The sequence below is a fragment of the Methylophilus glucosoxydans genome (assembly GCF_042676145.1).
GTDB classification, from domain to species: Bacteria; Pseudomonadota; Gammaproteobacteria; order Burkholderiales; family Methylophilaceae; genus Methylophilus; species Methylophilus glucosoxydans.
In genome coordinates this window covers 1-57,671 of the sequence record NZ_JBHTJW010000002.1, presented here as the reverse complement: position 1 = coordinate 57,671, position 57,671 = coordinate 1, and the positions used below count along the sequence as shown (strand labels likewise).

The following is a 57,671-nucleotide window of genomic DNA, read 5'->3' as shown; positions in this document are numbered from 1 at the left end:
TACGCGTAGCAAACCAAATTGTCATCGTTGCCCGATGCAGGCGAGTTGTCTGGCGTATCAGCAACAAATGGTCTCTGTGTTGCCTGCCCCCAAGCCTCGTAAAGCCTTGCCAGAAAAACAGACCACGGTATTGATGATTTTAGATGCCGGGGAAATTTTGCTGGAGCGACGGCCGAACCATGGTATATGGGGCGGTTTGTGGAGTTTGCCTGAGTTGTCCCCCAGTGCGCTTGCCGTTCCCCATGTAAAAACTACCTTCGACATGGATGTGGAGCCACTGGAAACATTGCCCGTGCTCTGGCATACCTTTACACATTTCAAGCTTGAAATAACGCCACAGCCACTGCTATTGCAGGGGAAACGCCCGCCACCAGCGCCCAATCAGCAATGGCTCGCCTTGGAGGATGCTGTCGCCGCAGCGTTGCCAACGCCAGTACGCACGCTGATCAAAGAGCTTCAGCAATTACGCTTTTAAATGCGTAGGCCTGCAGCTTTAGAGATTGGCTAGACGGAAAACATGGCTGGCCAATTCCCGCTGATTGTTTTTGAGATGTTGTAACAAGGCGTGCCCTCTGTCAGGCTTCACCAACGCTTTTTGGTAAATCAGCGGCAATTCAAAAATAGCGATTTCACGCTCTACGATGTTCAATGTCTGATGCTTGGAGCTTTCAAGCACATCAAGCAGTTTTTCATACACGTCATCTTGCACACGCGTATAAGGAAACAAAATCCAGAAGTCTGTCCCTTCCCGGCCTACCAGGTCAGATCTTCTAAAAGAGTTTTGCAGATCATGGGTTAACGACGAGAGTTGACGCAAGGCCTCAGGCGCGCCGTAGGCCTCACCCAAGCTATTGTCATCGCCATAAGCAATTTTAACCAGGGCAATATTAAAATCCTCAGAATGCCTGATCAGCACTTGGCATATCCAGTCCAAGGTCTCTACAAAGCGACTACATAACTGAATGTCCGAAATCATTCTCTTCCCCTGCGGATGCGCTTCACTTAAATAAAGGCGCAAGTGTAAATTTAAATAAGGTGCAAATTGTTCCTATGCTAGCAGAAAGATATATTGATGTTGATGGGAAATCAGCTAAAAAACGGTAGCAATTCAAAAAAACATCCTAGTCCGGCAGGTGTTAGATTGTTGCAAATCTGCAACAACGTTAACTAGGACTAAGCAATTTGACGTATTCACTTGCGCCACCTAGGCCGCTTTTGCAAAAATTGCTCTGACCTTGCAGGAAATGCTTTAAGTGATTCCGCAGGAGTTATTAGAAAGAGCATTCAATGGCTCTTTACTGGAAAGCAATATCCTTACACAAGTTGTGAAAACAACATTTTTGGAGATTCGTATGAATACAAAATTGAACGTTGCAGTTGCAGCAGCTCTGTTCGCTGCCGCTACTGGCGCACAAGCTGGCATCACTATCCCAGCTGGTGACTGGACTCTGGACATCGGTGGCGTTGTTAACGCTTACTACACACACACTAGCTTCAGCGGTGATGATTCTGCTGCTGGTGAATATCAGAATGGCGATAGCGTAGCAAACATTACTACAGGTTTGCTGCCAAACTATCTGAGCGTTTCTGGTAAAACACGTCAGAACGATCTGGATGTTGGTTTCACAATCAGCATTAACCCAGGTGCTTCTACAACAGCTGCTGGTAAACAATCTTCCCAACAAGAAAACCGTCAAGCATTCTTGACATTCGGTGATGCTTCATGGGGTTCTATCAAGCTGGGTAAAGATCTGGGCATCTACGCTTCAGACGCTATCTTGAATGACCAAACACTGCTGGGCGTTGGCTCTGCTGCTGGTTCTTTGGCTGGCAATACAACTACTTTGGGTCGTATTGGTCGTGGTTACATGTATGCTGACTGGAAAGCACAAGTTGCTTACACATCACCAAACTGGAACGGTTTCCAATTTACTGCAGGTTTGACACAAGGCTGGAATGCTTTGGCAGGTACAGGTACCAACAGCGTTGGTTCAACTGACCGTGCTGGTTCACAAACTGCGTACGAAGGTAAAGCTTCTTACGAGTGGACAGGTGACGTAGCTGGTAAAGTTTGGGTTTCTGCAATCAGCCAAAAAGTTGACGGCTTAGGCACTGCTGCAGTTGCTGCAACTGTATCTAACGTTAACGGTGTTGTTACTGCTGTTCCAGCTGTTGCTGCACAAAACTTTGGTAACGAGCGCGCTTACGCATGGGACTTGGGTACAAGCCTGAAAATTGCTGATTTCGGCTTAGTTGGTTACTACGGTCAAGGTAAAGGTATCGGTCAGACAGTTCAATTCTTGAACGGTTTCGATCGTAACGGTAAACGTCGTGATTCCGATCAGTGGTATGTTCAAGGTTCTTACACTATTCCAGGTGTAGGTACTAAATTGGCTGCCTCTTACGGTGAGTCCACATTGGATGGCAACGGTGTTGATTCATTCAGCGACATCAAAGCTAATATGTGGGTAGTTGGTGCTTACCACCCATTGACAAAACACCTGAACTTGGTAGCAGAGTACTCTCAAGCTAAAGATGAAGTTAACAACCGCACAGCGGCTGACACTGACTTGAAAGCAAAAACCGTTTCTTTGGGTGCTATCCTGTTCTTCTAATTTAATTGCAGTTTAACTGCTTAAATTAGAGTCAGAAAAAACGGCAACTTCGGTTGCCGTTTTTTTATCTATAAACTTTGCTGATTAGACTTGTTGGTGAATTATGAATTTGTACCCTGTAACAATCGTTGAAAATTTCTACGAAGATCCGGATGCAGTGCGCACTTTTGCACTTAATCAGAAATATCAATTTCGACATCAGTTAAAGGATGTGCCATATGTATTTCCTGGCGCAAGAACCAAAGACTTATCTGTGATCAATAAGCCTTTATTTGAGAAGGTTAGCACTAAGATTATCTCCTTATTCCATAACTCTGAATATGAGCATATGCGTTGGGCCATTTCGACCAACTTCCAGAGTGTCAGCGAAGAATATGGGCGTGGTGTAATTCACACGGACGGGAATGCTGTTTTTGCAGCGGTGTTATATTTAAGTCCTGATGCGCCTTTGGATTCCGGGACTTCTTTATTTAGGCCCAATAAAAGCTTTGATCAGACTTTATACGAAAAAGCACTTAAGGTGAATGATAAGCGCTTTGCAGATGGTACTGTAAAGATGGATACCGCTTATCACAGTATGTTTGATGAGATTGTGAGAATCAATAACGTTTATAACACCTTGATACTCTATGAAGGCAGACATTTTCATGCCGCAAATAACTTTTTTGGGAAGACATTAAAAGACTCACGACTGGCGCAAGTCTTTTTTGTCAGTAGTATTGATGCACAACGGCACAGCTCGTTCCCGCTTTGGCGCAGTCAGCAAGTACACATTTAATTTGCTAATCATCAATCCCTAACTCCTGTATCTTGCGGGTCAGTGTATTTCGCCCCATCCCTAGCTGATTGGCGGCTTCAATCCGGCGGCCATCGGTGTGGGCGAGGGCACGGGTGATCAGGATACGCTCAAACTCTTTGGTTTTGGCGTCAAGGATATTGGTTTCTCCGCGATTAAGCGCGTCGGTGACTTCTTGGGCTAGCGCTTCTTGCCAGGAGCCTCCGCTACTATGTTTGCCAGTATCTTCTTTAAGCTCTGGGGGTAAGTCATTAACATCCACGTTTTGACCTGGAGCCATCACGGTGAGCCAGTGGCAGACGTTTTCGAGCTGGCGAACGTTACCGCTCCAGTTAACTGACATCAGGTATTTAATGGCCGCTTGGGATAACTGTTTAGGTTCAACGCCTAATTGCTGTGCGCTGTGGGCGAGAAAATGTTTGGTCAGCAACGGAATATCTTCTCTGCGCTCACGCAAAGGGGGTAAGCGCAGGCGAATGACGTTTAAGCGGTGAAACAGGTCTTCGCGGAACAAGCCTTGTTTTACGCGCTCTTCAAGGTCCTGGTGGGTGGCTGCAATCACGCGAACATTCACTTTAATCGGTTGGTGTCCGCCTACCCGGTAAAACTGGCCGTCGGACAATACACGCAATAATCTTGTTTGCAAATCTGCAGGCATGTCACCAATTTCATCCAGGAACAACGTCCCATTATCTGCCTGTTCAAAGCGGCCACGTCTGGCTGCTGCAGCGCCTGTAAATGCTCCGCGCTCATGACCAAACAATTCAGATTCTAATAAGTCTTTGGGAATCGCTGCGGTATTAATGGCGATAAATGGCTTGTCAGCCCGTGGACTGTGTCTATGTAGGGCGCTCGCGACCAGTTCTTTACCGCTGCCGGATTCGCCGTTAATGAGGACGGTGGAGTGCGAGCGGCTCAGGCGGCCAATGGCACGGAAAACCTCTTGCATGGCGGGGGCCTGGCCGATAATTTCTGGCGAGGGGCCGGTGTCTTCTACGGCCTCGACAGATTGACGCATGCTTTCTTCAACGGCACGTTTGATAATTTCGATGGCTTGGTCTACATCAAACGGTTTGGCCAGATACTCAAACGCGCCACCCTGAAAGGCGGCGACAGCACTTTCGAGGTCTGAGTAGGCGGTCATGATAATGACGGGAATCTCGGGAAAGCGCTGCTTTACCTCGGATAAAAAGTCCAGGCCCGAGCCATTCGGCATGCGGATGTCACTGACAATGACTTGGGGTTGTTCACGATTTAAAGCGTTGAGGGCTTCTGCCGGGGATGAAAATGTTTTGAAATCAAAGTCCGTGCGGGCTAGTGCTTTTTCAAACACCCAGCGGATGGATTTGTCGTCGTCTAGGATCCAGATTGGCTTCATAGCTGTTTCTCGTGAATTATTGTACTGATGATTTTAATTGCGTACTTTCAATAGGTAGCAATATATGGAATATGGTTTTACCCGGCTGTGAATCACAGTCGATCATGCCATGGTGTTGGGTGATAAAGGTTTGCGCCAGCGCAAGGCCCAAGCCTGTGCCGCCTTCGCGACCGGATACCAGCGGGTAGAAAATGCGTTCTTTGATGCCGGCAGGGATGCCTGGGCCGTTATCAATAATCTCTAAATGAATCCCGACACGGTAACGTTTTCTGGCTAGCGTAATTTGGCGCTCCGCACGCGTGCGGAAAGTAATACTCGCACCTTCGGTCTGATGCTGTTGCATCGCTTGTGCCGCATTACGCGCAATATTGAGCACGGCTTGGATCAGTTTCTCGCGATCGCCAATGAGCTCCGGCAAGCTGGTATCGTAGTCGCGGATCACGCGGATATGGTTGGGTGATTCAGCCAGTAGCAGGCTGCGCACGCGCTCGAGGACTTCATGAATGTTGGTGGGCTCATATTTTGGCACGCGGTGAGGTGCCAGCAGTCTGTCCATGAGGCTATGTAGTCTGTCAGCCTCTTTGATAATCACCTGGGTATATTCTTTTAGGCTGGGTTGCGGCAACTCAAATTCAAGCAATTGTGCCGCACCACGCAAGCCGCCTAGCGGGTTGCGGATTTCATGTGCCAGATTTCGCAGCAGTTCAGAATTGGCTTGCTGCTGTATCAACATGCGCTCTTCACGCGCAATACGCAATTGCTGATCCATTTGCACAAACTCCAGAATCAGCATGTCTTCCGGCGTTTGGTTGAACGCGGCTGAAATAGGGGTGGCTGTGCAGGTCACGGCCGTTGTATGGCCGCGTTGGGTTGTCAGTGCAAACTCATGCTCACGATATGGGCTCTGTGTTTCTATGGCGTTGGTCACGGCCATTTGCAAAATTTCGCAATTCACAAACACGTCATGGATATGCGCCCCTTGAATCTGGTTGGCACTAAATGCAAACAGAATCTCGGCGCTGGAGTTTGCGTAAGTAACTTCTAGTTGGTTATTAAGCAAAATGACTGCCGTGGCAATATGCTCTAAACCACTAAAGCCGTTGGGAGATTTCTGTACCATGTCCTGAGCTTGTTAAAAAGAGTGAATCACGCCCTGTTTTAAAGCAAAACCCAAGCCAATTCTTGTGCACAACGCAAAAATGATTGAGAAAACTCCCAAAATGGTGCATTTAAAGATTGAGCTCTTTATTTAACAGCTCGATATTACGCTCATGCGCCTGAATTTCGGCCTCAATGACGCGCAGCTTTTCCTCATATTTGGCGACGTTTCTAAACGTTTTGCCATTCGCGCCTCTGTAGACTTCTGGCGTGTTCTGGGCTTCTTCATATAACAGGCGAGCATTCTCAAGTGCTTGTTTTTCTTGAGAAAGCTCGTTCATTAATAGCTCTCGCCGCTTTTGGTCGCGTTGATTTTGTGTCTGATTATCGACTTTGGGAAAATCGGCCGGAGAGGGTGTTCTGACATTGGCTTTTTTCTCCCTGGCAGGGGGTGGAGGCTCTGCGGTTCTGGGCCCACTAATAATGAGCTCTGCCTTGCTTTTGCCTTCGGGTTTGATATTGGTATAGGTGGTGACGCCGTTACTGTCGGTATATTTGTAAATATCTGCCCAGCTTTGGTTGCACATGAGCGCGAAGGTGCAAATGTAAAAAAGTCTTTTCATGGCAATAGTTTAGAGTAGATCGTTGAGGGTATCAACGTCTGCTCGCCTAAAAACGTTGACGGAACAGCGCGCACATAAAAAAACAGGGCAGCCTGGGCTGCCCTGTTTTAGTGCGTGCTCTTGTGATTAGCAGGAGTAGTACAGACCAAATTCCACTGGGTGTGGTGTTTGGCGCAGTTTAGTGACTTCTTCCATTTTCAATGCAATGTATGCATCAATCCAGTCGTCTGAGAAAACGCCGCCGCGTGTTAAGAACTCGCGGTCTTTATCCAGATACTCCAATGCTTGTTCCAGAGATGAACATACCGTTGGGATCAATGCATCTTCTTCTGGTGGCAGATGGTACAAGTCTTTAGTCGCTGGTTCACCTGGGTGAATCTTGTTCTGAACGCCATCCAGACCAGCCATCAACAGGGCTGAGAAAGCCAAGTATGGGTTAGCAATCGGGTCTGGGAAGCGAGCTTCAACACGACGGGCTTTATCAGAATGCACGAACGGAATACGAATCGCAGCAGAACGGTTTTTAGCGGAGTAAGCCAGTTTGACTGGTGCTTCGTAATGCGGTACCAAGCGCTTGTAGGAGTTAGTACCTGGGTTGGTAATCGCATTCAGTGCGCGCGCATGCTTGATGATGCCGCCGATGTAGTACAGAGCGAAATCGCTCAGGCCAGCATAACCATTGCCTGCAAACAGGTTTTTACCATCTTTCCAAACGGATTGGTGAACGTGCATACCAGAGCCGTTATCGCCAAACATTGGTTTTGGCATAAATGTGGCTGTTTTACCATAAGCATGGGCTGTGTTAGTCACTACGTATTTCAGGATTTGTGTCCAGTCAGCACGTTGTACCAAGGTCGCAAACTTAGTACCGATTTCACATTGACCGGCTGTTGCCACTTCGTGGTGGTGCACTTCAACAGGCACGCCCAGTTCTTCTAAGGTCATGACCATGGCAGAGCGGATGTCATGCAATGAATCGACAGGAGGCACTGGGAAGTAGCCGCCTTTAACGCCTGGACGGTGGCCAGTGTTGCCGCCCTCGAATTTTTCACCTGAGGACCAAGCGGCCTCTTCGGAGTTGATTTTCACAAAGCTACCACCCATGGTGGCATCCCATTGTACGCTGTCAAAAATGAAGAACTCTGGCTCTGGACCAAAGTAAGCAGTGTCGCCCAGGCCGCTGGATTTCAGATAAGCCTCTGCGCGCTTAGCCAGGCTACGTGGGTCACGGTCATAGCCTTTGCCATCGGTAGGGTCTACCACGTCACAGGTCAGAACCAGGGTTGGTTCGTCAAAAAATGGATCGATGAATGCGGTGCTTGCATCAGGCATCAATTGCATGTCAGAGGCTTGAATGCCTTTCCAGCCAGCAATGGAAGAACCATCAAAGGCGTGACCTTCGGTAAATTTATCTTCGTCGAAGGCAGACACTGGCACGGTCACGTGCTGCTCTTTACCTCTGGTGTCGGTAAAACGGAAATCAACAAATTTGATGTCGTTTTCCGCAACCAGTTTCATTACGTTTGCAACGGACATTACATTCTCCTCAGTGATCAAGATCTAAAATGATTCAACTTGCGCACGCAAAAAAGGGACATGTTGCGGATGTCCCGGAACGTGAGCAAATATAAAAACACAAACTAGCAAAACAAATAGATATGTGGAATTTTTGGTTTACGAATTCCATTGAATCTTAGGATGTAATAGTAGCAGGAAGCATGCCACCCAAAAACAGGCATTTTGCATGGATATGAGATATCTGACATAAAAAAGCAAAATCAATGCGCACCAAAAAGGTGCTAAACAACAAATTGAGCACAAAAATGGTGCTCCATGCGCTTGCGTGACTTTCACAGGTATACTCGCGGTTTGACTAGCTTATTAAAAGAACGAAGGTGTCCTTTGGAAAGTGTTGAGAAAATCTTGCAACAAGCCGTTCAGCGTGCTCAGCAAAATGGTTTGCCGTATGCCGGCGCGATGACGCCCCAGGAGGCGTATGCGCTGATTAGCCAAGATCAAAATGCGGTGTTGGTGGATGTGCGCTCACGTGCCGAGTTGGAGTTGGTTGGGCGCGTGCCGATGGCGGCCCATCTGGAATGGGCGTTTTATCCAGGCATGATTGCCAATCCTGAGTTTGCCGATCAGCTACAGGCGCTGGTTGATCCTGCGCGCACCGTCGTATTTATGTGCCGCACGGGTGGCCGCAGCCATAATGCCGCATTACTGGCACAAAAACTTGGATATGCCAATGCCTATAACATGCTCGAAGGCTTTGAAGGCGAAGCGAATGAGGCCAAGCAAAGAACCCTGATCAATGGCTGGAAACATGCAGGCTTGCCCTGGTCCAACTAGGTGATCTTGCTATGTCGGTTGAAAAATACGCAGTCATTGGCCACCCGATAGCACATAGCAAATCGCCGTTGATTCACCAGGCATTTGCGCTGCAATTTGGCAAGACGATTGTTTACGAAAAGGTGTTGGCACCTCTGGATGGCTTTGCGTCCACGGTGCAGCAATTGCAGCAGCAAGGGTATGTGGGTGCAAATGTCACGGTGCCATTCAAATTTGAAGCCTATGACTTAAGCCAGACTTTATCTGAACGCGCGCAGGCGGCTGGGGCAGTGAACACCCTCAGTTTTGGCCAAACGCAAATTCAGGGCGACAATACTGATGGCTGTGGGCTGGTCAATGACATTCTCAAACATCACCAGACGGCCCTGGCCGCAAAAAAAATCTTGTTGCTGGGCGCAGGCGGCGCTGCGCAAGGTGTGATGCTGCCGTTGATTGCACAAGGCCCGGCGCAATTGACCATTGCTAACCGCACACAGGACAAGGCGCAAGCCATGCTGGATAAGTTTGCGGACGCGGGGGGGCAATGTGGCGTCTCGCTGGCTGTGACCACGTTTGCAGCACTTACCGAGACCTATGATGTGGTCATTAATGCCACTTCTGCAGGATTGACTGAAACGCCATTACAGTTTTCATCGCATGTCTTTGGCACGCATACCCTGGCTTACGACATGATGTACGGCCGGGAGACGCCGTTTATGCAGCAGGCGCGCACCGCAGGCGCACAGGTGGCAGATGGTTTGGGTATGCTCATCGAGCAGGCGGCGGAAGCGTTTTTTATCTGGCATGGATTGCGTCCTGACACGGCCCCAGTGATTCAGACATTCCGCTAATCTTCATTTCTGTCATGAAACAAAGCATCAAGCTGTTTTTCGTCCTGTTTTTGCTCTGGGTACTGTTGTATCAGGTCTGGATACTCGGCCATATTTTGTGGTGGGTAGATCACAATCCGGACGCCACTGCCTTCATGCAGGCGCGGCTGGAAGTGATGCAAGAAAGCCATCCCGAAGCCACCATACAGCAGCAGTGGGTGCCTTACGCCAAGATCAGCAACCATTTAAAACGCGCAGTGATTGCAGCGGAAGACAGCAAGTTTGTTGACCATGAAGGCTTTGACTGGGCCGGGATCGAAACCGCCTTTGAGAAAAACCTAAAGAAGGGCAAAATCGTCGCTGGCGGCTCCACCATCAGTCAGCAACTGGCCAAGAATTTGTTTTTATCCGGGCATCGCACGCCCTGGCGTAAAGCACAAGAAGCGGTGATTACCTTTATGCTGGAAAAGCTCATGACCAAGCGCCGGATTCTGGAAATCTACCTGAACGTGATTGAGTGGGGCGAGGGCGTGTTCGGTGCCCAAGCGGCGGCCAAGCATTACTTTCACGCTTCGGCCGCCAGTCTGGCACCCGCCCAAGCGGCGCGCTTGGCGGCCATGATTCCTAACCCTCGTTTTTATGATCTGCACCGCAGTACCCGCTATTTAAATCGCCACACCGCCACCATTCAGGCGCGCATGCGATTGGTCAAAATACCCTGATTTTACGGGCCTGATTTAGGCATGAACGTGAAACATGCCTGCATACAATGTTTGCTATCAATGGATTTGATACATCATTTCCATCGGCGGTGTATGCAGATGCACCGTCAGGCAGGTTGCATGTTGACCTTAGCCTTTGACAGCGAGATGTTTTACAAGGGTGTGAGGTAACGGCCAGGTAACTGGCCGTATTTTTTGCTGCGCACACAAGCACAGGGCGGAAACCCTGTGGCGTAATCCGGAATTTACACTCCGGATTGAATTTTATCGCTAAAGAAAAATGCTGACGGGGTAAACCTATGCGTTCGCCTTTTGGTTGAGCTGTTTTAACAGCGGAATAAGGTAACGGCCCGTGTAGCTGGCGCTGTTGTCTGCCAGCGTTTCCGGCGTACCGACACCGACCACCACGCCTCCGCCATCGCCGCCTTCGGGGCCCATGTCGATCAGCCAGTCGGCGGTTTTGATCACGTCCAGATTATGTTCGATGATGACCACGGTATTGCCCGCGTCACGCAAACGGTGAATCACGTCCAGCAATAACTGGATATCCGCAAAGTGCAAACCGGTGGTGGGTTCATCGAGGATATACAGCGTACGGCCGGTATCGCGTTTGCTGAGTTCCAGTGCCAGTTTGACCCGTTGTGCTTCACCGCCAGACAGTGTGGTGGCCGATTGCCCCAGCGTGATATAGCCCAGGCCCACGTCCAGCAAGGTTTTCAGTTTGCGTTCAATCACCGGCTGCGCATTAAAGAACTGGTGCGCTTGTTCCACCGTCATGGCCAGCACTTCGTGGATGTTTTTGCCCTTGAACTGGATTTCCAGCGTTTCGCGGTTATAGCGCTGGCCTTTGCAGACGTCGCAAGGGACATACACATCTGGCAAAAAGTGCATTTCCACACGGATCACGCCATCGCCCTGGCAGGCTTCGCAACGGCCGCCCTTGACGTTAAATGAGTAACGGCCTGGACCATAGCCGCGCGCGCGGCTTTCCGGCACGCTGGCAAACAAGTCACGGATTGGCGTAAACAAGCCGGTATACGTCGCCGGGTTGGAGCGCGGTGTGCGGCCAATCGGGCTTTGGTCAACATCGACCACCTTGTCAAAAAACTCCAGACCTTCAATGCTTTGGTGCGCGGCAGGTTCGGTGCTGCTGCCATACAAGTGCGCGGCGACCACGCGGTAAAGCGTGTCGTTGATCAGCGTCGATTTGCCGCTGCCGGAGACGCCCGTGACGCAAGTCAGCAGACCGACCGGAATCTCAATACTGACGTCTTTGAGGTTGTTCCCGCTGGCGCCATTCAGTTTGATCATGCGCTTGGGGTCTGGCTGCGTCCGTGGCAGCTTGAAGGTTATCTGTTTTTTGCCGCTGATGTATTGCCCGGTCAATGAGTTGGGGTCGGCTTCAATCTGGGCCGGGGTGCCAAAAGACACAATATTGCCGCCATGCTCGCCCGCGCCGGGGCCAATGTCGACAATAAAATCTGCCAACTGAATGGCATCCTGGTCATGTTCGACCACAATCACGCTATTGCCAATGTCGCGCAGGCGCTTGAGGGTTTCGAGCAGGCGGTCATTGTCGCGCTGGTGCAAGCCGATGGAAGGCTCATCCAGCACATACATGACGCCAGTCAGGCCGCTGCCGATTTGCGAGGCCAGGCGGATACGCTGCGCTTCGCCGCCAGACAGGGTTTCTGCCGAGCGCGACAGCGACAAGTAGTCCAGACCGACATTGGTTAAAAACTTGAGGCGGCTTTCGATCTCCTTGACGATCTTGTCGGCAATCGCCAGCTTTTGCCCGCTCAGTTGTAGTGTCTCAAAGAAATTCAGCGCCTGTTTGAGCGGCACTTCGCAGATCTGGTGAATGTTTCTGTCGCCGACCTTGACGTGGCGTGCCTCTTTGCGCAAACGCGTGCCGCCACAATCCGGGCAGGCAGTCGCATTGATATATTTTGCCAGCTCATCGCGCACCGCAGTCGAGTCACTCTCGCGATAACGGCGTTGCAGGTTATTGATAATGCCTTCAAAGGTATGTGACTTGCTAAAGAAGGTGCCTCGCTCATTGAGGTATTTAAAGGCGATTTGCTCGCGGCCAGAACCATACAGCAGAATTTGCTGGGTTTCTTCAGGCAGCGTCTCAAACGGCGCTTCCAGGTCAAAGTCATAATGCTGGCTCAGGCTGGCCAGCATCTGAAAGTAAAACTGGTTGCGCTTGTCCCAGCCTTTAATCGCGCCACTAGCCAGTGATAAATGCGGAAAAGCCACCACGCGCTTGGGATCAAAAAACGTGACCTGACCCAGGCCATCGCATTTTGGGCAAGCGCCCATCGGGTTGTTAAAGCTGAATAAACGCGGCTCGAGTTCGGCCAGTGAGTAGTCACACACAGGGCAAGAGAACTTGGCAGAGAACAGATGTTCTTTTTCGCTATCCATCTCCAGCGCGACCGCTTTGCCATCTGCCAGCCGCAATGCGGTTTCAAACGATTCAGCAATCCGTTGCTTCATGTCTTCGCGCACTTTAAGGCGGTCGACGACCACGTCTACACTGTGCTTGGTAGTTTTTGCCAACTGCGGCAGGCTATCCATTTCGTAGATCTTGCCATCAATGCGCAAGCGCACAAAACCTTGGGCCTTGAGCGTATCAAACAGATCCAGCTGCTCGCCTTTACGGTTAGAGACGACCGGCGCCAAAATCATCAGCTTGGTGTCTTCCGGCAACTTGAGCACACTGTCCACCATCTGGCTCACGGTTTGTGCCTCAAGCTTGATGCCATGCTCTGGGCATTCCGGGTCCCCGGCACGTGCATACAGCAAACGCAGATAGTCGTGGATTTCAGTGACAGTGCCGACCGTGGAACGCGGGTTGTGTGAGGTCGATTTTTGCTCGATGGAGATGGCCGGTGACAAGCCTTCAATCAGGTCCACATCCGGTTTGTCCATGCGCGCCAAAAACTGGCGGGCATAGGCAGATAAACTTTCGACGTAGCGGCGCTGTCCTTCTGCATACAAGGTATCAAAAGCAAGCGAAGACTTTCCTGAGCCTGACAGGCCGGTGACCACAACCAGTTGGTTGCGCGGAATATCCAGATTGATGTTCTTGAGGTTATGGGTGCGCGCCCCGCGAATTTTGATAAATTCCATGATACTTTCACGAACAGACAGCCAACCTGATAATATACGCAATTATTTGAAATTAAGCCAAGTTTTCTTAAAGCATTCATGCAGTTCTCCGAAAAAATGACCCAACTGGAAACCCGTGCCACTGCGGCATTGGCCTCCATCTACGGGCTACGTATGTTGGGCATGTTTTTAATTCTGCCTATTTTTGCCATTTATGCCGAAACCCTGCGCGGCGGCAATAACCATACCCTGATTGGTCTCGCCCTGGGCGCCTATGGCTTCATGCAAGTCATTTTCCAGTTGCCGTTTGGCATGGCGTCTGACCGTTTCGGCCGTAAAAAACTGATTTATCTGGGCTTGATCATGTTTGCGCTGGGCAGTGTCTGCGCCGCAATGGCGCAAGATATTTACATGGTCATTGTCGGGCGGGCGATTCAGGGTGCGGGTGCCATTTCTGCCGTGGTGACTGCGCTGGTGGCCGATTCCACCCGCGAAGAGCACCGTACCCAAGCCATGGCCATGATAGGCGCAACCATAGGCGTGACCTTTGCCGTGTCACTGGTTGCGGGCCCCATCCTCAACCAATGGATAGGCGTGCCAGGCATTTTCTGGCTCACCGCCGTGCTGGCCATTCTCGCCATCGGCGTGGTCAAGTTTGCCGTGCCAGAGCCCTTGCATGCGCACTTTCACTCCGACGCCCAAGCGGTGCCCGCCAAAATCGGCGAGGTATTACGCGATAAGCAACTGCTGCGCTTGAACTTTGGCACGTTTTGCTTACATGGGGCGCAAATGGCCATGTTCATGGTGGTGCCGTTTGCCATCAAGCACAGCACCGGCATGAACGAAAATACCCACTGGAAAATTTATTTACCAGTGCTGCTGATTTCATTCATCTTAATGGTGCCCGCCATCATTTATGCCGAGAAAAAAGCCAAGCTTAAACCAGTGTTTATCAGCGCCGTCGGCCTCATGCTGTTCACGCAAATCGCCTTCATGTTCAGCCTCAACAGCCTTTGGGGCATTGTCACCACCCTGTTCTCGTATTTTGTGGCGTTTAATATCCTTGAGGCCTCGTTGCCGTCACTCATCTCAAAAATGGCGCCGGTCGCCGCCAAAGGTACCGCCATGGGCGTGCACAACACCGCACAGTCTTTTGGCATGTTTTTAGGCGCCGCCCTCGGTGGCTGGCTCTCGCACACCTATGGCAGCAGCACCGTGTTTGTCTTCTGCGCTGTGCTCATGCTGATCTGGTTTGGCCTCGCGCTCGGCATGCAGGCACCGCCCAGTGTCAAAACCAAAATGTTCCATTTGCAAGCAGGGTATAATGACGCCCAGGCCGCCAAACTGGTGCAAGATATCCGCGCGATGGAAGGCGTCTATGAAGTCGTCGCCATTCCCTCAGAAACCATGCTCATGGTAAAGTTGGAAAATCAGCGCAGCAAAGCATTTCAGGCGGCATTGTCGCAAGCAATCATGAATCGAATAGGGGAGTCGTAACACCATGGCATCAGTCAACAAAGTGATTTTGATGGGCAATCTCGGGCGTGACCCTGAAGTGCGCTACATGCCAAACGGTGAGGCAGTGGCTAACTTCAGTATCGCCACCACCGAAAACTGGAAAGACAAATCCGGCGTGCGCCAGGAAAAAACCGAATGGCACAACATCGTCATGTACCGCCGTTTGGCCGAAATCGCCGGTGAATACCTGAAAAAAGGCCGCCCGGTCTATATTGAAGGCCGTTTGCAAACCCGTAAATGGGAAAAAGATGGCGTCACCCGCTACAGCACCGAAATCGTCGCCGACCAGATGCAAATGTTAGGCACTGGCCGTGAAGGTGGCAGCGCCTCTTATGATGGCGGTGAGATGGATCAAGGCGGCGGAATGGACGACTACAACCAGGCCCCACCACGCCAGCAGCAACCTGCTATGGGCAGCGGTAACGCCGCTGGCGGCGCAAACCGCAATGCCTTCCAGCCTGCTAGCAAGCCAGCTGGCAACTTTGACGATTTTGATGACGATATTCCGTTTTGAGTCTGACAATAATTAAAATTGTAGATTTTAAGTTTATAAAGCCCTGTTTTTACAGGGCTTTTTTCATTTCTGAGACTAAAAAAGTGTTTGAAAAAAACAGGCGTTGATTTTGTAAACTACTACCATAATTTTGTTTATCAAAAGTGATTGAGTTCTGATATGACTGTGTCTGCAAGATTCGTAGACTATTACTACGATGCTTTTTGTAAGCTAAAAATCCGCTCATATTGCATGCAAATATACCTGGCCTTTAAAAGTTGTGATGGGGTAGACAAAGTTTCATGCCATTGAGGTAATGCAGTGTAGCCAGTCTCAAGTAATTCCCGATGAATATCTTTGTATTCAGTCATCAGCTTAGGCATGCGGTCTGGTGAGAGCCCTCTTTCTACATTCAATAATAACCATTTTTTGAAGTTTTCAAATCGTGCGTGCTTTAATTCAGAATCCAAAGAATCCGTTTCGCGGTACGAATTGGTTTTGCTTTTAAAAAATGATGTAAGTTTGCTAATTGCAAAATTAGTAACTTTCTTTGGCTCATCAAAAAAAAGAGCATCCACTGCATTTTCGTCATGTTTAACATGTCGTCTAACTATACTTAAAGGCTCACCAATAAGCCTGTTTTCTATACTTATGAGTTTGACGACAATCAAATCACCCTCTTCCCATGTACTTTTACTCAATTGCTCTATACGCTTAATGGCGTGTTCCGTATAAGGCGAAAAACTTACTTCTAAGGTGAATACTTCATTAAGGTCATCTATGACGTTCCATATCAATTTTTGTCTTATTTCATCAAACTTCGCTTCTTGGCATTTGGACGGTTTGAGGCATATCCAGTCGTCAAGAGGTCTAGGACTAGCTAATAAGCTTTGGCGAGCCTTGCTATAAGATAAATACATAGCATTCCAACTAGAAAAAGGATTTAACTGATTTGCAAAATTCTCAATTTTTATTTGGGTAGATATGATGGACTCAGAAGCGGAGATTCTGCCTTCATTATTTACGCTTGCATTGTCTAGTCTTACTTCCATTCCAGTTACTTTTGACGGAGATCCTAGACCCGTCCATGGCCCTGATGTTTTGTAGCGAGTAATTGGATTGAATCCACCTTGTGCCTCAGGCCGCGCATCGGAACATGCTAAGAACTGCTGTGTTTCTGGTGACCAGAACAGCATCGTTAAACCTAAAAAACCTGAAGGAGTTCGCCAAGCTTGGGCACCTAATCCCAGTAAAACTAAACTACCTACCTCTTCGTATTGGCTACGAGATTTTCCTTGCAGGTTGCTCGAGACCACTCCGGTCTTTAAAGACGACTGCAATGCAGAAGTTAAACCATAGGCAAATGCTAAATCTTCAAAGATTCGGTTTCCATCTGCATTTGCTGAGCGTTCAATTTGTAGTTCCACATGCTCTGCAATTCGTCTTAAAAGTAAACTCAATCTGTAAAAGTAGACACCCTGTGCCCAGACAGCGAAGCTGGAAAACTTATCGAGCATGTTGTGCGACAAATGAGAGATTCCTAGAATGAGGCAATCGTTTAATAATTCGTCAACTTGGCTCAGCAATCTATTTCGTGATGATATTAAAGTTGAGTCTTTGCTCTCAGCAATGGCATAGTCTATACCGAAGTCTAAATTAGAGTTTTGAGGTTTAGTTGTCACTTCGAGAGGATCAAGATTAACTCCATTAATAAGCTTGTATAGAATTACTGCTGCAACCTGGTATTTAGCAAGCTGAGAAGTTTGTAAATCACAAATTAAGCTATCAACCCCGCCACCCAAATATCTAAGCGTCATAGTTGGGTGTGTGAAACCGATCACAATATGATTGTGTCTTGTTATGGCTACATCTTGCTCTAAATCAAGATTGTTTATTAGCTCCCATGCCCACCTAAACCCAGGTTTCCCTGCATGTTTAATTAAAGTTTCTCTCGTAATTGAAAGTAGGGTTTCATGCAAATCCTCTGCTTGTGATTCAGTAGGCAGTTTTGCCTCGTACCTAAAATTGTGCTCTGAAACTTCATTTCTTGTAACTTCATCCTCTTGGATATTCTTTAAGGTCAGGCTGGCACTGAGTATGTGCTGACAAATACCAGAGGCCGGGCAGGAACAACTTGCAAATGCAGGCCCTTTAGCATCTATTTTGATGATTTGCTCGTTGACCTGAAGAGTTATATGAGTGTCATTTTCTTCAACAATTTTTCCTGGGTGTTGCTCAAAGTCTTTCCGTGCACGTCGAAAAAGCCCTTTGTTCGACAAGGCGATAAATGCATCGTCATCGAAACGAGTTAGCATGTCGATCAAGCGATGCTTTAACTCACTCATGAAATTACCTTCAATAGCCATTGCGCTAATTTTTGTGGAGTTAATGCGGCGATTTCCATTCCGCATGAAGCTAGGCGATCAGCCATATGGTGGTCATAAACTGGATTAGATTGATCATCGAGAGAAGCTAGGCCTAGTAGTTTTACTTGGTCTTCAGCCAATTTTGTGACTGCATTAATTAGTTCGCTTGGAGGAGCACCTTCGCAAAAGTCACTGATTAATACAAAGACAGTTCTATGAGGGTTCTCAATTAGCTGACTACAATAGCGTACAGCCTGGGCAATGTAAGTTCCACCTCCTAATTGAGCGCTCATTAACACTTCTACTGGATCGTCTACATGCTCAGAGAGGTCTACGATATTTGTGTCAAACAGCACTAATTTAACATTGAATGCAGGTAGTGCGGCCAGAATACCTGCCATCACTGCACTATGTATTACTGAATCCACCATACTGCCGCTCTGGTCGATGCAAAGGATAATTTCCCATGGTAGGCGACGGTTATTCCGTGCAAAGAAAAGTATGTCTTCAACCACTAGTTGTTGGCGATCCACATTAAAGTGCTTAAGGTTCTTACGGAGTGTTCCTTTCGCGTCAAAATTTTGAGATATTTTCAAAGGGGAGTGGCTAAATCGATTTAATCTACCAGATAGTAACTGCCTTACTTGAACCTCTAGTTGACGACGAATTTCCTCTACTACCTGGCGTATTATCCGTCGTGCCATGTGCACTACATCGCCCTTCAGGTGCCCTTTGAGGGTAAGCAAAGTACGCAATAATTGTTGATTTGGTTCTAACTTTTCCAATACCTTGGGATCAGTCAATAGTTCTGACATGCCATATCTATCTAGGGCATGTTTTTCTATACTTTCAATCGTTTCTTTTGGAAACAGTTCGCGAATTTCGTTAAGCCATTTTACTAGCGTGAGCTGGCTAGGATCTAAAGAACCTGCAGAGAGATCTTTACGCAAGCCTCGACCTTGATACTCACGACCATAAAGATAATCCAAAGCCAAATCCATACGGCGATTCGTTTCATTGAAGCCATTATTCATTGCCGGCTGCAAACGACTTTGAGCATATTTACCCAATACTAATCGCCAGCGGTGCGATGCATTTATAGCCATGTTGTGAATCCATCTCGCAGCAAAATTTCTTCAACCAAAGCTGATTGTCTCAGATTAGTATTAACAACATCTTCATTTAATCCAAGTTGAGTTAGGCTGCCTAAACTATCGATACCATACAGTTTGGCTACAGCTTCTGCGACCTTATCTGTTTCTTTGGGCGTCATTTCTGCAAAAGCCAAACGTAGCTCGGGTAGGTTCTTTGCGAAAGTCGACTCATCCCAACCGGAAAATAATGTATCAAGCCCTTTCAGCAGGGTTTCTTGTTGCCAGGCAACTTCTCTTGAGGTTTGTAATAGTCCTCTCAAGAATGCAATAGATTGATCAGGCGCTAAGTGACCGGTTAAGTATCCTTGCAGCAATTCTGTCAGCTCTATATCAGAAAGTTGGCCTGAGGCATATCTAAGTCCGGCACTTGCCCCTCTAATTAATGGTAGATCATGCGATTGCTGCAAGTCTAAGATAACTTGCCAATATAAAGATGCATCTAATTTCGCCCCTGTTGAACTGTTCAGTAATTCACGTAATTGGATAATGCTTTGTACTACTGAGCCGCCATCACCTTCTGCACCTTTCATGTCGCGCATCAGATAAATTGCTCGTTCATAGGCTGCCTGCAATACTGCTGGTAACTGATCAAGATGTCTCGCTTCTAAAGGCTCCCTCGCATCCCAGAGTATTGCAATTTGCATACTTGCTGCCACGACAGATGAAAAGACTGCATCTTCGTTTATTGAGTAGCGCAAGACATCTAGAACGCGTGATAGATGATCATGAAGGCCCAGTAGGCAGGCTTGGATCAATAACGAGGCTGCAATCTTTGAATCTCGGCTATTAGACAGTTGTTGGGAACTGTCTAAATGCTCTACAAACTTATTTGCAACGGCAACAGGGATACTCACACCATAAATTGCTGCTTCAATTAAAGCGCCCTCAGTCACCGGGGAGTAAACATATTCCCATTGCTCTTGCATTCGATCCAAACTAAGTCCATTGACATAGTCTGGGCCAGAAAATTTTACTCCAAATGGGACTTTTAGTAGGTTTAGTCCATGCAACAGTCGACTGGTGATACGATGGTCGGGGCGGCGATATATATCAAGACTCAGCTTCTTAACTTCCCCTGAACCGATTTTAAGTTTTTGCTGACGAGCACGACTCTCGAAGTCCTTAACTAGCGGCGGACGATCTATACCAGCTGGAACAGTGCCATAAAAATTTCCACATAGTACCTGCTGAGTGATGGACTTGATAATTGAGCTTTCAATATCTGTATCACCCTTAATAAAACAACTTGTAACAGCATCTACTAAGTCCTCACGTACTGGTGCAATCCTTTCTCTCAACTTTGCTAAACGCAACAAGTGTTCATAAGCTGCAGAAATTGCTGGCACTGGAATTTGAATACTGTATTTTTCCCGTAAAAGTAGCGCAATATCAAAAAGAATCGTAAGCGCTGATTCCTGTCGCACCCTAACATGTGCGTTGTGTCCTAAACGTTCGCTCTGAACCAATTGTTCCCAAATTTTTTGGTGCCACGCTGGGGAGGTCATTCCCGCACTGTAGCCATTGAGCCTATCTAGACGGTCAAAACTGTATCGGATTAATGCGCAGGACTCTTCAGTACTACCTGTTTTGACGTGAGGGCGTTTAATAGGTTGAATGAGTAGGCTTGGCATAACCACTGCATGGAAACCACCCATCACAGCAATGACTGGAGCATTGCTGTTAGCATGCTGTAATAAGCTTTGCTCAATATGCCAAGCCATTTCAAGCTCACGCTCCAATGTACCATCAGTTTTTAACTCCACTTCGGTGGTGTCTCTTCTAGCAATTTGGCAATAAGCAACTATCTGCGCGATATGCTCTTCTATCGATAATCCACATGCATGCGTTTCAAACAAATGCTCCCAAAATTCTTCATGATTACGACAGCCAGCGCGCTCTGCCATTACTTGCAGATTCCTACTACGGGTATAGTAATGTTCATCTAATAGTGACAGCACCTCTAGGTCTGTATTCTTCGACAAGCTACATTGCTCTGAGAAGTTCAAATCAATAAATTGAACAGGGATAGATTGCTGATGGGCTTCCTTTAAGGCAACTAACTCTGGCGAATAATCACAGAACGGGTAAAACGCTGCTTTCCTAACCTCTTCCGATTCGGAGTCAGATGATTTCTGCGTATGATATGTGTAAACGGCTAATGGTGCTTTTGCATCTGGATGCGTTAAATGTGCAATGAGTGTATTAAATGAACGTGGACCTTCTACCAAGATTGCGGCAGGCTTTAATCGCTTCAATAGTCTAGTTAGTTGCAATGCGCAAGCTGGACTATGATGCCGAACTGGGAAGATGATGAGGTTTTCTGACTGCATACTGTCAGCCAACGCTCTCACCTCATCGCTTGTTAACGATTTATCCAGAATCATCGTTTATTTCTAGCGGTCTAAATCTTTTCGAGCTTCTAGAACGTTTTTCCAGTCCTTATTACGTTGAGCTCGCTGCTTGATTACCACATCAAAGTAATGGCGTAATTTTTTTCCATCATCAGGATTATCTTTAAGGACGGTTCCTATTAACTGTTTGGCGATATGGTATCCACCTAAATCACCATCATCGAAATAATAGGCATCCAAGCATGCCGCATATCCTACAGCTACCGCCTCCGCGGATGACATTACCGCAGTTGGTTTTTCTATCACAACACCTTCTGCAGTTACACCTTCTCTTAAATCATTAAAAACAGTCACAAGCAGTTCTACGACATCCGGTAGCAGCTCCACATCAATATTTGCATGTTTCAGCAAAGCACTCGTTTGCTCTCGAACCAACTGAGTTTCTAATTTTCTATTTGAGATAGGCTGCACAGTCTCAAAGTTAAATCGGCGCTTTAATGCGCTAGACATCTCATGCACACCTCTGTCTCTTAAGTTGGCAGTGGCTAAGATATTGAACCCCGGCTTGGCAAACAAAACAGGTTCTTCAGTATAAAGCTCAGGAATATGTAATACCTTGTCTGAGAGAATGCTGATTAAGCTGTCTTGAATTTCAGGTTGTACACGAGTGATTTCTTCGAGCCGGCAAATTAACCCATTTTCCATTGCTTCATAAATAGGCGCTTTAACCAATGCTCGTAAGGTTGGACCTTCAGCCAATAATAGGGCGTAATTCCATGAATATTTGATTTGATCTTCTGTCGTACCCGAAGTGCCTTGAATCGTGTTAAATGAGTTCCCCGAAATTGCACAGGTGAGAAGTTCGGATAACATCGACTTAGCCGTACCAGGCTCACCTACTAACATAAGCCCACGGTTACTCATAAGCGTGACGATAGCACGGTCAATTAACGTATCATCACCATAAAACTTGCGTTTAATACCCAGCTTATCATTACCAATAATAAAGCTTCTCACGGATCTGGGGGATAACAGCCAACCTTGTGGTTTATTCGCGTCGTCTTTTTCTCTTAATCGAAATAATTCTTCGGCATATACTTCTTCAGCCGGTGCTTTGAGTTTATTAAAAATCTCTGTTGTCATATGAAAGTCTTATCGAGTCCTGATCAGTATTCTGATTTCTTTTGCCAATCTTTATCATAGCCACTTCCTTCGGCCGAGATAAGACGCATATCGTTATAGCTTTCAGATAAAAGTACTTTAGGTATCTTGTGGAGAGCCAGCCTATCCCGCTCCCAGCCTTTGGATTGAGAGTTTGCGAAGTACATACTTAATAACGCAACTGTTCGATTCTCCTCTGGTAATGGATTGCCAGTAAACTCAATTACGGAGGTTACGCCCAAATCAATGAAGCGCTTTTCATAAGTCATGAACCAGCCACCATCCTCAGCTGCACCGCGCGTATAGCCTAATTTCAATGCACGATTTCTTAGAGAGTAGGCCTCAATTAAATGCCCTTCGAAGTCATCAATTTGATCTGATTTACTTTTATCCTCTGGCAGTACGTATATACCTTTTCCAAGTTGTTGGAATAGCGAATTGACTTCGTAGTCTTTTAAATGGGCTTGCCATTGCGCAACTTGCTCTGCAGACAGTAACGAATCATGTGCAACAAGGATATTTGATGTTGGATTAAGATTAACCTCATTATCATTGATATCTGTGAGGGTTCCATCATCAAGGGGGCGGAAGGATTGAACAATGTTCTGACCATCATGTTCTACCCAGATGAGTTTTTGGATTAAGCGTCGCATGATTGGGTGCTGGTTGAGATAGAGCTGCCAATCATTTACCTTCCATTGTTTGCCAACGCATAGCGCCTCATACAAACGATCAGTTTGCATATCAATGACAGCTTTAATCTCTTTCTTAACTGCAGAAAATGCTTTCTTTGAATCTTTAGCTTGTGTGGCATCATCATCCTGACGCGGCTCCGGAAGAGCTTTGATTTCTTTCCCTTCAGGATTGAATAAACGCACACTCAAGTCGTCCAAAAGCTTTGCTGTGAAGATACGTTGCCCATAACTTAGCTGCAATTCGCCTGATTCATCGAAACCCGCACTTGGTATAGTCCGGTCAGCAAGCTCAGAAAGCGTCCACCCCTTTCTTTCAGCTAGCGCTGTTGCTTGTCTTGCAGCTTCCTCTTGAAAGCTTTTAGTTCGGAATCTGTTTCCAATAGACAGCATTAATTGAGTAGCTGTTGGATGCTCGATCCAGGACAGCATACCAATCAGGGCTTTACCTTGCGCCGCTCTGGTACCGTAATACTCCTTCAAATAACGGCGAACAGGTTCAGCAGCTCGCTCTGATGCGCATGCAGCAGAAATAGCCAAAATTCCTTTACTCGAAATGGCTGATCCAACTGGTTGGCGTAAAAATCCGGGTAAATAGGCTGAAGTGAGTTCTTCTACAGACTTCCCAAAATGCGGATTTTTTTCCCAATATTGAGGGTGATTCTTCATTGAATTAAACGCATACTGTGCTTGGTTCTGCGCTTGCTGTAGTGCTAAGTCAGGAGATATAGGTTTAATATCCTCAGTGAGCCACGCTTCGAGTACAAATTGACCGAATTGCTCTCTGTCTCGAATATCAAACATTGCACAATACTTGCGAAGGATCGCATTGGGTTCTGGGGACTTTTGTTTGAATGCTTGAATAAGCAACCAGCGTAGTACGTTTGATGAGATGGCTTCATTAGATTGTTCCCACTTGACTACTGGGATAGCGTTCCAAGGAAACCACTCCAAATCTTTTGGTAAACCTTTAGCGAGAGACTTATCCGCTTCAAGCTTCAATGCATCCAAATTTAAGTACTTTTCTACTGACTCTCCGAGTGCTATTAATGCATCTAGCATTGCACCTTTTGCAATATCACTTTTTTCTTTTAGAACTGCTTCCTCTAGGGAGATTTTAGCGGGCTCATAATTTAAACGTGTCAGCCATTGGGCAGCAATAGTTCGCACATCACCCTTACCATCGCTTAGCGCATTGATAATCCGCTTCTCTTTTCCAGGGAGGTTACTTAATGCATTTTGAGCTGCAGTACGGTCTGTTTTTGCATTTCCAAGAGCGATGTCGAATAAGGTGTTAACGATTGACTCAGGCGGAAAAGGGAGAGTGCCAATACCTTTATAAAGTTTGTGGCGGTCAAACCAATATGAACGTGCAGAGGAAGGATTTAGGATTTGATTAACCAGCTCCAGATTATGAGCAAAGAACGGCCAGATGTCTTCATCATTCCAACTTTCCCCAATAGAGCTCCAAGAAGAACAATACTTCTCTAAAATACTGCTAGCAGTGATTTCTAACGGCTCCAACATTTTCTGCAACATTAGCAAGGAAATGGTCTTTTTTGCGGAATAGAATGCATTAAATGCAATTGCTAATTGAGGGCTGACAGAGCCATCATGTCGGTGTTGATGAAAATCAAAGAACACCAGAGTTTTTAGAAGAACTACCGCGGTCACTGCAGGTGAGGCCGCAAAAGTATTCAATGATTTACTAATAGAATTGCCAGCGCGGTAATCCTCAATATATTCATTGATTTGTTTCTTCGTTTTAGGGGAGTCAGCACTAAGGTATTCAAAAAAAGGTTTTTTTAGATCAGTTGGCAAATTTTTCACTAAGTGCAGTGTGTGTTTGTGACCTTTTTCTAGCATTTGGTCATGCCAGTCTCTAGATTGTTTGTTCAGTTTATCAATCGCACAGTTGATATCACTCCATAGATTATCTATTGCTAATTTTATTTCAGAGGTTAGTTCCAGATTCCATTTAACAGAGGGAACGTCATACTGGTAATTGACTTGGGTATTGATTGGAGCGAGTTCATTATCCCACTCATTTAATAGAGCATTCACATTTGGAGCTTTATCAGCTTTGGCAGTTTCTTTTACGAAATTTACTACGGCAGCGTTATTCGATGAAATAGCCAAGCTATGTAATAAACGAAGAGCATGTATCCGGGCTTCAGGTTTTCCTTTAGACGCTTCATGCTTTAGGGACTCAAAAAAATCGTCTATTGGAGATTTGCGAATTAATGCGCTAGCGGCAGCACGAACTTGCTTGCTATTTGCAACGGCGAATACAATCAATTCAGGTGCAAGTATTTTCAAAGTCGAGTTATTTGCATTCTCCAGCAATTTAATCATATGTAAGCGCTGAGGAACATTATTATTCATCAAACACAACTTAAGCGACTCCGCGTGCCTTTGCAAACCTTCTGCATAGCCTTGTAATGTTGTAACCATTGGCAGCCTGCTTTCTGCAAACCAATTACCACTTACAGGACTTGAAAATGCTGAGACCAAAAGACTATTTGGCGGCAGGCCATCGACTATTAAGAGTTCTTCTATTTTGTTGTAGCTTAATTTATCCGCTCTCTGAACTTCGCTGGAATAGCTATTAAGACTAAAGCCGGTTGAATGTATTAACAAAATCTCTGGCCAATGCTCATTTTTAGGAAACACATAGGCGTAGCGAAGTCCTGATGATCGGCTAATACTGGCTTCCAATAGCTTAACCCAGCGTAAAGCAACGCTTGTTTCAACTGAATCAAAGTTTTTATAGAGAGCCGCTAAGCGAGCGCTTTCCTTTTTATCATTAGCGTACATATTCTCCAGTTGGAAAACCGCGCTAACTTTGTTATTTTTTGCTACGTAATCAAGTACTGATGGTGTATCGCCATTGCCAACGAAACTTAGTATGTCATTGACTGTACTTGCCCCCAGATTTTTATGTCGACCCTCGTAGCGCAAATAATCACTTAATTGTTTCAACCACCCAGTGTACGAATCATTATTAGACAAACCTGGAGAAAACACCCCTAATACCTTGCGTATCAAACTCATTAAATATTCTTCTTTCTAATTTTTTATGTATAAATGCAGTCTTTAGCCTATGAGATATTGAATTATCTAGTTTGCAACTTTGTGACTAAAGCTTGTCAGAATAAAAGTGACACCTATAGCTTAATGGTCTGACACCAGAATTAACATGCGATTAGCTGCTCTTGAAAAGAAGGGTAATTGAGAGTCCCACTAATTCAGATGAGTTTATTATTGGTGTAAATTATCATGAATAAAAATATTAATACATAAATATACATTTCTTTTTGAAGTAGGCAATTGTTGGGGATATCGAATTGCCAATAAATATGAATGAGCGGTGTAAATGAATTGAAATCGACTATGCTATTGAATAAAGTTTTTATTCAGTCCCAATGTGAGTTTATTCAAAGAGGTTTTTGTTGATTAAATTAGATAATGCCCTGTTTTTACAGGGCCTTTTTATTTTTTATAGCTAGAAATATTCAATAAGGATAAAAAAATATTGAAGAAACATTGGTGTTGCATAAGCACCGTTGACTTTTTATTCCAATCTGTAGGATGCCAAACTTAATCAGTGTTGGAGCGTAATAGGCGATTTACAGCAAAAGGTAAAATTGTTTTAGGCAAGAATTTCATAAATTTATACTTGATTCGGGGTTTAAATTAATTCACTCTTGAGTTATTCGTGAATTAATTTATTTCAATGAATAATCGTATTTCATAATAAAAATCACAAGTAGTCGTACGTTTTCAAGGAAGGAGCCATTGATGGCAACCCTGAATATTAATGGCATCACCCACCAAGTGGATGCACCCGCTGATATGCCTCTTCTTTGGGTGATCAGAGACATCATCGGCTTGACCGGAACCAAGTTCGGATGTGGCATCGCGCAGTGCGGCGCGTGTACAGTTCATGTGGATGGTCAGGCAACGCGTTCCTGCGTATTGCCCATTTCGGCTGTTGGCGGCAAGAAGATTACGACCATAGAAGCGATTGGGGAAACCTCCGCAGGTCAGGCTGTGCAAAAGGCCTGGCTAGATCTGGAGGTGATGCAGTGTGGTTATTGTCAGTCTGGCCAGATCATGTCTGCTTGCGCGCTGCTTGACCAGCACCCTCACCCGAATGACGCGCAAATTGATGCCGCCATGGCCGGTAATATTTGCCGCTGCGGCACTTATCCACGTATACGCGCAGCTATCAAGGTGGCTGCTAAGGAAGGGGTCTAGTTATGTCACAAGGGCTTATCCAGGGCTTGGCCGACAAATATACGATTTCTAATCCTCCGCGACGTGATTTTCTTAAAATTGCCGCGACGGTGAGTGCGACGACTGCAGGCGGGATGCTGCTGAGTATCAGTTTGCCTGCATTGAGCCAAAGCAAGCAAACCCAACCGTACAGCGAGCTGGAAACCGGTAAGGATGTGCTCGCCCCGAATGGATTCATCAAGATTGATACTAAGGGCGAGGTCACCATGATCATGCCCAAGGTGGAAATGGGGCAGGGGGTTTATACGTCTATTCCCATGTTGTTAGCAGAAGAGTTGGGGGTTGATCTCCAAACTGTGAAACTGGAACATGCCCCCCCGAATGAAAAGCTGTATGCCGATGCGCTGCTCGGGGCTCAGGTGACGGGCGGGTCAACTTCCATCCGTGCCTTGTGGGAGCCCATGCGCCAGGCCGGTGCTGTGTGCCGGTCATTGCTGATTGCTGCGGCTGCACAGCAATGGAAAGTGGCCGAATCTGCCTGTTATGCAAAATCTGGTGTGGTTTACCACGATGCCTCCGGACGAACACTGCGTTATGGGGAATTAGTCAAAGTGGCCAGCACCTTGCCTGTACCCAAGCAAGTCGCTCTCAAAGACCCTAAAGACTTTAAACTCATTGGCACTGCTGCCAAGCGATTAGATACGCCTGATAAAGTAAATGGCTTGGCGAAGTTTGGTATTGATGCACACCCTGACAATGTGAAGTTTGCAGTGATCGCTACCAGTCCTGTGTTCGGCGGGACGCTGGCCAGTGTAGATGATAGCCGCGCCTTGAAAATGCCCGGTGTGCTGCAAGTGGTCAAAGTGGATAATGCGGTTGCCGTGATAGCCACGAATACTTGGGCCGCCAAACGCGGCTTGGGCGCACTGGATATTCAATGGAATGAAGGTAAAAGCACTGCGGTAAAAACCAGTGATTTGGTGAATGATCTGCGTGAGGCGTCCAAAAAACCGGGGGCCGTGGCTAAAAAGCAAGGCAATGCCACCAGTGCCTACAAAAAAGCGGATAAAACGCTGAGTGTGGAGTATGAGCAACCCTTTTTAGCACATGCGACGATGGAGCCCATGAATTGCACTGTGGAGGTGAGCGCTTCTGGCTGCGATCTTTGGGTAGGGACGCAAATTCCGACGTTTGCCCAGGGCATGGCCGCCAAAACACTCAACATTCCGGTTGAAAAAGTCAGGTTGCATAATTTCCTCATCGGCGGTGGTTTCGGCAGACGACTAGAGTTTGATGGGGTCGTGCAGGCGGTCAAAATTGCCAAGCAGGTAAAGGGGCCAGTTAAGGTCATTTGGACGCGGGAAGAGGATATTCAACATGACATGTTTCGCCCGTATTACTTTGACCGTATCTCAGCAGGATTGGATGCTAACGGCAAGCCGGTCGCTTGGTCACACCGTATCGTTGGCTCCTCCATCATGGCCCGCTTTGCGCCCCCTTTAGTCAAAAACGGGGTAGACCCGGATGCAGTGGAAGTGTCGGCAGAGCCGCCATATGATTTACCGAATCTGTATGTGGATTATGTACGGGTAGAGCCGCGGGATGTACCCACCGCATTTTGGCGGGGGGTTGGGCCGACACGCGGTACTTTTGTCGTCGAGAGTTTCATCGATGAACTGGCGCATTTGGCGAAAGTGGATCCGGTGAAATACCGTTTGGATCTGCTCGGTAAAACGCCTAGATTGAAAAATGCCTTGCAACTCGCGGTAAGCAAGAGTGATTGGGGCAAGCCATTAGCTAAAGGCCAAGGTCGCGGCGTCTCTGTAATGCATGCTTTTGGCAGTTTCTTGGCCATGGTGGTTGATGTCACCGTGAATGATCAGGGAGAGGTTAAAGTCGACCGCGTCGTCTCTGCTGTCGATTGTGGCATGACCGTGAATCCAGATACCGTGATTGCGCAAATTCAAGGGGGCGTTATTTTTGGCCTGACGGCTGTGCTATACAACGAAATCACCATTGAGCATGGGCGTGTACAGCAAACTAACTTTAATGATTACCGTATGCTGCGTATTAATGAAGCGCCCGCTATTGACGTCCACCTGATTAAAAGCGCTGAGGCGCCGGGGGGGATTGGTGAGCCTGGTACTGCAGCGATTGGCGCTGCGTTGGCAAATGCCGTGTTCTCAGCGACTGGCAAACGTATTCGCAAGCTACCTATCGGGCATCAACTAAAAACATAAGGAGTCACCATGAACATGGCCTCAGGTTTGATGAAAATAGGTTTCGCAGCCTTTACCTTTACATTTTCGTTGAGTGTGTTTGCCGTCAATCCGGCAGAGATCAAAAAAGGGGAGTATCTTGCGCGGGTAGGCGATTGCATCTCTTGTCACACGGCTCCCCATGGCAAAGCCTTTGCCGGCGGGCTGCCCATGCTGACGCCAGTGGGCGCGATTTATACGACGAACATTACGCCTGATGCTGAGACAGGTATCGGCAAATATACCGAGTCCGACTTTGCCAAAGCACTACGGCGAGGGGTGGCAAAAGATGGTCATCATCTTTATCCGGCCATGCCATATCCTTCTTATGCCAAAGTTAGTGATGCCGACATTCACGCCCTCTACGTGTATTTCATGCACGGCGTGAAACCGGTGCGCCAAGCAAACCGGGCGAATGAGATTCCTTGGCCATTGAATTACAGGTTCCCTTTGGCCATCTGGAATAGCCTGTTTTTAGATAAGCATGGTTATCAACCTGATGCATCAAAAGATGCCAGCTGGAATCGTGGCGCTTATTTGGTTCAGGGGCTGGGGCATTGTGGTGCTTGCCATACGCCACGCGGCTTTGCCTATCAGGAAAAAGGGCTGACGCATGCCTCGGATCAATTTTTAAGCGGAGAAACCCTGGAAGGATGGTCTGCCACCAACTTGCGTGGGGACCATAATACCGGGTTAGGCAGGTGGTCTGAGGCGGATATTCTTGTGTATCTGAAATCTGGTGCTAATCAGCATAGCTCCGCTTTTGGCACCATGACTACGGTCATTAATAACAGTACTGAAGGCATGACTATCCAGGATTTAACGGGCATCGCTAGCTACTTGAAAACAATCAAAGGGACAAACGATAAAGGTCAAACGACGTATAAATACAATTCTGGTGCGACATTGGCTCAGTTCAAATCATTGACAACCTATCCTGGCGCCCGGCTTTATCAGCAATATTGTGCAGCGTGTCATGGACAAGAGGGTAAAGGGGTTGCCCCTTATTTATCACCGCTTGCGGGCAACCCGGCTGTGATGGATCCAGACCCCTCCTCACTCATTAATGTCATTTTGAATGGCTCGCCTCAACTCAAACCGCAAGGGGTGGCGGCACCCTTCAATATGCCAAAGTTCAGACATACCTTGAATGATACTGAGGTGGCGCAGTTAGTCAGTTTTATGCAGTCCGCCTGGAATCATAATCTTAAACCGACGAGTGCGAAGGCCGTTGCAGACATTCGAAAACTGCCCGCTTCGGCACATGAGTGACAGTGAAATCTATCCATCGGTAGATTGCCAATCGAGCCTTTTGCCAGAGATAAAAGGCATGATTGTTGCTGAGAAAAATGTGTGTGCGGCTTTTTAATGACAAACATACAGTATTGAATGTCGAGAGGATTGACAACCGTTACAAAGTTTGATGAACTTGTCACCTATTGTTAAGTACCATTATAAAAGGCAAACCTGCTGAAAAGCAGGGACGCAAAGCTTCCGGTCTAAAAGCAGTTGCTGATGACAGCGGGGCTACCATTTACCGCAAGGGTTAATGTATCAAGTTCTTTCAAGTAGTGTGTTGTGTGGGCTGGGCTTATGCCGTCTCGGCAAAGCCTGCGTGCTGTTTCGCCCATTGAGGGTATCCGCCGCTGAGGGCTTTATGATCGACCACTTACTAAAGAGAAATGACTTGCTTGCACTGCGCTGTCGCAGTCGTTTGTGGTGGATTGGCAATGGTCAATTGGATGACAGGCGCGCCTAATGCCACACTTTAAAAACACTCCTCTACAACTGAGACTGGTTGCCAAACTTTTTAAAGGCGAGCTTTTTCAGTTTGCCCAAGACCCGCATCAACTGCGGGTGAAACTGTTACTGGCGATTGCTGCCTGTGCCTCCATCATTCTGGGCGGTGCTTGGAGTGTTTACTATTTATGGCAGGCCAAATGGCTGTTAATGGCCTTTAATTTTTCCCTGGTGATATTGAGCATGCTTGTGGTGACCATGATCAATGCGGGCCGGGATCGCCTGGCAGCCATTTTTATGGCGCATGGCTTGGCGCTGATTATTTCTGCGATTTCTGTGTTTGATGTGCCGTTGCCCGGGGTGGTCCGCTCGGTGCATATGTATTATCTGCCGATTGCCGCAGGATCATCGCTGGTGTTCCGTAAAGAGGGCATTTATCTGCGCGTGATTTTTCCGTTGCTCATGCTGTTGGGGTGTTTGATTTTTGGTTCGTCTGACATTGGCATTACCCAGGCATCTTTGATTGCGAATCCTGAAATTCGGGCGGTTGGGGCATGGATGAATAATCTGGCCGCCTTAGGTGTTTTGGGGATTGCCTTGATTGTGATGCAGTCTGATATTACCTTGCGTAGCGGGCTTTACGCGGATATGCGCGAAGCGCTCGCCAAAGGGCATTTCTGTTTGCATTACCAGCCGCAGGTCGATGCCCAGGGTCATATTTTTGGCGCTGAAGCGTTGCTACGCTGGCAGCATCCTGAGCAGGGCTTGATCCCGCCTGGTGTTTTCATCACTGCCGCCGAAGAAACCGGTCTGATTTTGCCGATTGGTAATTGGGTATTAAAAGAAGCCTGTGCGCAGTTGGTGAAATGGTCTGATCATCCGCATTTGTCCCACTTGAGTATTGCGGTGAATGTGAGCACTTCGCAGCTGCGCCAGCCCGATTTTGTGCAAGAGGTGCAGGAGATTGTAACGCGCAGCGGCGCCAATCCCGGCCAGATTAAACTGGAGCTCACTGAGAGCATGCTGGCAAACGAAGTAGACGATACGATCCAGAAAATGCGCGCATTGCAGGCATTTGGCATGAGTTGGTCGCTGGATGATTTTGGCACCGGATACTCTTCATTAAACTACTTGAAGCACCTGCCATTTGAGCAATTAAAAATTGATCAATCCTTTGTGCGCGACTTGCTGAATAATGAAAGTGACCAGGCGATTGTCGATACGCTGGTGAATCTGGGTAAGCATCTCAAAATGACCCTGATTGCTGAGGGGGTGGAAACGATAGAGCAGCTCGAATACCTGCATAGCAAGGGCTGTATGAAATACCAGGGGTATTTTTTTAGCAAACCTTTAACTGTGCAGGCCTTTGAACAATTGCCTTCGCCGCTGCTTTCGCCAGTTGCGCATTCAACCTCGGGCCTGTTCTGACAAGCATATTCCCAACCCTTGCCTGGCGGTGACTGTAAAAAGGAAAATCTCCCAAGACCCACGCAACTGCGGCTGATTACACTGTGACCTTTGATTGGCGGTGAAAGGGCGGGCATGTTGGTGAATTCTGCAGTCTTCAGGGGGTGTGCTTGTTTCAGGGTTTGCGTATGGGTGATCGGCCTGTGGGCAATGCTTTCTCTGCCACAGGCGGAAGCGCGCGCCGTAAAAAAGGTGGCGTCCTCTTCGGCGCAGCGCGCAGAGCTCAGCCCCAAGCAAGCCATGAGTGAGCATACCGATGACTTGCGGGCATTGATGTTGCAGCTCTATACCGAACATCCAGAGGAATTGGCGAAAAGCACGCAGGTCGGGCCGCGCGAAATGACGGAATGGGTATTTGATGGCAAGGCCAACTGGAAGTTTGAGGCGATCCGCCGTTTGCAGGGCATGACCGCGATAGACCTGGCATTCGACGAAGCGTTTGGTGGTGACCGTATTCTGGCTTTGGTGGTGGGGATAGAAACCTTGCTGTTTGAAGGCTATGGCAGCCAAAATGAGTTTGAAATCCCGCCACAACGCGATCGCCAAAAACTGCAGCAGTTGCAGCAACAGCTTAAGGATTTGCAGGCACGCCTGCAGCGGGCACCGCTGCCGTCTTTGCTAGAACAACCCGCCGTGCGCCAGCCCATCGAGGCCACACTCAAGCAGCTGTTGCAACGCTTGAGCGTCTAGCCTAAGGCACCAAACTCAGGTGATGCCCCAGTCTGTGCTTTTTGGTCGCCAGATAGTCGGCATTGGCTGGATTACTTGCGATCTCTAACGGCGTCACGGCCTCCACCATGATGCCCAGCCGGGTGAGGGCGCGCGACTTATCCGGGTTGTTACTCAGTAACTCAATCGACTTCACCTCAAAATGCTGCAACATACTGGCGGCATCATCATATGCTCGCTGGTCTACAGGCAGGCCCAGGGCGAGGTTTGCCGCCACCGTATCCAAGCCGGTGTCTTGCAAATCATAGGCCTGCACCTTGTTGCTGATGCCGATGCCGCGCCCTTCATGTCCGCGCAGATACAGAATAATGCCATTGCCACGCGCCTGAATCAGTTGCTGCGAGCGTTTGAACTGTTCGCCGCAATCGCAGCGCTGTGAGCCAAACACATCCCCGGTCAGGCATTCAGAGTGCACGCGGGTCAGCACTCTGGCTTGACCGCTGACCTCGCCGAGCACCAGTGCGATCTGCTCCTGCCCGCTGTGCATATCAACAAACGCGTGTAAACGGTACTGCCCATATTCTGTCGGTAAGTGAGCACTGGCTTTCCAGCGCAGGCTGCCGCTTTCGATGGCTGCTGTTTGCACAGAGGCAAGCTTATTTAAGCGCATTGATCGCTCCCATTTTAATCAGTTTGGCGCGCAACACATTGCGGCTCAAGCCCAGCAGCTTGGCGGTTTGCACCTGATTATGGTGGCAATGCTGATAGGCGGCACGTACCAGCGTGTCTTCCACATAGTCATAAAGCTGCGCTTTGCCCGTTTCAAACAACTGCTGCAGCGACGCCTCCAGCGAGTCAGTATCTGCTTCGCTGGGCAAGGCCTGCAGTGTCGCTTTTGGTCGGTGTAGCGAGATCGAGGACAAATGTAAATCCTCACTGCGCACCACATTGTTGCGGCAAATTAGCAAGGAGTGATGAATCACATTTTCGAGTTCGCGGATATTCCCTGGCCAGCTATGTTGCAATAATTTTTGCTTGGCCGAGTCATCGAGGCAGATGGTGGCGTAGCCCAACCGCCGTGTATATTCGCCAACAAAATAATCTGCCAGTGGCAAAATATCGCCGGGCCGGTTGCGCAGGGTTGGCAGCTCCAGGTGCGCAACGCGTAAACGGTAGAATAAATCCTCCCTGAAGTTACCAGCCAGCACGGCCTCTTCCAGGCGTACGTTGGTCGCTGCAATCAGCCGCACATCAATCGGGGTTGGTTTGCGCGCGCCTAGCCGTACCACTTCCCGCTCTTGTAGTACACGTAACAGCTTCACCTGGAGACTCAGCGGCAAATCACCGATCTCATCCAGAAACAGCGTGCCGCCATTCGCCTCTTCAAACCAGCCGGCTTTGGCGGTGACTGCCCCGGTAAACGCGCCTTTTTCATGGCCGAACAATTCACTTTCGACCAGTGTTTCCGAGAACGCCCCGCAATTCACCGCGACAAATGGTTTAGATTTACGGTAGCTCAAGGCATGCACATGGCGGGCAATCAGCTCCTTGCCCGTGCCAGTTTCGCCGATGATCAAGACATTGGCGTCACTGGGGGCAATTTGCTTGATGCGATTAAGCAAGGCGATCGACTTCGGATCTTCAAACACCTGCGCGGTCGCTCGAATCGATGTCGACATGGCCCGCGAGTTCGGCATGGTTAACAGACGCTGTTGCTCAAACTGCGTGTCGTGTTCAGTCGTATAAAAATCGTTTGCTAATAGATTTGCCATCGTGAGGATCTCACTGTCTTTCCATAGAGTTAAGCCCAGATACAGTAATCCAGGCTGCAATTTCGTGCCAATAAGTAATGGCGCTATTCATATTCTTTAAAGTTATAAATAAATCTCTCATTAGAAATAATGATTTAATTACCCGTCTGAATTAGCAGAATGCATGCCAATCAGGCCGAGGTCGTGCTACCGCAGGCATGAGATGACGGGTTAAAACAATAAATGCCATCAAATCATGGGGTTAAGAAAAGGAGGACTTGTGGTTGCTTATTGCTGCGTGAGGTATGCAAATGGCACTGCTCTACATCCGCCTGCTGAAATCGATGCAGGGTGCTGCAAACGCAGCAGCACTGCTGAACAAGTTGCTGATTTTGCAGCAATCAAAAAAATAATTTTTTTAAGTGATTGAATTAAAAGTCTTTTATTTGTGGCATGGACTTTGCACTTTTCAAGTTGTTATTTCTTTTGAATGGGTTGTAAAGGGTAGTCGATGCAAATATTCTGGTTTTTACCCACGCATGGCGATCAACGGTATCTTGGCAGCAGCCAGGGCGCCAGACCGGCCACGTTTTCTTATCTGAAACAGATTGCCCAGGCGGCTGACCGGCTGGGCTATGGCGGTGTGCTGGTGCCGTCTGGCCGCTCTTGCGAAGATGCCTGGGTCATTTCTTCGGCACTGATCAATGAAACCAGCCAGCTCAAGTTTTTAGTCGCCACACGGCCTGGGTTTATTTCACCGGTGGTGTCGGCGCGCATGGCCTCGACGCTGGACCGTATCTCGGGCGGGCGGCTGCTGATTAATGTGGTGGCGGGCGGTGATCCGGCCGAACAGCAAGCCGAGGGTAGCTTTCTCGATCATGATGCGCGGTATGCTGAGGCTGAGGAGTTCTTGTCTATCTGGCGCTCGGTACTGAGCGAGCAGCGCGTGGATTTTGAAGGCGATTATTTACGCGTCAAAGGCGCCAGCCTGCCAACCGGTAGCTTGCAGAAACCTTATCCGCCACTGTTTATCGGCGGCGCTTCCGAGGCCGCCATCAAACTCAGTAGCGAGCATATTGATGTGCATTTAACCTGGGGTGAGCCACCGGCAGCCGTGGCCGAAAAAATCAAGGTCATCCGCGCGGCTGCGGCAGCCAAAGGCCGCCATATCCGGTTTGGCATCCGCTTGCACGTGATTGTGCGTGAAACCAGCGAGCAAGCCTGGCAAGCCGCCGACACGCTCATTTCGCAGGTCACCGATGACACCATCGCAGCAGCACAGGCCGCAGTGGCCAATTTTGATTCTGTCGCACAAAAACGCATGACGGCTTTGCATCATGGCCGTCGTGACCAGCTCGAAGTCTCGCCTAATCTGTGGGCTGGAGTCGGCCTGGTGCGCGGTGGTGCCGGCACTGCGCTGGTGGGCAATCCGCAAGAAGTGGCTGACCGCATTAAAGAGTATCAGGCGCTTGGCATTGATTATTTTATTTTCTCAGGCTACCCACATCTGGAGGAGGCTTACCGTGTCGCTGAATTATTGTTCCCGCTTTTGCCGCTCCAGCAACAGGCCCCACATGAGGTTAGCATTACGACCAATCTCACCGGCCCGTTTGGCGCAGCCCAATCTGTTAAGCATGCTGCGTAGGGGGGAAGATGACATTGGCTCTGAATTTACGCCCGCCCGCCGCTGAAGCGGAGCATGGCATTTTGTTTCACGGCACACCGCAACAGCGCGCCGATCAACTTTGCGACTATTTGGCACTCACCGCGGTTGAACGCGATGTCGCAGGAGGGACGCCCTATCCGCAGCGGCAGGCGGTAAGGGACAGCGGCTTGCTCAGTTTGTGGCTACCGCAACAGGCCGGGGGCTTGGGCGCCAGCTGGGCGCAGACCTACCGCATCATCCGCCAGATTGCCCGCGTCGACAGTTCGATTGCACAGGTGTTTGCGTTCCAGTTTTTGATGCTGGCTTCCATTCGTTTATATGGCAGCGAGACGCAGTGGCAGCATTATTTCAAGCTCACTGCGCACCAGAACCTGTGGTGGGGCAATGCCCTCAATCCGCTGGACCAGCGTACGGTGGCACGTAAGGTAGACGGTGGCTATGTGTTTCACGGGCAAAAAAGTTTTTGCTCCGGCTCCATGGATTCTGACTTCTTGATCGTCTCCGCCATTGAAGAAGGCAGCGGCAAATTTCTGGTGGCCGCGGTGCCGACCAGTCGCGCAGGGATCACGCTCAAGGGTGATTGGGACAACATCGGCCAGCGCCAGACCGACAGTGGCAGTGCAGAATTTAACCAGCTCAAGGTGGAAGATCATGAGTTACTCATGCAGCCTGGTCCACTCAGTTCGTCGTTTGCCAGTCTGCGTTCGTTGGTGGCCCAGCTGATTTTTACCAATATCTACCTGGGTATTGCCGAAGGGGCGCTGGCCGAGGGCGCCAAATACACCCGTGGCAGCAGCCGGGTCTGGTCTGGTTCGTTGGCAAACAGCGTGTATGAGGATCCTTATACCTTGCTGCATTACGGCGAGTTTTGGGCCGGATTACATGCATCATCTGTACTGGCCGACCATGCTGCCGAATTGCTCGATGCGGCCTGGCAACAAGGGTTGGCACTGGAAGACGCACAACGCGGAGAGGTGGCGCTGGCCGTATTCTCGGCCAAAGTGCAGGCGACCCGTGCCGGGCTGGATGTGACCACGCGTATTTTTGAGGTGGCAGGCGCCCGTGCGACCACAGCCAAGCTGCGCATGGACCGTTTCTGGCGGAATTTGCGTGTGTATACCTTGCATGATCCGGTGGATTACAAGTTCAAGGAGTTAGGCGAGTGGGCGCTGAATGGGCAGTATCCCACCCCTAGCTTTTACTCATAGAAAACACATGATCCATAGCTGCGCGGGCGAATAACGGCGTTGCACGGTACTCAAAATCCCCATGTACGCCATGTACATTCCGGTTTCTGCGTGTCGTGCGCCTTGGTCTTCATCCCGCTCGCGCATTGCTTAAGTGTTTCCATCACTAAAGAATAGATATGAAACAAAAAATTATTGATTTACGTAACCGTCCTGCGTTTTTGCATGACTTTTTTGGCGCCACGCCCAACACGCCTGCCTATGAGACGGCCAAATGGCTGAATCAGCGCGTGGGTTCGCTGGAGCCCGAGCATTTTCGACGTTCGTACACTGTTGAGGGCTATCTGCAGGAAATAGACGACGCCGGCATAGACCTCGCAGTGGTGGTCGGCCGTGAAACGCCAGACCTCACCATTGATGACCAGCAGATTGCCGATCTGGTCAAACATAGCAAAAAGTTGGTCGGCTTGGGCTCGGTGGATATTGAAAGTCGCGGCGTGGACAGTACCTTGGCCGCGATTGAAAAAGCCATACACCATTATGGCTTTAAGGCCATCAATATCGAGCCAGGCTTTGGCAAGCCTGCGCGGCAGGTGGATGATCCACTGTTTGACCCGGTGTATAACGCGTGCCAGCAGTATGGCGTGCCGGTGTGCGTGATGTCGGGCCCGACCACACCGGATCTCGACTATGCGCACCCGAATGCGGTGGCACGGCTGGCGCGCAAATATCCCCAATTGAACATTATTTGTTTTCACGGCTATTACCCGTTTGTGAACGAGATTGTCGGTGCCGCCTTCCGCTACCCCAATCTGTATCTGGTGCCGGATATGTACATTTTCCAGCCCGGCGCCGAGCTGTATGTGCAGGCCGCTAACCAGTTTCTGGGCGACCAGTTACTGTTTGGCACCTCTTATCCGTTCCGCCCCATGAAACAAACCATCGCTGATTTTGCGGCACTGGGCTTTAAGGATGCCGTGCTCGAAAAAGTGTTTTATCAGAATGCGGCCAGGGTGCTGAATCTCAACCTGGCAGCGTGAGTAAAAGGACTGTGTATGTTAGAAAAAAACCAACCATTTGATTCGGTCGCTAGCGCCATTCAAGCCATCGCCAACGGCGAATTCGTAATTGTGGTCGATGATACCGACCGCGAAAACGAAGGCGACCTGATTATCGCCGCCGAAAAAATCACCACTGAAAAAATGGCCTTCCTGGTCAAACACAGCAGTGGTCTGGTCTGCGTCGGCATGCCCGCACAACGTTTGCAAGCACTGGACTTGCCACAAATGGTGACACACAACGCTGATCCATTCCGCACCGCATTTACTGTGAGTGTGGATTACAAATATGGCACGACCAGCGGCATCTCGGCGGCAGATCGTGCACTGACACTGCGCAAGCTGGCGGATCCCACCACTCAGGCCGAGGATTTTCACCGCCCCGGCCACATTTTTCCGCTACGTGCCCGCCGTGGCGGTGTGCTCGAGCGGCCCGGCCATACCGAAGCGGCGCATGACCTTGCCGCCATGGCTGGCCTGCAGCCAGTCGGCGTGTTATGCGAAATCGTCAATGACGATGGCAGCATGGCAAGACGCCCTGATTTATTCAAGTTTTCCCAAGCCCACGGGCTCAAAATCATCAGCATTGCCGATATGAAAGCCTATCGTGCGCGCGACCTCAACTACGCGTGGCCAGGCTTGCAGTCGATTCCACGCCAGCAAAGCCGACTGCTGGATGCAGCCATGGTCTATAGCGGTTAACTGCGCATACCGGCTAGCCTTGCGCCCAACCTTGTGTTGGGCTTTTTCATGGCCTGGCCGGGGGTGTGGCTTGACCTGAGATCAGGTGGCCGCATTGTTTGTGAGCGCCGCAGACGCGTTTTAGGCTTGTCGATTGTCTGGCTTAATATTAAAATGAGAATTATTATCATTTATATATTAAGCAGTCATGGCAGACTCTTCGCATTTACCGGTCACGCATTGGTATCAGGCGCATCATCACTGGTTGTGTTGCTGGCTGAATAAAAAAGTCGGTTGTACACACCATGCCGCGGACCTGGCTCAGGATACCTTTGTCAAACTGTTGCTAAAACAGGAGGCGTTACAGCATGTATATACGCCACGTATCTATCTGTTGCAGATTGCCAAAGGCTTGATGATAGACCAATGGCGACGTCAGGCCCTGGAACAAAGTTACCTCAATGCGCTGAGTCAGGAGGAGCCTGCCTGCATCTCCCAGGAACAGCAGGCCATGATTACCGAAGCCCTGCTGGAAGTGGATGCGATGCTGAGCCGGTTAAACCCCAAGGCCAAAGCCGCATTTTTGCTGGCGCAGATCCACGGCTTCCAATACCAGGAAATTGCAGTCAGGCTGGCGGTCTCTGAGCGCATGGTCAAAAAATATATGGCAACCGCCATGATGCATTGCTTGTTGTTGCGCCGGCAATGGCAAGATGAAAGACAGACCTCATGAAGTCATCAGCCGTTAAGGTGGGGATGTCGCCGGTAGAACAGTTGGCGCTGCAGCAAGCGGCAGAATGGTTTGCCGTACTCAGTGATGACGCCCCCGAGGCGTCTGAGCGGCAGGCCTGGCAAGCGTGGCTAACTGCGCACCCAGCCCACCAACGGGCCTGGGCCGAGGTGGAGGCGATTAATGCTGCCTTCTCCAATCTCAATGCTGTGGCAAGCAAGTCGGCTTCGCATCAGGCCTTGTTGCATTCCAGTGGGCGCCGGCAGGCGTTAAAAATGCTCGGACTGGCGGGCGTCACTTACTTGGGTGTGAGCCTGTTGCATCGCTACAGCCCCTGGCAAGATTGGCTGACAACGCTCACTGCCAGCGCCATCACCTACCGTACGCCAGCAGGCAGAACGCATCGCGTGCTATTGGCGGACCAAGGCAAGCTCTGGCTCAATACCGACACCCAGGTGCGCGTCGCCTATGGCTGGATGTTGCGGCGCATCACGCTGGAATACGGCGAGATACTGCTGCAATCTGGCCATGATCCGCAAGCGCGGCCGTTGGTCGTTGATACGCAGCATGGGCGCTTGACGGCCCTGGGGACGCGTTTTACCGTCTGCCAGGAGGACACGCGTAGCTTGCTCGCCGTGTATGAGGGGCGGGTGGCGATTACGCCATCACAAGGCACCGCCATCACGTTGAGTGCCGGTCAGCAGGCCTACTTTGACCAGTATGGCGTCGGTGCAATACAGGCCGCGCTTCCTGCCCGTGAAGCCTGGACCCGTGGCATCCTGATTGCGGATAATCAATCGCTCAAAGACTTTATTGCCGAGCTGGCACGCTATCATTCAACCAGGCTATCGGTAGCCCCCGATATTGCCCATTTACGCTTGATGGGCGCATACCCGTTTGCCAACGTGCCGCTGGTGCTGCAGGAAATCACCCATAGTTTAGGCATTCGCCAGCACACCGACGCGCAAGGCAATATTCAATTGCTCCCTGCTGCTTGAGCGCCTGTCATTGGCTTTGGTATCAGGCGCGCGAGAAATTTTTGTATTTTTTGCGCTGGAGGTTCCCTTTTTAACGGGCTGTTTCGGTTTAGAGATAACAACACGTTATTTTTAACCTAACAGGGAGCTTGAATGAAATCGCATCACACTTTGCCGCTTGCGCGGCATGTCCGGGCGGCTTTACTGACACTGATGATCAGCAGCCTCACGCCTATGCCTGTATTGCACGCTGCTGAAAAGGAGGCCGTGGCACAGGAATACCAGATTCCTGCCGGACCGTTGAGTCAGGTATTAAGCCGATTTGCCGCCGAAGCCGGCATTCTGCTGTCAGCCAATGCTGCGCTGGCAGATGGTAAAGCTAGCACAGGGTTGCATGGCAAGTTTACTGTGCAGCAGGCTTTGGATACCTTGCTCAAGGGCACCGGTCTGGAGGTCGAGCATCGCGGGGATCACCGTTATGCCATTCTCCCGCAGTCGGCCAAGGCGAGTACTTTGCCCGAGGTGCAAGTGACAGCCGCGGCCAACAAGGAAACGGCCTGGAGCCCAATTAAAGGCTATATTGCCGAGCAATCAGCCACGGGGACCAAAACCGATACGTCGCTGATGGAAACGCCGCAGGCGGTCTCGGTGGTGACTAAAGACTTTATTCAGGCCATTGGTGCACAAAGCCTGCGTGAAGGCATGGCCTATACGCCGGGGGTGAATGTGGCGCCTTACGGCCCGGATTCCCGCTATGACTGGATTGCCTTGCGTGGCATTGATGCGTATTCACCCGGTTTTTATCAAGACGGCTTGCCGTGGCGCAATGCCGGCACGTTTGCGACCGGCAGAATCGAAAATTATGGCATTGAGCGTCTCGAAATCCTGCGCGGGCCAGCCTCGGTGCTGTATGGGCAAAGTACCGCAGGCGGCTTGATCAATGTGGTTAGCAAACGTCCAACCGCAACCCCGCTTAAAGAAATCCAGATGCAATTGGGGAATTACTCGCGTGAGCAGGTCGCCGGTGATTTTTCGGGGCCGCTCAATGAAGACGGCACCGTGTTGTACCGCATTACCGGCCTGGTACGCGATGCCGATTTGCCGCGTCAAGGCATGAAGGATGACCGGGTGTTTATTGCGCCGTCAATCACTTTCCTGCCCTCCGACAAAACCAGTTTGACGGTCATGTCGCAGTATATGAACTCGGATGCCGGGATCGTGGCTGGTGCCTTGCCTGAGCAAGGCACCTTGCTGCGCACGCCATTGGGAGAAAAATTGCCTTACAAGACCTTTGTCGGCGATAGAAAATTTAACCGGTTTGAGCAAAAGCAATGGTATGTCGGCTATCTGTTTGAGCATAGCTTCAACGACCAGTGGACCTTCAGGCAGAATGCACGCTACAGCGAGGTAGACTTGGCTTACTGGCAGGTGTTCGGCATGGGGTACACGCAGGTCAACCAGGCGAATCCGGAGGACCCTCGCAATTTCCGCTATATCACCCGCAATATGAACGGTAGCCCGGATCACATCAAAGCGTTCACCATCGACAATCAGCTGCAATGGCGTATTCAGGCGGGGGATTGGCAACATACCTTGCTGGCGGGTCTGGATTACCAAAAGGTCAGGGACCGCAATCAATTCTATTCTGGCAGTGCGCCAGACCTGGATTTGTTGGCCCCGGATACGGCACAAACCATAGTGAGGGGTGACCCTGTGCAGGATAGCAGCATCAAACTGGCGCAAACAGGTTTTTATCTGCAAGACCAGATCAAATGGGGTTCGCATTGGATTGCGACGTTGGGTGGCCGCTACGACGATGCCAGCACCCAGAACGCGGAGCGTGTGGCAGGCACCAATGATCGCTTTAATGACCACAAGTTTACCAGCCGCGCAGGCTTGCTCTATTTGGCAGACAATGGCATTGCCCCTTATTTCAGCTACACAGAGTCTTTTATACCGACGGTCACGGTCAACACGCAAACAGGCAAAGGCTTTAAACCCGAAACCGGCAAGCAGTATGAGTTTGGCGTACGCTATCAGCCGCCAGGTAGCAAGAACCGTTACAGCGCTGCCTGGTTTAATCTGGAGCGTAACAACTTTATCAGTTATGACCCCAACAGCGGCAGTCCGAGCCAGACCGGGCAGATTCAGGTGCGTGGCCTAGAGATCGAAATACAAGCGCAGCCAATAGAAAATATGAATCTGATTACGGCCTATACATATACACCCAAGGTTGAAGTCACTGCCAGCAGCAATCCTGCGTTGATTGGTACGCCTTTGCTGGCCACGCCGGAAAACTCGCTCGCCGTGTGGAGTGATTACCGCTTTAATAATGGGTTAAAAGTGGGCTTGGGTGCACGCTATAACGGCTCTACCCGTGGCAATTTTGATTCTGCATCCGAGCGGATTCCATCATATACCTTATGGGATGCCTTGGTCGGGTATGATCTTCAGCACTGGACGCTGGCATTCAATGCGCGCAACCTCACCAACAAAGAATATATCGCCAATTGCGCTTCTGGCAGTTGCTACTATGGCGAGCCACGGCGTGCCATGCTGACAGCGACCTATCGCTGGTAAGCGGTGTGTACTACGAGGCATAGTCTTTTATAAGCCGTTTGCGCAGACTGTGCTAAGCCTCAAAACAAACAGCCCGATCGTTTATCGGGCTGTTTGTTTTTGAATATCCGTTCTGGATTAAATCCAAGGATGGCGCGGTGGATTCACCTTGTTCAAGCTGTAATTGCCGACGGCATGGTATTTCCAGCGTACCGGATCGTGCAGTGTGTGCGTACGAGCATTGCGCCAATGACGGTCGAGGTTATATTCGCCCAAGGTAGAACGGGTCCCGGCCAGTTCAAACAGTTTGCTGCCCGCCAACAAGGCGGTTTCGGTACTCAGTACTTTGGCTTCTGCCACCGCAATCGAGGCTTCGGCCACGGTGTCTTCATTTGGGTTACGCTGCGCTTCGTCTATGTATTCACCGGCGCGTGCCAACAAGGCCTCGGTGGCGTGCAGGCGAATCTGCAAGTCACCGATGTCCTTGATGGTATGCGGATCTTCATAGCCGTGTTCCAGATCGGTATCTATCCATGGCCGTGTGTAGTTGCGTACAAAGTGCAGGGTATCTTTAAACGCCGCGCGGGCGATGCCGGTATCGACTGCCGCCTGGATAATCTGTGCAATTGGCCCCATGGTGGTCGGCCGGTCAAAGGCCAGATGGTGCGGCAACACATATTCGCTGGGCACAAAAATATTTTCCAGGATGGTCGTGCCGCTGGCCGTGGTGCGCTGGCCAAAGCTGGACCAGTCATCAATAATGGTCAGGCCTTCTGCGCCGGCAGGGACAAATGCCACCACGGTATTATCGTGCTCATCCTTGGCCACTACCGGCACCCAGTCCGCCAGCAAAGCGCCAGACGAATAGAATTTTTTGCCGTTTAAAAAGTAGCCGCTATTGGTGGGCGTGAGCTTGGTTTTCACATCATTGACGCTCTTGGTGCCAATCTCGGAAAACGCATTACCAAACCGCACCCCTTGCAACACCAGCTCAAAAAAGTATTTTTTCTGAAAGTCTGAGCCATCCAGGCGCAAGCCTTCCACCATATATAAATGATTCTGTGGAATCTGGCCGACACTGGGGTCTGCCTCGGCCACGATGGCAATCACTTCTGCCAGGGTTTTGTTAGAGACAAAGGCACCGCCGTATTCTTTCGGCACGGTAATGCCCCACAAGCCACTGCTTGAAAACAGGTCTAGCTCTTTACGTGGCAGTCGGCGTTCCTGGTCGCGCAGGGCGGCTTCTTTGGCGATTTCGCTGGCAACCTGTTTGGCGACGGTCAGGGCTTCTGCGTCACTTTTAATCAAATGCGCGGGTTGCCGCGGCAGGTTTACAGGCAAATGCGCAATTTTATTTGCTTGTGCAGTCATAGTCTTTCCTTGTTCAAAAAGGGATCAATAAAGGCGTGGCGGGGATGTTGTTTGCGCCACGCGTCTGTTAATGCTGTTGCATTTAATATGCCAATCAATAAGTTATTGAATTTAAATGAAAATATAAATTCAAGCTCCAGCCGCCGCCTCTATAGAAACAGTTTGTTGCTGAATCGCTGCTGCAAAATCAGCAACCATCAGCAGACGAAATCATGACTAAGCGCCGCATGACAACGGAAAGCTGCTGATTTAGCAGCAGTTGATCAGCAACTAGCGCTGGAATCCAACACCTATTAAAAGAGATTTTTTGTATAAGTGATTGAAATATAACCATATTATTCCCTGGCATGGATGGTGCTAATACTCTAGCAAGCGAGTCGTTTGCGAGTTTTCGTGCAAACGACATTAGTCACCGTTATTTCAGGAGTCATGATGAGCCGTCCATTAAAAGTCACTGCCGTTTCCGGCAGCTATAAATTACCTTCCAGAACCGCTGCACTGGTGCAGGCGATCACACAGAAGTTGGGACAGCAAATCCCGATTGATCTGCACGTGGTGGAATTAAGCGAAGTTGCGGGCAGCTTGGTCGCTTCCTACGATCCCAAAGCCTTACCAGTCAACGTACAGCAAGATATCCAGGCGATTGAAACTGCCGATTTGCTGGTGGTGGCGACACCCGTTTACCGCGCTTCTTATGGAGGGTTGTTCAAGCATTTGTTTGATCTGGTCAATCTCGAAGCATTGATTGATGTGCCCGTGCTGCTGGCAGCAACCGGCGGGACTGAGCGTCATGCCTTGATCATTGATCATGAGCTGCGTCCCTTGTTTAGCTTCTTCCAGGCAGTCACTTTACCGATCGGCGTATATGCCGTTGAAGCGGATTTTGAAAACTATCAAATCAAGAGTGAGGCGGTGAAAGCGCGCATTGATCTAGCGGTAGAGCGTGCCCTGCCTTTGCTCAAGCATCGCGAGCTTTTGAGCCAGGAAAAGTTATTAGCTATTTAAATTCAGTGACTTTTGGAGAGATTAAAGATGAGTACAGAAAACATTAAATTTGCCTATTGGGTGCCTAACGTCAGTGGTGGCCTGGTGGTCAGTAACATTGAGCAGCGCACCAGTTGGGATATCGATTACAACCGCAAGCTGGCACAAATTGCCGAAAAAGCCGGATTTGAATATGCCTTGAGCCAAATCCGTTTTACTGCGGGCTATGGGGCCGAGTTTCAGCATGAGTCGGTATCTTTTTCGCATGCCTTGCTGGCGGCGACCACCAAACTCAAAGTGATTGCCGCCATTTTGCCTGGCCCCTGGAATCCGGTGCTGGCTGCCAAACAATTGGCGACCATTGATATTCTCACCCAGGGACGGATTGCGGTGAATATCGTCTCCGGCTGGTTCCGTGGTGAGTTTACGGCGATTGGCGAGCATTGGCTGGATCACGACGAACGCTACCGCCGTTCACGCGAGTTTATTGAAGCGCTCAAGGGCATTTGGACCCAGGATAACTTTACTTACAGAGGCGATTTTTACCGCTTTAGTAACTACTCACTCAAACCTAAACCTTTGCAGCAGCCACATCCAGAAATTTTCCAGGGCGGCAGTTCACGTGCTGCGCGCGATAATGCGGCCGCGGTCTCAGACTGGTACTTCACCAACGGTAACACCGTGGAAGGGATCAAGGCCCAGGTGGACGATATTCGCGCCAAGGCGGCGGCCAATAAGCATCAGGTCAAGATCGGGGTCAATGCCTTTGTGATTGCCCGCGATACCGAAGAAGAAGCCAAAGCCGTATTGAAGGAAATCATTGATAAAGCCAACCCTGAAGCGGTCAATGCCTTTGGCCATGAAGTGAAAAATGCCGGTGCTGCCAGCCCGGAGCGTGAAGGTAACTGGGCGAAGTCGAGCTTTGAAGACCTGGTGCAATATAACGATGGCTTTAAAACCAATTTGATTGGTACACCACAGCAAATTGCCGAGCGCATTGTGGCTTTGAAGGCGGTGGGCGTAGATTTAGTGTTGGCGGGCTTTTTGCACTTTCAGGAAGAGGTCGCTTATTTTGGTGAAAAAGTACTGCCACTGGTGCGTGAGCTGGAAGCTAAAACCTTGGCCAAAGCGGCTTAACTCAACCCGGCAGGAAATTGGCAATGGCAGAGACTTTACCTCACTTGCTCGCTTTGCAGGCCGTGGAGCGCCCGCATCGTGTTGCAATTCGGCATAAACAGCTGGGCCTCTGGCAGCAGGCCTCCTGGCTTGCGGTGCAAGAGGACGTCACCCGCACGGCGCACTATTTACAGCAACACGGCTTTCGCCAGGGCGATACCTTGTTCCTGCTCAGTGAACCACGGCCAGAGGCCTTGCTGTTGTCGCTAGCTGCCCATTGGCTGGGCGGCGTGGCAGCGCCACTGGATCCGGCCTTTGCGCAACCGCAGTTACTGGATTTATTGCATACCTTGCGGCCGCAATTTGTGTTTGCCGAGGCGCAGGCGCAGGTGGATCAAGTCCTGGCAGCCAAGCCTGATAGCGCACTGGTGATTTATGCCGATGCGCGCGGGCTAGCGGGCTATCAGCATCCTGCGCTGGTTGCTTATGCGCAGATTGTGGCCACGCCTGAGACACAGAACATTTCACCCGTGGCTGAGACTGCGGAAATCGCCTTCCGCTTTTACCGCTTAAGTGACGCCTATGCGCTGGAGTACAGCGAATTAAGCCATGCCGAACTGCTTAGAAATGGCCGCCAACTGATCAGCCAAGAGGTGCTCACAGCGCATGAAGAGGCATTGGCGGCGCGTGCATTTGCCGCCAGCGGTCATGCCAAATATCTGCTTTCGCCGTGGCTATTGGCGGGCTTTACTCTGAATTTTCCAGAAAATCTGGCGACCCGGGATACCGACAGGCGCGAACTCGGCCCCACGCTGGTCGCTGGCACGGCAACCACTTATCAGCGCCTGTATGCGCTGACACAATCCCGTTGGCCCTTACCCGGCAGTTGGCAGCATAGGCTGGTGGGTTGGGCACTGCGTGCAGCCCGTGCCCGGTTGCCGCTGATCGCAACGCTGGCGCGCTGGCTGGTGATTTTGCCCTTGCAGGATGTGCTGGGTCTGCGGCGTACGCGCGTGCCATTACTGGTAGGCGAGCCCTTGTCGCCCGAGGCCACACAGTTTTTCAGTGACATTGGCATTGATGTGCGTGCCTGGCCAGAAGCTTCTGCCTGGCAGACCAGCCAGCTGCAAGTGATTCCACATCAGTCCAATGACTTGCACAGCTATTTGGGATTAGCGACATGGAAGGCCGCGATATGAGTACCACCCTTGCTGCACCTCAGCCATTACTGGCATTAGACGGGATTTCATTGTCGTTTAAGGGCGTGAAAGCCATTACCAATATCAGTTTTGCCGTCAATGAGGGCGAAATTTGTGCCTTGATCGGCCCCAATGGCGCCGGCAAAAGCTCATTGCTTAACGTGATTAATGGCGTCTACAAGCCTGATGAAGGCAGTATCCGCTACCAGGATGCGGTGCGTCGCGCCATGCATCCGCAATGGGCTGCCAGACGCGGCGTGGCGCGCACGTTTCAGAATATAGCCCTGTTTAAAGGCATGTCGGTGCTCGACAACGTACTGACCGGCACCAACCTCAAGGTCAAAAGCAGTTGGCTGGAGCAGGTATTTAATGTGGGCCGCGCGCCTGCGGATGCCTTGGCGCAACGGCAGAAAGCAGAGCGCGTGATTGCTTTTCTCAAACTGCAACCCTGGCGTAACAGCATTGTGGGCAGTTTGCCCTATGGCTTGCAAAAGCGCGTCGAGCTTGCCCGTGCACTGGCTGCCGAGCCTCAACTGCTGTTGCTGGATGAACCGATGGCTGGGATGAACGCCGATGAAAAGGCGGAGATGAGCCGGTTTATCCGTGAAACCAACCGCGAGTTTGGCACCACGATTGTGCTGATTGAGCATGATATCGGCGTGGTGATGACGCTGTCAGACCATGTGGTGGTGCTGGATTATGGCAAGAAGATCGGTGATGGCACGCCGGATGAAGTGCGCGCCAACCCCGAGGTGATTACCGCCTACCTGGGCACCAAACACTGAGGCAATACAAGGATCAATTGAGATGAGTTTCTTTTTCGAAGTTCTGACTGGTGGCTTGCTTGCGGGCGTGATGTATTCGCTGGTCGCGATCGGCTTTGTGCTGATTTACAAGGCATCAGGCGTGTTTAATTTTGCCCAGGGCTCCATGGTGCTGTTTGCGGCATTGACCTTTGTCAGCCTAGTCGAGCGTGGCGTGCCGTTCTGGGGCGCCTTTGTGTTGACCTTGCTGACCATGGCGGTGTTGGCCTGGCTGATTGAATGGCTGGTGTTGCGGCCGCTGGTGAACCGTTCGCCGATTACCTTGTTCATGGCAACCTTGGGCCTGAGCTATATCGTCGAAGGGCTGGCACAAGCGGTGTGGGGCGCACAAGTACATGCGCTGGAGATAGGCATCAATGATGAGCCGTATGAGGTGTTCGGTATTTTGCTGTCACAGTTCGATTTGTTTGCTGCCGCGATTGCGGGCGGCCTGGTCGCGCTGCTCGGTGTCCTCTTCAATAAAACCCGCATTGGCATTGCCTTGCGCGCCGTGGCAGATGACCAACTGGCGGCCTTGGCGGTGGGCATCCATCTGCAACGCTTGTGGCTGATCGTCTGGGCGGTGGCTGGCTTTGTAGGTCTGGTCGCCGGCATGTTGTGGGGTGCACGCGTCGGTGTGCAGTTTTCGCTGTCACTGATTGTACTCAAAGCCTTGCCGGTGCTGATTATTGGCGGCTTTACCTCGATTGAAGGTGCGATTGTTGGCGGCTTGATCGTCGGCGCCAGCGAAAAACTGGCTGAGGTCTTCATCGGCCCGCTGATTGGCGGCGGCATTGAAAACTGGTTTCCCTATGTGTTGGCGATGTTGTTTCTGCTGGTCCGCCCCTATGGCTTGTTTGGGGATAAAGCGATTGAACGTGTTTAAAAAATAGAGAGCAGGCAGGGTTAGCATGTTATATAAAGAAGCAGGACAATTCATCACAGAGTATCGGCTGGACAAGCGCTTTTTCAGGCTCAAACAGGAGCGCTGGGCATTTGCGGCCTTACTGGCATTCGCCTACCTGGTCGTCCCTGCCATTGGCAACGACTACTGGTTTAGCGCCATCCTCATCCCGGTGCTGGTGCTGTCGCTGGCCGGCTTGGGCTTGAATTTGCTCACTGGCTATGCGGGTCAGCTCTCCTTGGGGTCTGCGGCCTTTATGGCGGTAGGTGCGTTTGCCACCTACAACTTTCACCTGCGGATAGAGGGCTTGCCATTGATTGCCAGCCTGATCTTGGGCGGGTTGACGGCAGGTGGCGTCGGCCTGGTGTTTGGGCTGCCGAGTTTGCGCATCAAGGGCTTTTACCTGATTGTGGCAACACTGGCTGCACAGTTTTTTGTGCAATGGGTGTTCACCACATTCTCCTGGTTTTCCAACAACTCCTCTTCTGGCGTCATTACAGCGCCACCTTTACAGATCTTAGGCACGGATTTGAGTACACCGGCGGGACGTTATCTGCTGACCTTAACGGTCGTCGTGGCGCTGGGGTGGCTGGCAAAAACCATTGTCAGTGGTGAGCTCGGACGCAAGTGGATGGCGGTACGCGACATGGACACCGCTGCCGCCGTGATCGGCATCTCGGTGCCAAAAACCAAATTGCTGGCCTTTGCCATCAGCTCGTTTTACCTGGGGATTGCGGGTGCGCTGTGGGCATTCACTTACTTGGGCACCGTTGAACCACATGGCTTTGATTTGTCACGCTCCTTCCAGATTCTGTTCATTATTATCATCGGCGGCATGGGTAGTATCCTCGGCAACTTTCTGGGCGCGGCTTTTATTGTGCTGTTCCCCATTCTGCTTTCTCAGATATCGACAAGCCTGTTGGCCGGAGCGATTGATCCTGGCCAGCTGGAGAATTTTCAGAAAATGATTTTTGGTGCCTTGATCATCTTTTTCCTGATCAAAGAGCCCAACGGTTTGGCCAAGGTCTGGCAAACCGCCAAACAACGGCTGCGGGTCTGGCCGCTACGTTTCTAGGCCGTTCCTGACGAATTGATTGAAGGAGACTTCCATGTGTTAAACAGCCTCACACGGTCTTTTATATAACCAAGAGCGATTAAGAGAGATTTCTATATTTTTATAAGGAGTATTTAAGTGAACTTTTTAAGTAAACATCGCTGGCTGTGGCTGGCATTGGGCTTGGGGGTTGCCAGCTTGTCTACACAAGTGCAAGCCGCCAATGAGCAGTATTTCCCGCTGCAGAGTTACCGGATTGGCCCTTATGCGGCAGGCGGTTCCGGCTTTTTTGGTGGGTTTATCGACTATTTGCAATACATCAATGCCAAAGAGGGTGGCGTGAATGGCGTCAAGCTGACCTGGAGTGAGTGCGAAACCGAATACGTCGTGGAAAAAGGCGTTGAGTGCTACGAGCGCCTGAAAAAAGGCCTGAACGGCGCGCCTGCTGCAGCGACCAATCCGCTGTCCGTGGGCATTGCCTACGCGACCCTGGAGCGCTCGACCACAGACAAATTGCCGCTGATCACGATTAACCACGGCCGCACCGATTCGACCGATGGTAGCGTGTTCCCTTATGCCTTCCCGCTGCAATTAAACCCGTACAGCGAAGTGTCTGCGATTGTGAACTATATCGCCCAGCAATCTGGCGGTCTGGACAAGCTCAAAGGCAAAAAAATTGTCACCTTGTACCACGGCTCGCCTTACGGCAAGGAAACCAGTCCGATTCTGGAACTGCTGGCAAAGAAATACGGCTTTGAGCTGACCTTGCTCGAAGTGCCGCATCCGGGCAACGAGCAACAGTCGCAATGGCTGACGATACGTCGCATCAAGCCGGACTGGGTGATTTTGCGTGGCTGGGGTGTGATGAACCCGGTGGCCTTAAAAACCGCGCAAAAAACCGGTTTTCCGGCCGACCATATCATCGGCAATATCTGGAGCAACTCTGAAGATGATGCGGCGCCTGCAGGCAACGCCGCCAAGGGTTTTATCTCAATCACGACACATCCTTCCGGCACCAGCTTCCCGGTATTGCAAGGCATAGACAAATATGTGATCAAGGCCGGTAAAGGCAATCTGCAAGATCCTAAACGTTTTGGCAATGTTTATTACAACCTGGGCGTGGTCAATGGCATCCTCAACGTGGAAGCCGTGCGTGTGGCGCAAGCCAAATTCGGCAAACGTCCATTGACCGGTGAAGAGGTACGCTGGGGCTTTGAGAACCTCAAACTGGATGATGCGCGCCTTAAAGAGTTGGGCGCTCTGGGTCTGGTACAGCCGCTCAAACTGAGTTGCGCTGACCATGAGGGCGGCGGTGCCGTCCGCTTCCAGCAGTGGGATGGCAGCAAATGGAAAGTGATTTCTGACTGGGTGCAGGCAGACCGCCAGTTGTTGCGTCCGATTATTGAAAAATCTTCCCATGAGTATGCCAAGGAAAAAGGCATCACGCCACGCGATTGCAGTAAAGAGGTTGTTGCTGCCAACTAAATATTGACGGTATCACGATGATCGCGGCACACCGCAGGGCGGTGTGCCGTTGCAGTTTGCTGCCGTGGGCAAGGCCTGTCCCTTGCCGACGACAGTCAATTGAGGAGTCAAACATGACACAAGCACAGTTAAATACGATCCCGGTGCAAGCGCTCACTGCGGTTGAGCCCTTTTTGCAGCTGGACAATGTTGAGGTGATCTATGAAAAGGTCATTTTTGCTATCAAGCATATTTCTTTAGAGGTTAAACCACAGTCTATTGTGGCTTTGCTCGGTGCGAATGGCGCGGGCAAAAGTACCATCCTGAAAGCGATTTCTGGCCTGGCCCCGGCACAACGCGGTGAGATTGTACAAGGTCGGATTGTCTATGCCGGTAAAGACGTGACCAAGGCCACACCGGGCCAACTGGTGGCACAGGGTCTGGTTCAGGTGCTTGAAGGTCGGCATTGCTTTGGCCATTTAACGGTTGAGGAAAACCTGCTGACCGGGGCCTTTATTCGCAGACCGTCGAGCAAAGGGCTGGCGCAAGACCTGGAAAAGGTCTATGCCTTTTTCCCACGCCTGAAGTTATTGCGTAAAAACTATGCCGGGTATACCTCCGGGGGCGAGCAGCAAATGGTGGCGATCGGCCGTGCGTTGATGGCGAATCCCAAACTGATTCTGCTCGACGAGCCTTCCATGGGGCTGGCGCCGCAAATTGTGGAAGAGATTTTTGAAATCGTGCACCAGTTACAGCAAACGCAAGGCTTGAGCTTTTTGCTAGCGGAGCAGAACGCCACGGTGGCCTTGCGTTACGCCAACCATGCTTATGTACTTGAAAGTGGCCATATCACGCAAGAGGGCGATGCACAGACCATTGCCAATAGCCAGGCATTGAGTGATTCTTATCTGGGTAGCCGTTAAGTTAAAATGGCGGCTAATAAAAAAACGGCCATCATGGCCGTTTTTTATTGCAGGATACTTTTAGAAAAAGTGTGCCACATGGAAAATGGCTTTAATGCCGTCAATATCCGGTAGCGTATTGCGGTTTTCCCTGAAGTAAAACACATCAATCCGCTTGTTGCTGTCACCGTCAATTAAATACCCTACACCAATGTCTACGCGCTTGCGGTCCAAGCCGGTGGTGTCATTGTTAAATTCTTGGTAAATCACTTTGGGCTGGAATTTGCCTATGCCCACTTTTTCGGCAAAGGTATAGCTGCCATTGACAAAAAAGCCTTTGGCTTCTGGCAAGACGGTATCGCCGGTATTGTCATTGTCATAGTTGTAATAGGAGGCTTCTGCCCCCAGCACGGCGCCATCACTCAATGGTTTTTCCAGGCGTGCATCCAGGTTCCAGTATTTGGAATCGCCTTTATTCAGGATCGTCCCTGCGCCATCTTTTTGATAACGGTAAGAGCCGCCCACAGACAAAATCGATTTCTTGCCATCATAGCTGGCCAGGTTATAAAAGCCTGGCTCGGTATCCCAGAAGTTATATTGCAGACGGGTGGCATAAGACAAGTTATCAGCCTGATTGGAGCCGCCCTGGCGACCGTTAGTGGCCGAAACGTAGTATTTGAAGGCCTCGCTCTTGTCTGTACCGAAGAAGACTGCACCATTATCCCGACCAGCAAACTGGTAAGAGCCTAACTCGGCAATCGGGAAGTCAAACGTGGTGGAATACATCGGTGCAGCAGCGGAGGCGCGGCTCGCTGCCGGTAAGAAGCGACCCACCCAAACATGCGCGTAGTTGTTAAACTCCAAGCCCAGATGACCATCCAGCAACTCAACTCTGTTGTCTGCTGAATTGCGTGCGAAGTTGAACTCAAAGGAGACGTTCTCATGCACCTTACCGTTGGTATATAAACGTGCCTCTTCAACCTCAAAGTCATTCGAGCGGTCTTTGCCATTCGGCGCGGCATCTTTCACCGAGCTAAAGCTGACGCGAGAGGCAATGCCGATATTGATAAATTGGTTTTCGTTGCGTTGCAGCGTGGCCTCTGCAAAAGCTTGTGTACTCAGCAGGGCCAAGCTGGTGTAGAGAGAAATTTGTCGTAGTTTAGGATTAATGGTTTGTATATTCATGTGTTCACTCTGTGATAATCAGTTATCAATAAATGGAGATCAGGCAACCGGATGACGATGAAATGGTTGCTTTCCAGAGTGAGCTTTTGCAGAATCTGTGCCAGAAAATTATTTGATAAAAATCAATGGCTTATGTTTTATTTGGCTGGGTGTGCTTGCTGGCGATGGCGCAAGCTGCTGTTCGCCTGTCTTTTAATCAGCAAAGGGCGAACGCAGCATGTGATTGGGTGGAATGACGCACGATGACAAAACACGCGCGGCATGCGCAGAAGCGGGTGCGATACCCAATGGACTCGGCAAACAGGGGACATGACCACCGTAAACAGTGGCCATGGATAGATGAGAATCAGTGTTTATTTGGACGTATCGGCGGTCTTGCAACCTTTGAGGTGCAAGTGGTCACTGTCATCCAGCGTGGTTTGGTCGCCATTCAGGCGCAAATCCATGGTGCCATAATGGTAGTGTTGCTTATCGTCGGCATCACGTAACAGCCCCACCTCATGGTCAGGCAGCATGACCCATGCTTCATCGCCAGTAGCAGAGAGTTTGAGGCCAAACGACTGATAATTTTCGCATTGGTAATGCAAAGCTTCTTTGCCATAGCGTGGAACTTCCTTGGTCCCTTTGTCGAACACGCTCGGCAGTTCAACGCTTTTGCAGCCAAACAATAGACTGCTGGCGCCAACCAATAGGATGAAGGAGTAGATGTTTTTCATGATTTAAATCTGGGCTTTATTTAAGATAAGGGAATCGACGATGCACGCTATTGTGCCAGCCATGCTTGGCAGACTCAATCGTTTTGGCGCTTGGGTTGGTAGGCTGCCCGTTGCAGCCGGTCTCGCACGGCGTCCCAGGCCGCGGTGTTAGGCGGCGATTCTATTAAGATCACGTCAGCATGTGCGGCATCCAATATGTGCAGCGCCGCATAGAGCTGCTCGGCGGCTTGTGCAGGCGTGGCTGGCAAATGTGTATCTTTGGCCGTGACCGCCACACCGGCGCCAAACAACAAGGCGACAGCATGAGGGTACTGCTGTGCATAGTCTGCCATCGCTTGTCTGGAAGAAAACAGCAGGCAGGGTGTTCGTGGCGAATAATGCAGCAAATGCTGCCCGGGGGCCTTGGGAATCTGCGCCGATGCATCTACAGACGCCGGCGTGCCTGCGACGGCTGCAATCGCCGCCTCATCTATCATGCCGGGTCTGAGCAATCGCCAGCCATCTTCATGCACGCTGACAATGGTCGACTCTATGCCTACCTGGCAATCGCCACCATCCAGCACCGGAATGTCTGCCCCCAGTCCTGCTTCGACATGTTCTGCCGTGGTGGGGCTCAGTTGCGTATACTTATTCGCTGAAGGGGCTGCCAGGCCCAGGCCACTTTCGTTGAGCAGCGCCAGCGCCACGGGGTGTGCCGGCACGCGTAAAGCCACCGTCGGCTCGCCAGCCCTCACCGCCGCTGAGACCTCCGCGCGCGCAGGCAATACCAATGTCAGCGGACCCGGCCAGAAGGCCGCGGCCAGCCTTTGTGCCAGTGGCGGAAAGCTGCTGGCCCAGTCGGCCACTTGTTCTGTGCGTCCAATATGGACGATCAATGGGTTATTGGCAGGTCGCTGTTTGGTGGCGTAGATGTTGGCAACAGCTAAGTCATTGCGTGCATCTGCCGCCAGGCCGTAGACGGTCTCGGTCGGGATGGCGACCACTTCGCCCCGTTGCAATCGTTCTATCGCCTCTGCCTGGTTGATCCGCATTGCGCACTCTATATATGTAAATCATCAAAAAATGTATTTTACTCTGTAAAACCCTGACGGCTAAAGCGGGCTTGCTATAAAATGCCCGCTTTGATTCAAGGAGCGACACATGCAAATTCAAGTTCAGCACAATCCTGCCGAAACACAACTAAAGGACTTGGGTGTGTCCAAGTGGCCTACATGGAAAAAAGAAGTATCAACCTTTGATTGGATTTTTCACGAACAAGAGCAGGCTTATATACTAGAAGGTCAATGTGTAGTGACGCCTGTGGGTGGTGCGCCAGTCAGCTTTGGTAAAGGAGACTTTGTGGTCTTTCCTGCCGGCCTCAAGGTGAGTTGGGAAGTCAAACAACCTTTGCACAAGCATTATCAGCTGGATGGCAATGTCTTGACGCAAACCTGGTTGCGCATTAAGGCCGCTTTCAAGAAATAATCATCAATTTGTAACAAAATTGTAAGAATGGCAAATAAGGGTTGACCGCAACGCTTATCGCTGTAAAATGCGCGGCTCTCTTCAACGAAACGGTTGTTTAGTTGGGTGAGAAGAAATAAAAAAGCGCAGTATGTTTGAGCGTTAAGTTGGCAGCGGAATAAAAGTTGTTGACGAAGTAAAAAACCTCTGTATAATGCGCGCTTCGCTTGAAACGTTGGAAGTTAAAACGGAAGAGCGAAAAGCCTTCGAGGCACTGTTCTTTAAAAATTAGGATGACTGATA

General features: G+C 49.9%; 47 protein-coding genes and 1 riboswitch (1 of these 48 running past the window's edge). Of the genes, 29 read left to right on the top strand and 18 right to left on the bottom strand.

Features of this window, described 5'->3' with window-relative positions; translation table 11 throughout:
- Positions 1-475, top strand: partial view of an A/G-specific adenine glycosylase gene (gene mutY / locus ACFQ1T_RS02825; RefSeq protein ID WP_379073842.1) — the 3' end only. The gene continues 569 nt to the left of window position 1, outside the view; the window shows 475 of its 1,044 coding nt (coding positions 570-1,044); the start codon falls outside the window, past its left edge; its stop codon occupies positions 473-475.
- Positions 476-493: 18 nt separating this feature from the next.
- Here mutY and ACFQ1T_RS02820 read toward each other — a convergent pair whose 3' ends face one another.
- Positions 494-976 carry a hypothetical protein gene (locus tag ACFQ1T_RS02820; protein WP_194749578.1) on the bottom strand — a complete coding sequence of 161 codons (483 nt, stop codon included), beginning with the start codon at positions 974-976 and terminating at the stop codon, positions 494-496.
- 376 nt (positions 977-1,352) lie between these two features.
- Here ACFQ1T_RS02820 and ACFQ1T_RS02815 point away from each other — a divergent pair, with 376 nt between their 5' ends.
- Entirely contained in the window at positions 1,353-2,615 is a 1,263-nt protein-coding gene (locus ACFQ1T_RS02815; protein ID WP_194749618.1) for a porin, read from the top strand.
- Between the two features lie 103 nt (positions 2,616-2,718).
- Positions 2,719-3,393 (top strand): DUF6445 family protein, encoded by a 675-nt coding sequence (locus ACFQ1T_RS02810; protein WP_379073839.1) that lies wholly within the window; start codon positions 2,719-2,721, stop codon positions 3,391-3,393.
- 4 nt (positions 3,394-3,397) lie between these two features.
- Here ACFQ1T_RS02810 and ntrC read toward each other — a convergent pair whose 3' ends face one another.
- The 4 genes from ntrC to glnA all read right to left on the bottom strand — a co-directional run bounded on the left by ntrC (position 3,398) and on the right by glnA (position 8,046).
- On the bottom strand, positions 3,398-4,789 hold the full coding sequence (gene ntrC / locus ACFQ1T_RS02805) for a nitrogen regulation protein NR(I) (RefSeq protein WP_194749576.1): 1,392 nt from the start codon (positions 4,787-4,789) through the stop codon (positions 3,398-3,400).
- 16 nt (positions 4,790-4,805) lie between these two features.
- Positions 4,806-5,909, bottom strand: coding sequence for a nitrogen regulation protein NR(II) (gene glnL, locus ACFQ1T_RS02800; RefSeq protein WP_194749575.1), 1,104 nt, complete (start codon positions 5,907-5,909; stop codon positions 4,806-4,808).
- A 109-nt stretch (positions 5,910-6,018) separates the two neighbouring features.
- The gene (locus ACFQ1T_RS02795; RefSeq protein ID WP_275357303.1) at positions 6,019-6,510 is read right to left on the bottom strand and encodes a DUF4124 domain-containing protein; all 492 of its coding nucleotides are present in this window, start codon (positions 6,508-6,510) and stop codon (positions 6,019-6,021) included.
- Between the two features lie 126 nt (positions 6,511-6,636).
- A complete protein-coding gene (gene glnA, locus ACFQ1T_RS02790) occupies positions 6,637-8,046 on the bottom strand; it encodes a type I glutamate--ammonia ligase (protein ID WP_194749573.1) in 1,410 nt (469 codons plus the stop codon).
- Positions 8,047-8,412: 366 nt separating this feature from the next.
- On the opposite strand from glnA, the gene ACFQ1T_RS02785 reads away from it, so the two are divergent.
- From ACFQ1T_RS02785 to mtgA, 3 genes are read left to right on the top strand one after another with little or no spacing between them, the layout of a single operon-like run.
- Complete coding sequence (locus ACFQ1T_RS02785) at positions 8,413-8,862, top strand: rhodanese-like domain-containing protein (protein ID WP_379073836.1); 450 nt, start codon at positions 8,413-8,415, stop codon at positions 8,860-8,862.
- A gap of 11 nt (positions 8,863-8,873) precedes the next feature.
- Complete coding sequence (aroE, locus tag ACFQ1T_RS02780; RefSeq protein ID WP_338656042.1) at positions 8,874-9,692, top strand: shikimate dehydrogenase; 819 nt, start codon at positions 8,874-8,876, stop codon at positions 9,690-9,692.
- A gap of 14 nt (positions 9,693-9,706) precedes the next feature.
- Positions 9,707-10,393, top strand: coding sequence for a monofunctional biosynthetic peptidoglycan transglycosylase (mtgA, locus tag ACFQ1T_RS02775; RefSeq protein WP_379073834.1), 687 nt, complete (start codon positions 9,707-9,709; stop codon positions 10,391-10,393).
- A 297-nt stretch (positions 10,394-10,690) separates the two neighbouring features.
- On the opposite strand, the gene uvrA is transcribed toward mtgA, so the two are convergent.
- Positions 10,691-13,531 carry an excinuclease ABC subunit UvrA gene (gene uvrA / locus ACFQ1T_RS02770; RefSeq protein WP_379073832.1) on the bottom strand — a complete coding sequence of 947 codons (2,841 nt, stop codon included), beginning with the start codon at positions 13,529-13,531 and terminating at the stop codon, positions 10,691-10,693.
- A 78-nt stretch (positions 13,532-13,609) separates the two neighbouring features.
- Between uvrA and ACFQ1T_RS02765 the strand changes: the two genes are divergently transcribed.
- Together ACFQ1T_RS02765 and ssb are read left to right on the top strand one after the other, a co-directional pair.
- Positions 13,610-15,007 carry an MFS transporter gene (locus tag ACFQ1T_RS02765; RefSeq protein ID WP_379073830.1) on the top strand — a complete coding sequence of 466 codons (1,398 nt, stop codon included), beginning with the start codon at positions 13,610-13,612 and terminating at the stop codon, positions 15,005-15,007.
- A 4-nt stretch (positions 15,008-15,011) separates the two neighbouring features.
- Positions 15,012-15,542, top strand: a complete 531-nt coding sequence (ssb, locus tag ACFQ1T_RS02760; RefSeq protein ID WP_275357292.1) for a single-stranded DNA-binding protein — start codon at positions 15,012-15,014, stop codon at positions 15,540-15,542.
- A 191-nt stretch (positions 15,543-15,733) separates the two neighbouring features.
- On the opposite strand, the gene ACFQ1T_RS02755 is transcribed toward ssb, so the two are convergent.
- The 5 genes from ACFQ1T_RS02755 to ACFQ1T_RS02735 are packed head-to-tail and all read right to left on the bottom strand — an operon-like array spanning position 15,734 to position 26,299.
- A complete protein-coding gene (locus ACFQ1T_RS02755) occupies positions 15,734-17,866 on the bottom strand; it encodes a hypothetical protein (RefSeq protein WP_379073828.1) in 2,133 nt (710 codons plus the stop codon).
- Positions 17,863-18,993: a VWA domain-containing protein gene (locus tag ACFQ1T_RS02750; RefSeq protein WP_379073826.1), complete on the bottom strand. Its 1,131-nt coding sequence runs from the start codon at positions 18,991-18,993 to the stop codon at positions 17,863-17,865. The genes ACFQ1T_RS02755 and ACFQ1T_RS02750 overlap by 4 nt, the downstream gene beginning before the upstream one ends.
- Positions 18,984-21,425 carry a DUF5682 family protein gene (locus ACFQ1T_RS02745; RefSeq protein WP_379073824.1) on the bottom strand — a complete coding sequence of 814 codons (2,442 nt, stop codon included), beginning with the start codon at positions 21,423-21,425 and terminating at the stop codon, positions 18,984-18,986. Before ACFQ1T_RS02745 ends, ACFQ1T_RS02750 begins: the two co-directional genes overlap by 10 nt.
- A gap of 9 nt (positions 21,426-21,434) precedes the next feature.
- Positions 21,435-22,535: an ATP-binding protein gene (locus ACFQ1T_RS02740; protein WP_379073822.1), complete on the bottom strand. Its 1,101-nt coding sequence runs from the start codon at positions 22,533-22,535 to the stop codon at positions 21,435-21,437.
- A gap of 23 nt (positions 22,536-22,558) precedes the next feature.
- Positions 22,559-26,299: a DUF4132 domain-containing protein gene (locus tag ACFQ1T_RS02735; protein WP_379073820.1), complete on the bottom strand. Its 3,741-nt coding sequence runs from the start codon at positions 26,297-26,299 to the stop codon at positions 22,559-22,561.
- Positions 26,300-27,046: 747 nt separating this feature from the next.
- Here ACFQ1T_RS02735 and ACFQ1T_RS02730 point away from each other — a divergent pair.
- The 5 genes from ACFQ1T_RS02730 to ACFQ1T_RS02710 all read left to right on the top strand — a co-directional run bounded on the left by ACFQ1T_RS02730 (position 27,047) and on the right by ACFQ1T_RS02710 (position 33,639).
- Positions 27,047-27,505, top strand: a complete 459-nt coding sequence (locus tag ACFQ1T_RS02730; protein WP_379073818.1) for a (2Fe-2S)-binding protein — start codon at positions 27,047-27,049, stop codon at positions 27,503-27,505.
- A 2-nt stretch (positions 27,506-27,507) separates the two neighbouring features.
- Positions 27,508-29,724: a xanthine dehydrogenase family protein molybdopterin-binding subunit gene (locus tag ACFQ1T_RS02725; protein ID WP_379073816.1), complete on the top strand. Its 2,217-nt coding sequence runs from the start codon at positions 27,508-27,510 to the stop codon at positions 29,722-29,724.
- A gap of 9 nt (positions 29,725-29,733) precedes the next feature.
- Positions 29,734-31,014, top strand: a complete 1,281-nt coding sequence (locus tag ACFQ1T_RS02720; RefSeq protein ID WP_379073814.1) for a c-type cytochrome — start codon at positions 29,734-29,736, stop codon at positions 31,012-31,014.
- A 178-nt stretch (positions 31,015-31,192) separates the two neighbouring features.
- Positions 31,193-31,277, top strand: a riboswitch (cyclic di-GMP riboswitch).
- Positions 31,278-31,500: 223 nt separating this feature from the next.
- Entirely contained in the window at positions 31,501-32,910 is a 1,410-nt protein-coding gene (locus ACFQ1T_RS02715; protein ID WP_379073812.1) for a putative bifunctional diguanylate cyclase/phosphodiesterase, read from the top strand.
- A gap of 114 nt (positions 32,911-33,024) precedes the next feature.
- On the top strand, positions 33,025-33,639 hold the full coding sequence (locus ACFQ1T_RS02710; RefSeq protein WP_379073810.1) for a hypothetical protein: 615 nt from the start codon (positions 33,025-33,027) through the stop codon (positions 33,637-33,639).
- A 1-nt stretch (position 33,640) separates the two neighbouring features.
- Here the strand turns inward: ACFQ1T_RS02710 and ribA are convergent, their stop codons facing one another.
- Complete coding sequence (gene ribA / locus ACFQ1T_RS02705) at positions 33,641-34,288, bottom strand: GTP cyclohydrolase II (protein WP_379073808.1); 648 nt, start codon at positions 34,286-34,288, stop codon at positions 33,641-33,643.
- Complete coding sequence (locus ACFQ1T_RS02700) at positions 34,275-35,315, bottom strand: sigma-54 interaction domain-containing protein (protein WP_379076834.1); 1,041 nt, start codon at positions 35,313-35,315, stop codon at positions 34,275-34,277. Before ACFQ1T_RS02700 ends, ribA begins: the two co-directional genes overlap by 14 nt.
- 565 nt (positions 35,316-35,880) lie before the next feature.
- Here ACFQ1T_RS02700 and ssuD point away from each other — a divergent pair.
- The 7 genes from ssuD to ACFQ1T_RS02665 all read left to right on the top strand — a co-directional run bounded on the left by ssuD (position 35,881) and on the right by ACFQ1T_RS02665 (position 44,248).
- Positions 35,881-37,014 (top strand): FMNH2-dependent alkanesulfonate monooxygenase, encoded by a 1,134-nt coding sequence (ssuD, locus tag ACFQ1T_RS02695; RefSeq protein ID WP_194749550.1) that lies wholly within the window; start codon positions 35,881-35,883, stop codon positions 37,012-37,014.
- Between the two features lie 8 nt (positions 37,015-37,022).
- The gene (locus ACFQ1T_RS02690) at positions 37,023-38,243 is read left to right on the top strand and encodes an acyl-CoA dehydrogenase family protein (RefSeq protein WP_379073805.1); all 1,221 of its coding nucleotides are present in this window, start codon (positions 37,023-37,025) and stop codon (positions 38,241-38,243) included.
- Between the two features lie 158 nt (positions 38,244-38,401).
- The gene (locus ACFQ1T_RS02685; RefSeq protein ID WP_379073803.1) at positions 38,402-39,262 is read left to right on the top strand and encodes an amidohydrolase family protein; all 861 of its coding nucleotides are present in this window, start codon (positions 38,402-38,404) and stop codon (positions 39,260-39,262) included.
- Between the two features lie 15 nt (positions 39,263-39,277).
- Complete coding sequence (ribB, locus tag ACFQ1T_RS02680) at positions 39,278-39,982, top strand: 3,4-dihydroxy-2-butanone-4-phosphate synthase (RefSeq protein WP_379073801.1); 705 nt, start codon at positions 39,278-39,280, stop codon at positions 39,980-39,982.
- A gap of 187 nt (positions 39,983-40,169) precedes the next feature.
- Positions 40,170-40,694, top strand: a complete 525-nt coding sequence (locus tag ACFQ1T_RS02675) for a sigma-70 family RNA polymerase sigma factor (RefSeq protein WP_379073799.1) — start codon at positions 40,170-40,172, stop codon at positions 40,692-40,694.
- Positions 40,691-41,689: a FecR domain-containing protein gene (locus ACFQ1T_RS02670; protein WP_379073797.1), complete on the top strand. Its 999-nt coding sequence runs from the start codon at positions 40,691-40,693 to the stop codon at positions 41,687-41,689. Before ACFQ1T_RS02675 ends, ACFQ1T_RS02670 begins: the two co-directional genes overlap by 4 nt.
- A 132-nt stretch (positions 41,690-41,821) precedes the next feature.
- On the top strand, positions 41,822-44,248 hold the full coding sequence (locus tag ACFQ1T_RS02665) for a TonB-dependent siderophore receptor (protein WP_379073795.1): 2,427 nt from the start codon (positions 41,822-41,824) through the stop codon (positions 44,246-44,248).
- 117 nt (positions 44,249-44,365) lie between these two features.
- On the opposite strand, the gene ACFQ1T_RS02660 is transcribed toward ACFQ1T_RS02665, so the two are convergent.
- A complete protein-coding gene (locus ACFQ1T_RS02660) occupies positions 44,366-45,598 on the bottom strand; it encodes an SfnB family sulfur acquisition oxidoreductase (RefSeq protein WP_379073793.1) in 1,233 nt (410 codons plus the stop codon).
- A 432-nt stretch (positions 45,599-46,030) separates the two neighbouring features.
- Between ACFQ1T_RS02660 and msuE the strand changes: the two genes are divergently transcribed.
- The 8 genes from msuE (at position 46,031) to ACFQ1T_RS02620 (ending at position 54,045) form a co-directional block, all read left to right on the top strand.
- Positions 46,031-46,603, top strand: a complete 573-nt coding sequence (msuE, locus tag ACFQ1T_RS02655; protein WP_379073791.1) for an FMN reductase — start codon at positions 46,031-46,033, stop codon at positions 46,601-46,603.
- Between the two features lie 27 nt (positions 46,604-46,630).
- Positions 46,631-47,719, top strand: coding sequence for a dimethylsulfone monooxygenase SfnG (sfnG, locus tag ACFQ1T_RS02650; protein WP_194749542.1), 1,089 nt, complete (start codon positions 46,631-46,633; stop codon positions 47,717-47,719).
- A gap of 23 nt (positions 47,720-47,742) precedes the next feature.
- Entirely contained in the window at positions 47,743-48,897 is a 1,155-nt protein-coding gene (locus tag ACFQ1T_RS02645) for an AMP-binding protein (protein WP_338656092.1), read from the top strand.
- Entirely contained in the window at positions 48,894-49,682 is a 789-nt protein-coding gene (locus ACFQ1T_RS02640; protein ID WP_379073788.1) for an ABC transporter ATP-binding protein, read from the top strand. The genes ACFQ1T_RS02645 and ACFQ1T_RS02640 overlap by 4 nt, the downstream gene beginning before the upstream one ends.
- A gap of 22 nt (positions 49,683-49,704) precedes the next feature.
- Positions 49,705-50,586, top strand: coding sequence for a branched-chain amino acid ABC transporter permease (locus tag ACFQ1T_RS02635; protein ID WP_338656096.1), 882 nt, complete (start codon positions 49,705-49,707; stop codon positions 50,584-50,586).
- Positions 50,587-50,611: 25 nt separating this feature from the next.
- Positions 50,612-51,679 (top strand): branched-chain amino acid ABC transporter permease, encoded by a 1,068-nt coding sequence (locus ACFQ1T_RS02630; protein ID WP_379073786.1) that lies wholly within the window; start codon positions 50,612-50,614, stop codon positions 51,677-51,679.
- Between the two features lie 117 nt (positions 51,680-51,796).
- A complete protein-coding gene (locus tag ACFQ1T_RS02625; protein WP_379073784.1) occupies positions 51,797-53,143 on the top strand; it encodes an ABC transporter substrate-binding protein in 1,347 nt (448 codons plus the stop codon).
- A 113-nt stretch (positions 53,144-53,256) separates the two neighbouring features.
- Positions 53,257-54,045 (top strand): ABC transporter ATP-binding protein, encoded by a 789-nt coding sequence (locus ACFQ1T_RS02620; protein ID WP_379073782.1) that lies wholly within the window; start codon positions 53,257-53,259, stop codon positions 54,043-54,045.
- 60 nt (positions 54,046-54,105) lie between these two features.
- Here the strand turns inward: ACFQ1T_RS02620 and ACFQ1T_RS02615 are convergent, their stop codons facing one another.
- The 3 genes from ACFQ1T_RS02615 to ACFQ1T_RS02605 all read right to left on the bottom strand — a co-directional run bounded on the left by ACFQ1T_RS02615 (position 54,106) and on the right by ACFQ1T_RS02605 (position 56,956).
- Positions 54,106-55,209: a porin gene (locus ACFQ1T_RS02615; RefSeq protein WP_338656103.1), complete on the bottom strand. Its 1,104-nt coding sequence runs from the start codon at positions 55,207-55,209 to the stop codon at positions 54,106-54,108.
- Positions 55,210-55,562: 353 nt separating this feature from the next.
- Positions 55,563-55,925, bottom strand: coding sequence for a hypothetical protein (locus ACFQ1T_RS02610; RefSeq protein WP_275357237.1), 363 nt, complete (start codon positions 55,923-55,925; stop codon positions 55,563-55,565).
- Positions 55,926-55,999: 74 nt separating this feature from the next.
- Positions 56,000-56,956 carry an L-threonylcarbamoyladenylate synthase gene (locus ACFQ1T_RS02605; RefSeq protein WP_275357235.1) on the bottom strand — a complete coding sequence of 319 codons (957 nt, stop codon included), beginning with the start codon at positions 56,954-56,956 and terminating at the stop codon, positions 56,000-56,002.
- 109 nt (positions 56,957-57,065) lie between these two features.
- Here ACFQ1T_RS02605 and ACFQ1T_RS02600 point away from each other — a divergent pair, with 109 nt between their 5' ends.
- The gene (locus ACFQ1T_RS02600) at positions 57,066-57,389 is read left to right on the top strand and encodes a cupin domain-containing protein (protein ID WP_194749532.1); all 324 of its coding nucleotides are present in this window, start codon (positions 57,066-57,068) and stop codon (positions 57,387-57,389) included.
- 97 nt (positions 57,390-57,486) lie between these two features.
- Here ACFQ1T_RS02600 and ACFQ1T_RS02595 read toward each other — a convergent pair.
- The coding region (locus ACFQ1T_RS02595; protein WP_379073778.1) for a hypothetical protein at positions 57,487-57,671 on the bottom strand (185 nt) is incomplete at its 5' end.

Coding starts and splice junctions, on each gene's coding strand:
- ACFQ1T_RS02820 (WP_194749578.1), bottom strand. CDS start 976: ATGATTTCGGACATTCAGTTATGTAGTCGCTTTGTAGAGACCTTGGAC.
- ACFQ1T_RS02815 (WP_194749618.1), top strand. CDS start 1,353: ATGAATACAAAATTGAACGTTGCAGTTGCAGCAGCTCTGTTCGCTGCC.
- ACFQ1T_RS02810 (WP_379073839.1), top strand. CDS start 2,719: ATGAATTTGTACCCTGTAACAATCGTTGAAAATTTCTACGAAGATCCG.
- ntrC (WP_194749576.1), bottom strand. CDS start 4,789: ATGAAGCCAATCTGGATCCTAGACGACGACAAATCCATCCGCTGGGTG.
- glnL (WP_194749575.1), bottom strand. CDS start 5,909: ATGGTACAGAAATCTCCCAACGGCTTTAGTGGTTTAGAGCATATTGCC.
- ACFQ1T_RS02795 (WP_275357303.1), bottom strand. CDS start 6,510: ATGAAAAGACTTTTTTACATTTGCACCTTCGCGCTCATGTGCAACCAA.
- glnA (WP_194749573.1), bottom strand. CDS start 8,046: ATGTCCGTTGCAAACGTAATGAAACTGGTTGCGGAAAACGACATCAAA.
- aroE (WP_338656042.1), top strand. CDS start 8,874: ATGTCGGTTGAAAAATACGCAGTCATTGGCCACCCGATAGCACATAGC.
- mtgA (WP_379073834.1), top strand. CDS start 9,707: ATGAAACAAAGCATCAAGCTGTTTTTCGTCCTGTTTTTGCTCTGGGTA.
- uvrA (WP_379073832.1), bottom strand. CDS start 13,531: ATGGAATTTATCAAAATTCGCGGGGCGCGCACCCATAACCTCAAGAAC.
- ACFQ1T_RS02765 (WP_379073830.1), top strand. CDS start 13,610: ATGCAGTTCTCCGAAAAAATGACCCAACTGGAAACCCGTGCCACTGCG.
- ssb (WP_275357292.1), top strand. CDS start 15,012: ATGGCATCAGTCAACAAAGTGATTTTGATGGGCAATCTCGGGCGTGAC.
- ACFQ1T_RS02755 (WP_379073828.1), bottom strand. CDS start 17,866: ATGAGTGAGTTAAAGCATCGCTTGATCGACATGCTAACTCGTTTCGAT.
- ACFQ1T_RS02750 (WP_379073826.1), bottom strand. CDS start 18,993: ATGGCTATAAATGCATCGCACCGCTGGCGATTAGTATTGGGTAAATAT.
- ACFQ1T_RS02745 (WP_379073824.1), bottom strand. CDS start 21,425: ATGATTCTGGATAAATCGTTAACAAGCGATGAGGTGAGAGCGTTGGCT.
- ACFQ1T_RS02740 (WP_379073822.1), bottom strand. CDS start 22,535: ATGACAACAGAGATTTTTAATAAACTCAAAGCACCGGCTGAAGAAGTA.
- ACFQ1T_RS02735 (WP_379073820.1), bottom strand. CDS start 26,299: ATGAGTTTGATACGCAAGGTATTAGGGGTGTTTTCTCCAGGTTTGTCT.
- ACFQ1T_RS02730 (WP_379073818.1), top strand. CDS start 27,047: ATGGCAACCCTGAATATTAATGGCATCACCCACCAAGTGGATGCACCC.
- ACFQ1T_RS02725 (WP_379073816.1), top strand. CDS start 27,508: ATGTCACAAGGGCTTATCCAGGGCTTGGCCGACAAATATACGATTTCT.
- ACFQ1T_RS02720 (WP_379073814.1), top strand. CDS start 29,734: ATGAACATGGCCTCAGGTTTGATGAAAATAGGTTTCGCAGCCTTTACC.
- ACFQ1T_RS02715 (WP_379073812.1), top strand. CDS start 31,501: ATGCCACACTTTAAAAACACTCCTCTACAACTGAGACTGGTTGCCAAA.
- ACFQ1T_RS02710 (WP_379073810.1), top strand. CDS start 33,025: ATGTTGGTGAATTCTGCAGTCTTCAGGGGGTGTGCTTGTTTCAGGGTT.
- ribA (WP_379073808.1), bottom strand. CDS start 34,288: ATGCGCTTAAATAAGCTTGCCTCTGTGCAAACAGCAGCCATCGAAAGC.
- ACFQ1T_RS02700 (WP_379076834.1), bottom strand. CDS start 35,315: ATGCCGAACTCGCGGGCCATGTCGACATCGATTCGAGCGACCGCGCAG.
- ssuD (WP_194749550.1), top strand. CDS start 35,881: ATGCAAATATTCTGGTTTTTACCCACGCATGGCGATCAACGGTATCTT.
- ACFQ1T_RS02690 (WP_379073805.1), top strand. CDS start 37,023: ATGACATTGGCTCTGAATTTACGCCCGCCCGCCGCTGAAGCGGAGCAT.
- ACFQ1T_RS02685 (WP_379073803.1), top strand. CDS start 38,402: ATGAAACAAAAAATTATTGATTTACGTAACCGTCCTGCGTTTTTGCAT.
- ribB (WP_379073801.1), top strand. CDS start 39,278: ATGTTAGAAAAAAACCAACCATTTGATTCGGTCGCTAGCGCCATTCAA.
- ACFQ1T_RS02675 (WP_379073799.1), top strand. CDS start 40,170: ATGGCAGACTCTTCGCATTTACCGGTCACGCATTGGTATCAGGCGCAT.
- ACFQ1T_RS02670 (WP_379073797.1), top strand. CDS start 40,691: ATGAAGTCATCAGCCGTTAAGGTGGGGATGTCGCCGGTAGAACAGTTG.
- ACFQ1T_RS02665 (WP_379073795.1), top strand. CDS start 41,822: ATGAAATCGCATCACACTTTGCCGCTTGCGCGGCATGTCCGGGCGGCT.
- ACFQ1T_RS02660 (WP_379073793.1), bottom strand. CDS start 45,598: ATGACTGCACAAGCAAATAAAATTGCGCATTTGCCTGTAAACCTGCCG.
- msuE (WP_379073791.1), top strand. CDS start 46,031: ATGAGCCGTCCATTAAAAGTCACTGCCGTTTCCGGCAGCTATAAATTA.
- sfnG (WP_194749542.1), top strand. CDS start 46,631: ATGAGTACAGAAAACATTAAATTTGCCTATTGGGTGCCTAACGTCAGT.
- ACFQ1T_RS02645 (WP_338656092.1), top strand. CDS start 47,743: ATGGCAGAGACTTTACCTCACTTGCTCGCTTTGCAGGCCGTGGAGCGC.
- ACFQ1T_RS02640 (WP_379073788.1), top strand. CDS start 48,894: ATGAGTACCACCCTTGCTGCACCTCAGCCATTACTGGCATTAGACGGG.
- ACFQ1T_RS02635 (WP_338656096.1), top strand. CDS start 49,705: ATGAGTTTCTTTTTCGAAGTTCTGACTGGTGGCTTGCTTGCGGGCGTG.
- ACFQ1T_RS02630 (WP_379073786.1), top strand. CDS start 50,612: ATGTTATATAAAGAAGCAGGACAATTCATCACAGAGTATCGGCTGGAC.
- ACFQ1T_RS02620 (WP_379073782.1), top strand. CDS start 53,257: ATGACACAAGCACAGTTAAATACGATCCCGGTGCAAGCGCTCACTGCG.
- ACFQ1T_RS02615 (WP_338656103.1), bottom strand. CDS start 55,209: ATGAATATACAAACCATTAATCCTAAACTACGACAAATTTCTCTCTAC.
- ACFQ1T_RS02610 (WP_275357237.1), bottom strand. CDS start 55,925: ATGAAAAACATCTACTCCTTCATCCTATTGGTTGGCGCCAGCAGTCTA.
- ACFQ1T_RS02605 (WP_275357235.1), bottom strand. CDS start 56,956: ATGCGGATCAACCAGGCAGAGGCGATAGAACGATTGCAACGGGGCGAA.
- ACFQ1T_RS02600 (WP_194749532.1), top strand. CDS start 57,066: ATGCAAATTCAAGTTCAGCACAATCCTGCCGAAACACAACTAAAGGAC.